The sequence below is a fragment of the Rothia sp. 110740021-2 genome, from assembly GCF_054263775.1.
Genome location: NZ_JBSZFE010000001.1, coordinates 1,326,445 through 1,384,115 on the forward strand (window position 1 = coordinate 1,326,445; position 57,671 = coordinate 1,384,115).

A 57,671-nucleotide genomic window follows, 5' to 3' on the forward strand; every position below is an offset into this window, starting at 1 on the left:
GAATTTTGTGCTCGTCAGCAAAGTCTCATGGACGGTGTTGGGCCGTTGAGTCTCGCTGCTGCGTGTTATTCAATCGTATGTATTCAGGCGTATTGCCTGAGGTGTATTTATCTGGCGCGTATTATTCGCCGGAGCCGTTGCCTCCGTCGTTGCCTGGTGCGAGGCCTTCGTAGATTTCCTTGCACTGGGGGCAGACGGGGAACTTCTGCGGGTCACGGCCGGGTACCCACATTTTGCCGCAGAGGGCGCGCACGGGTTCACCGGTCAGCGCCGATTCGAGGATCTTTTCCTTGCGTACGTAGTGGGAGAAGCGCTCGTGGTCGCCGGGCTCAGAAAGCTGGGTTTCTTCGCGTTCGAGCAGGGCGGTGCCGCCTGCGGTTCCGGGGCCAAAGGGGTCTTCGATGCCTTCGATCGAGCTCATGTTTCTCCTTGATAATGAGGCGGGATACATAGGGTGAGGGGCGCCGCCGCTCGGTTGGACGATCGGCGCCTTCTCTATTTTAGTAGCAGTTGGGAGGTGCTGAGCCCACGGGCGGTCAATATGGAGGCAGACCACAGCTCGGCCATAGGCTCTTAGTTATTACGGTGAGCTTCTTTCCGCTAGAATTTCGGGCGGTGCAGAAAAGGGGTTCCGTGCCAGGCTTAGTACCTAACACGGAACCATTCTCGTTTATTCCTGATGTGCTGGAGCTTCAACTCTTGTTAGTTCACTTAGAAGCGTGCCACGCGCTCCAGCATCTTGGAGCTGACCTTGTCGTAGCGGTGACCGCCCCACACCACGCCACCCACGAGCAGGGCGGCACCAATCAGCAGCTGAATTACGCCACCGTAGACGAGGGTCAGCATATCCTGCGTGCGGAAAATATACAGGACAACGGAGATACCGCCAGGTAGTGCGCTGAGCATCACCAGAAGTATAGAGAGCATCAGCAGCAACTGTTTAGCGAAGCCGTCAGTGTTCTTCGGGTTCTTGAACGGGTTAGCACCGGGAGGCGCCACCGGCGGACTGATGAAGGTATCCATCACGCATCCCATGCCAGCCGCCGCGGCGAACACTCCCAGCTGGTGCATCAGCACGATGGGGAAGAGGTCCAGGTGTCCATTTGCTACACAGGCGACGAATATCACCACCACCACGACCGGAACCGTCAAGATGCTGTAGCCCCAGAGACGACCGATGCGGTCATCAATACCGCGCAGCGGGGAGAGTACGTGCAAGCTGAATGCAGTGTTGTCGTATGAGACGAGGTAGCACATGTAGTAGCCGGTGAAGATGGTGCAGAAGTACATCCAGAATCCGAAGAGCTGCATGACGCCGCTATTGATAATCTGGTAGGCTTCAGCCGCGTTGCCGGAGAATTCAACATGAGTCTTACCGGACCCCACAGAACTCAGGAACAGCGGCATACCCACAGTTAGTATCAGGTAAAGCATGGCGGTGCTGACGGCCAGCATCTGCAGACGGTTATCTTTCAGGAATGAGTGCAGGGTTCGTGCCGCTACGGCACCTCGCGGGGTTGCGGGGAAGCGAGCGAACAGACCCAAATCACCTGCGGCGACTTCGGCTGCACTCGCATGGTGGGCGCTACCGCTCACATTCGCCATGGAGCGTGCAAGGTTCTTACCCCACAACCACCAACCGCCGGCCAGGTAAACAAGGGTCAAGGCCAGGCAGCAAAGGGCGGCGCCCATATGGCCGGTCGTCATAAAGTAGGGCACCGCGAACGCGGACCCGAAAGGCGTCACACCCAGCCACGGTAAGTAGGGCAGCACTTCATCCCAATGCTCGGTCAGGTAAATCATTGTGCCGCCGAAGATAAAGCCGGCACTCATCATCAGTAGCACAGCAATAATCATCAGGGTATTGGCGATGCGCGGGTTATCGTTCAGCACCATCCCCAGACGGTTTGCGAGACGTGCCCACACCATGAGGTTCGCAAGGCCGAGCACGCAGCAGAGGAGGTACACGATGAGCGCAAGCGGCTGCGATAGAAACGCGATAGCGCCCAGCAGCACCGCAATAATGCTCGCAATACCGGGGATACCCACGAACCCGCCAAGGAACTGGCCCTTCTGCAGGGTGGAGGGTTTGATGGGGAAGAGCACGAATCGGCTCTCGTCCAGGGTGCCGTCCAGTCCGGTAAAGACGATAGGGACGATAGCCCAGGCGAGGGCAAGAACAGCACCTACAAGGAGGGCTCCGAGCTGACCGTATTCAGGGATCTTCGAATTAGCAAGCACGTATGCGGAACCGAGGCTGAAGAGCATACCGCCCGTGTAGAGCACCGCAAAAATCAGGCCGATCAGTGCCCAGATGCTACGGCGGAAGGAAGCGAGCACATACTGCCACTTTAGTGAGACGAGGTGCCCAACCATGACAATCCTTCCGAGGAGGTGCGGCCGCCGACCAACTGCACGAATCGTTCTTCAAGGCTAATGCCTGCGCGTACTTCGTCGACGGTTCCGGCAGCGAGAATACGACCGGAGTCCATGACGGCTACGTGGTCGCACAGGCGCTGAACAAGGTCCATCACGTGCGAGGAGATAATGACAGTTCCGCCGGAGGCAACGAAGCCACGCAGAATGTCCTGAATATTTGCGGCAGAAACCGGGTCGACCGCTTCGAAGGGCTCATCGAGAATCAGCGCGGAGGGCGCGTGAACGAGAGCGGCGGCGAGCGCAATCTTCTTGGTCATACCGGCGGAGTAGTCGGCGACGGCACGGCCCGCAGCGTCGGTCAGGTCCATTGCAGTGAGCAGATCCTTGACGCGGGAGGCGACGGTTTCCTTATCGATTCCGTGCAGGTAGCCGGAGTAGGTGATGAGCTGCTCACCGGTGAGCTTGTCGAAGAGGTGCACGCCATCGGGCAGCACGCCCAGGTGTGCTTTGGCTTTGAGCGGGTCGGCCCACATGTCAATACCACGCACGTATGCGGTGCCTTCATCGGGCATGAGCATACCGGTGACCATGGAGATGGTGGTGGTTTTACCGGCACCGTTGCGGCCGACCAGTCCGTAGAAGGATCCGGAGGGGATGTCGAGGTTGATACGGTCGACGGCGACCTTCTGGCCGAATGCCTTGGTGAGGCCGCGGATTTCAATGGCGGGGCAAGCACCAGCCGCAGGTATAGTCTGCGGGGTGACGGGTAGCTGCGGTGCTACCGATGCGGGAACAGCTGCTGCGGGGGTTGGGAGTGCCTCCGCAGGGGTGTCCGGTACGCGTACAGCTTCCGAGGCTATAGCCTGGGGTACTGCCGCGGCGGGGGCTGCCTCTACTGCGGTCTCTTGTACCGGGTTCTGCGGCGAACCTGGTTCATGCGAATCAGGGTTTCGAGAAAAATGACTAGTGTTCATGTTTTCACCCTATCACTCTTGTAAAAAAGGCCACAGGCTTTGGCTATAAAACCGCATATTACGTATCCGTCGTGCAGTATATGGACATTCCGGGGTGCTATCTGTAGCGTCCTGGCGCGCTATCTGTCAGGTTGGGGTTTCTGATCTCTCCTTCAATAAAACCACCAAAACCACAAAAATCAGAGCGGGCTACCGCCTATCCCACAGCCCGAGTACAGGGGTAGACGATAGCCCGTCCGTATTCAAAGTTTCAGCCGGTTAGACCGGCTCATGACGTTTCCCCGGTGACAGCTGTTTTTTAGAACAGCGCCATGGTCAGTGCTGCACGCGCTTTGACGGTGCGCGGGTCAGATACACCCACCACGTCGAAGAGCTGCACGAGGCGTTCACGCACACGCGCCTTATCGTCGGGGCCCACTGCGCTAAACAGGCGCAGCAGACGGTTGTAGGAGTCTTCCACGTGGCCACCCACTAGATCCAGATCGGCTACATTGAATGCCGCGTCAATATTCATGGGGTCTGCAGCGGCCGCCGCACGTTCGGTTGCCATGTCCAGGTCCTTCACTCGTGAGAGCAGTTCAACCTGTTCCAGGCCGAGCTTCGCTTCCTTATCGCCGGGGTTCTCGGTGATTGCCTTGCGGTATGCGGCGCGGGCGCCCTCCAAGTCACCGCGGTCAAGGGCGGCGACGGCTTCTGCGTGCAGGGGCGGCAGGGGCTTTTCGTCGTCGGGAACGACCGGGTCGAATCCGCCGGGCAGCTGGTACTGTGCCGCGAGCTGCAGAACCTGGGAGAGCACATCGCCGAGGTCTTCTGCGCTGACCGGGCCGGTGTAAATCGGTGCCGGGCGGCCCGCCAGAACGGCAACACCCGCGGGCACGCCGCTCACGCCGAATGCCTGGGCAGCTTCGGGAAGCTTGGTGACGTCCACGGCGGCGCAAATCATGCTACCTGCGGCGGAGTCGACGAGCTTCTGCACGCCTTCGAGCATCTGCAGGGAGGAGGGCGAGTGCGGCGCGTAGAGCGCAAAAATTACGGCACCCTGACTGGAGAGCTGCACGAACTTCTGGAACTCTTCGGGGGTGTTGACCTCGTAGCGCCAGGTGGGAGCGGAGGGGGTCTGTTCGCCACCCTGTTCGCCAGCAGACTGTGCCGCGTTGGGGTTCAGTTCCATGGCGTTGCGTACGGAAGCGGGAATCTCCTGCGCTGCATCGTTCTGCGCTGCCCCACCCTGCGCGACGTTACCCTGTGCCGCGTTCTGGGATGCGCCACGGTCTGCCGGATCAAAAATAATGCTCATCCTGGGCTCCTTTACGTTCTGTATCTATTGTTGCGTGCGGGATCTATTGTTGCGTGCCGGCTAGATCCTTCACGCGTTCCTTCCTCTATTATCCCCACAATGGGCCGTTGCGAGCGAGAGTTATCTGCCGCCTACGCTCTGAGCTCATGCCGGGACTAGCACTTATACTAATCCTTGAACAGCGCACAGATAACTCTCACACTTGCGCTCCCCTATCTTTGGGATTCACCGTTGACGTCGTAACCAAGTAAACCAGCCGGTAGAATGGCACAGTAGAGAAAAAATACCCGGAATGATTCGGAAAGGAAGACCATGAGCAAGAAGAAGGCCTCAGCAACTCCCGCAGAGGCTACATCGTCCCCCGAGACGCGTAAAAAGGATTCCCTCACTGATCAGCTAACGGAGACTTTCAGCGAGCTGACCGAAAGCATTAGCCAGGTGCGTTCTAACCGCCGCCGCGCTTCCATGCCCCCTACGGATACCATTCCGGTGGTCCCCGCCGCTTCCGAGGATACACCTCCCCCACCCAAGGTGGTCGGCAACGGCAAGACCTCGATGATGCATAACCCGGTTGCTTTTGGTTTCCTCATGACCGTGGGCGTGGGTCTAGCGCTCTTCGCCTACTACATTTTCAACAATGTGGGTGCCCTGGTGGGTTGGGTGACCGGTGCTATTTTCATTGCTCTGGGTCTGGACCCGATTGTGCGCCGCCTGGAGTCTTGGGGCATTAAGCGCGGTATCGGCGTGATTGCTGTGCTTGCTGGTTTTGCTGGCGCTGTGACCGCTCTGGTCATGACCATTGGCCCGATTATTAGCGAGCAGGCATCTAAGTTTGTTCAGTACGCGCCGGGTATTTATCAGAACACGATTAATTCTGATTGGTACCACGAGCTTGATCAGCGTTTTAACATCAGCACCTGGGCGAATGAGAATGTCCCGAAGTTCTTGGAATCAACGTTCTCCTCTTCACAGGTCAATAGCTTCATGTCGAGCCTGGTTACTGCTGGATCCACCCTGGCGCAGAGCGTGACCGGCGTGATTATTGTGCTGTTCCTGTCTTTATACTTCCTCACCTCGATGGACACCATCAAGGCATGGGGTGTGCGTCTGGCGCCGTCGTCCAAGCGTGTGCGCGTCAAGTACATTACCGACAAGATTACCGAGTCGGTGGGTAACTACGTGATGGGTCAGGCTCTGGTTGCTGTGCTGAACGCGTTTGTGGCGTTCTTGATTATGACTTTTGTGGGCTTTAGCTTCCCGCAGTTGATGGCTTTGGTCGTCATGATTCTGGCGTTTATTCCGCTGGTTGGTGGCGTGATCGCGCTAATTTTGACCTCGATGATTCTACTGACTCAGGGCTGGAGCCTGGCGCTGTGGTTTGCGGTGGCGTACTTCCTGTACTTGCAGGTGGAGGCGTATCTAATTTCTCCGCGTATTATGGCTCGCGCTGTATCGGTTCCTGCCGGCGTTGCGATTATTTCGGTGGCTGCCGGTGGCGCACTCTGGGGCGTGCTGGGTGCACTGATTGCTATTCCGGTGGCGGCTTCCATGCTGATTCTGGTCCGTGAGGTATTCATTCCTCGCCAGGACCAACTTTAGTCACCTCCCAGCGGTAGATTCCCTTTAGGTTCTCTACACGCTCGCGGCTCTTCTGCCGAGCAAGCATTTAAGACAAAAGGCGGTGGCTTTGGATATTCTATCCAAAGCCACCGCCTTGATATTTTTGTGCCGTATTTTTATGCCGATCCTTTAGAGCTCAGTGATTTCTTCTGCCACCGGGCCGTTGTATTCGGTGGGCAGCTCGGTGGGTACACCGGTCACGATGCTGACCACGGTGTTGAGGACCTGCTGTACGGACTTCTCGCCCACCCACAGGTGCTTGCACCCCTCAAAGGGAATCACCTGAGTGCGCGGTACAGCCGCGAAACGCTCACGCGCCGCCGGAGGCTGCAGGTAGTCATCATGCTCAGGAACCAGCGCGTACAGCAGGTTCGAGATATTGTTCCATTCGTCCAGCTCAGCCGGGTGCACGCGGTGCAGCGGCGGGGAGAGCAGAATAGCACCGGTGAACTCGTTCGCGTATTCGGGCGCGTACTTGAGCACCAACTCAGTGCCGAAGGACCAGCCAACCAGCCAGGGGTTCGGCAGGGCACGCTCACGTACAAACTTCAGGATTGCATCGAAGTCCTTCTTCTCGGCAAAGCCGCCGTCAAAGACGCCTTCACTAGTGCCGCGAATCGAAGAAGTACCACGAGTGTTGAAACGTAGCACCGCAATATTCGACAGCGCCGGCAGGCGGAAGGACGCCTTCTTGTACACGTGCGAGTCCATGTAGCCGCCGTGGGTGGGCAACGGATGGAAGGTCACCAGGGTTGCTTTGACTTCGCCTTCGGGCAGTGCGAGTTCACCGACGAGGCGCTTGCCATCCGCAGTGGTGACGGTGAAGTTCTCGCGGCGCGCAGGAAGCACAGTACGTGCCTTAATGGGGGTGTGTTCAGCAGCGGTGCTGAAGACGTAGCGGGCGGGATCGAATTCCTGCTCGCGAGTGGTATCGGCGTTGTTGCTCATTGCGTTCCTTCAAGAATTGGATTCGAGAATGTGGTCTTGGGCTGCACCTTATGTGCAGTGTTCAGCCTATTTGCGGCGGGTGCGCCAGCAATGCTGATGCCAGTGTCTGCGCTCATCAATGGCGCGGCTACGGCCCATCGTATGGCTTTCTTGCCACACCACCAGATGCGCTGTTCTGGGTGGAATCGGGCGGTAGCATTCGGGGCATGTGTAGGTTTTTTGGGCGTTGACAGCTGGAATGTATTGCACCAGCCAGTCACCGTATCGGTCACGTTCTAGTCGGGGCGTAGGGTCGAGAATCCTGCTAATATCACGCCCTGCGGGTGCTTGACGGTGCCACTTATCGCTGGTGGTGCCGGATGCTCGCCTGCCGGGATGATTTTTACGTGCCATGAGCCCTATTCTACCGCGCCACTCAACTATCTCTACCTACCAGCCCTGCCGCTGTTCGCTATGCGCTCTTCCTCATCCGGAGGCAGTACTCCTCCCCCGCTTTGTGCCGCGACCTGCATCGACCTCAGGTTCCCTAGCTCATACCCTCACCTGCTAGAGCCAAGCACTCGTACCTGCTAGAGTGGACGGATGCGTATTGTCATTGCTGAATGCTCCGTAGATTATGAGGGCCGCCTTCGCGCCCACCTGCCCCGCGCTACCCGCCTACTAATGGTCAAGAATGACGGCTCCGTCCTCATTCACTCCGACGGTGGTTCCTACAAGCCCCTGAACTGGATGAGCCCTCCCTGCTCCCTGCTGGTGGCTGAGCGCAAGGACGTTCCGCAGAGCATCCGTGAGGAACTGGAGTCTGATGTTCAGCAACTGTGGACCGTACAGGCGGCTAAGAGCGATGACCGCCTCATGATTCGTATCTACAAGATTGAGCACGAGCACGCCACCGACCTGGGTGTTGACCCCGGCCTCATCAAGGACGGTGTGGAGGCTGACCTGCAGCGTCTACTTGCCGAGCAAATCCACACTCTCGGTGATGGCTATTCGCTGGTGCGCCGCGAGTACCCAACCGCTATCGGTCCGGTAGACATCATGGCGAAGGATGCGCACGGCATCTCCGTGGCGGTTGAGCTTAAGCGTGTGGGCGATATTGACGGTGTTGAGCAGCTTACCCGTTATCTGGAGCTGCTCAACCGTGACCCGCTGCTGGCTCCGGTGCGCGGCGTGTTTGCGGCACAGACGATTAAGCCGCAGGCTCGTACCCTGGCTGAGGACCGCGGTATCCGCTGCGTGAGCCTGGACTACGATGCGATGCGCGGCGTGGACGATTCGGCTGACCGCCTGTTCTAAACGGCTCTAGCTAGGCGGCTACACATAGAGTGAGGGGGCCTCCCAACCGTGGGAGCCCCCCTTTCTGTGCGCATCATCTTTCTAGGCATGCTATTGTTTTGCGCGCTCTCTTTTTGCGCACATGACCTGTCCCGTATACACCAATCGCCGGTGCCCTTCCCCTGTCGAGGAGGAACACCGGCGAGGTGTACACACTGTCAATTCCCCGTGTGGGGAACCGGCTTTAGATATGTGTGTGCTTTGCAGCGATGGTCACGTGGTCGTTCGAGACGGTCAAGAAACCTGCGTTGAGGATGGTCTTAATGGGCTCACCCTCAATAGGTTCAATGAGCAGCTCGCCGTCCTGTGCCAGCAGCGTGCAGGTGGGGATCATACCCGGCAGGATACCAAGGTCACCGCTAACGGAGCGTGCACGAACGTACTTCGCTTCGCCAGTCCACACGACGCGTTCGCGGGAAACAACTTCAACTTTCAGAGCCATGATTACTTAGCTCCAGTCTGTGCCTTGATTTCCTCGTAGCGGCGCATAACGTCGTCCATACCACCAATATTGTAGAACGCCTGCTCGGGGATGTGATCGACATCGCCGTTGCAGATCATCTGGAAGGACTCGATGGTGTCCTTCAGCGGAACGGTCGAACCCTCGACACCGGTGAACTGCTTTGCAGTGTAGGTGTTCTGGGAGAGGAACTGCTCGATACGACGTGCACGTGCCACGACAATCTTCTGTTCCTCGGAGAGCTCGTCCACACCCAGAATCGCGATGATGTCCTGCAGTTCCTTGTTTTCCTGCAGAATAGCCTTCACGCGAATTGCGGTGTCGTAGTGCTCCTGGCCGATGTACTGTGCGTCCAGAATTCGGGAGGTGGAGGACAGCGGGTCAATTGCCGGGTACAGACCGCGCGATGCGATTTCACGAGAGAGCTCGGTGGTCGCATCCAGGTGCGCGAAGGTGGTTGCCGGCGCCGGGTCGGTGTAGTCATCCGCAGGCACGTAAATTGCCTGCATGGAGGTGATGGAGTGACCGCGGGTGGAGGTAATGCGTTCCTGCAGCAGACCCATTTCGTCCGCCAGGTTCGGCTGGTAACCCACTGCGGAGGGCATGCGGCCCAGCAGGGTGGAAACCTCAGAACCTGCCTGCGTGAAACGGAAGATGTTGTCGATGAACAGCAGCACGTCCTGGTTCTGAACATCGCGGAAGTACTCCGCCATGGTCAGACCGGTCAGTGCCACGCGCAGACGGGTTCCCGGGGGCTCATCCATCTGGCCGAATACAAGAGCGGTGTCCTTCAGAACGCCTGCTTCTTCCATTTCGACCCACAGGTCGTTACCCTCACGGGTACGCTCGCCAACACCGGTGAACACGGAGGTACCACCGAAGTTACGAGCCACGCGGGTAATCATTTCCTGGATCAGCACGGTCTTACCCACGCCTGCACCACCGAATAGACCAATCTTACCGCCCTTAATGTAGGGGGTCAGAAGGTCGATGGACTTAATACCGGTCTCCAGCATTTCGGTGGAGCCTTCCAGCTCTGCGAAGCCGGGAGCGGCACGGTGAATCGGCCAGTAGGTGTCAGCCTTGATCTCGGAGTTCGGCACATCGAGTGCGTCACCGAGAACATTGAAGATGTGGCCCTTCACGCCGTCACCAACGGGGACGGAAATCGGTGCGCCGGTATCGACTACAGCCTGACCACGGACCAGGCCGTCAGTCTGCTGCAGGGAGATAGCGCGAACGATTGAGTCGCCCAGGTGCTGTGCGGTCTCGAAGGTGATGGTGCGGGTGCGACCGTCGAGGGTCAGCTCGGTGGTCAGAGCGTTGTAAATCTCGGGGACCTGACCGGCGGGGAACTCGACATCGACCACGGGGCCGATGACGCGGGCAATACGACCCGTTGCGCCCTGAGTCGGTGCGGAGACCGATTCGTTGTAGGTGGCAGTCATATTTCTCACTTACTTAGAAAGTTTGGACAGTTGATGGCTTCGTTGGCGTACCAATACTAGGAGCCGAGGGCGTCTGCGCCGCCCACGATTTCAGAGAGCTCCTGAGTAATTTCCGCCTGACGTGCGTTGTTCATCAAACGGGTGTACTTGGTAATCAGCGTCTCAGCGTTGTCACCTGCGGTCTTCATTGCGCGCTGGCGGGATGCCAGCTCACTTGCTGCTGCCTGCAGGAGGCAGGAGAAGATACGGGATGCAACGTAGCGCGGCAGCAGCTCGTTGAGTACTTCCTCAGCGGAGGGTTCGAACTCGAAGGATGCCGCCTGCTCGTACTCAGCCTTGGTCAGTTCCTGGTCGGGAACGATTTCCTCGCCCATAGCCTTTGCGTCAGCCACGTGGATGGGCAGCAGGCGCAGAATCTTAGGTTCCTGAACAACCATCGATTTGAACTCGGTGTACACGATGTGCAGTTCGTCTACGCCGCCCTCTTCGATAGGCAGGTCGTAGGCTTCGAGCAGCGCGTCACGAATTTCGACGGCGGTTTCAACACGAGGTGCATCGGTGTGGCCCTCCCACGCACGGGCGTAGGGGCGCTCACGGAACTCAAAGTAAGCCTTTGCCTTACGACCGACCAGGTACAGCTGTACCTCCTGGCCGTTAGAGCGCAACCTCTCAATCAGAGATTCAGTACGACGCAGGATAGCCGAGGAGTACGAACCAGCCAGGCCGCGGTCGCTGGTAATAACCAGGATTGCGGAGCGGCGGTGTTCGTAGGTTCCGAACTCGTGCGGCTTATGAATCAGCGGGTGTTCGATACCATGCTGAGTCGCAACCGCAGTCACCACACGGGTCAGAGCGTTTGCGTAGGGGCCGGCTGCCTGAGCAGCATTACGAGCCTTGTTAATGCGGGAGGTCGCGATCATCTCCATCGCCTTGAAGATTTTCTTCATAGACGACGTCGAAGCAATCTTCTGTCGGTAAACCCTAATCTGGGCTCCCATAGAGCTTCCTTTCTCCTTGCTTTCTGCCCCGCCCCAGCCTCATAGCTGAGGCGGGGAGAAGGCGAGGACTAATCGCTAACCGATGGTTTCCTGAGTGATTTCGCTATCGTGAGCTGCCTTGTGTTCCTCGTGACCTGCGTTGACGAGGTGGCTGCTACCCTCAGACTTGAAGCCCTGCTTGAATTCAGCAACTGCAGTCTTCAGCGCGGCAACGATGTCATCCTCAAGTTTGCCGGAGGAAGCGATATCGGTTAGTACCGAGGTCTTGTGACGCAGGTACTCGATGAAGCCTTCTTCGAAGCGCAGCACGTCGGAAACCTCAATGTCATCGAGGTGACCGGAGGTACCAGCCCAAATGGAGACAACCTGCTCTTCAACTGCGTACGGGGTGTACTGCGGCTGACGTAGCAACTCGGTCAGGCGAGAACCGCGGGTCAGCTGTGCCTTGGTAGCGTCGTCCAGGTCGGATGCAAACATTGCGAACGCTTCCATCGAACGGTACTGTGCCAGCTCCAGCTTCAGGGTACCAGAGACCTTCTTCATAGCCTTGGTCTGTGCGGCACCACCAACACGGGAGACGGAGATACCTACGTCAACTGCCGGACGCTGGTTAGCGTTGAACAGGTCGGACTGCAGGAAGATCTGGCCGTCGGTAATGGAGATGACGTTGGTCGGAATGAAGGCGGAAACATCGTTTGCCTTGGTCTCAATGATCGGGAAGCCGGTCATCGAGCCAGCACCGAGGTCGTCAGAGAGCTTAGCGCAACGCTCCAGCAGACGGGAGTGCAGGTAGAAGACGTCACCGGGGTATGCTTCACGTCCCGGCGGGCGGCGCAGCAACAGGGACACAGCGCGGTATGCTTCTGCCTGCTTCGACAGGTCGTCGAAGATGATGAGGACGTGCTTGCCACCGTACATCCAGTGCTGGCCGATAGCCGAACCGGTGTAGGGTGCCAAGTACTTGAAGCCTGCTGCGTCGGATGCAGGAGATGCCACGATGGTGGTGTACTCCAGCGCGCCACGAGTCTCAAGGGTGTGGCGGACAGCTGCAATGGTGGATGCCTTCTGGCCAACAGCCACATAGATGCATCGAACCTGCTTGTCGGGGTCACCGGAAGCCCAGTTGTCCTTCTGGTTCAGAATGGTGTCGATCGCGATAGCGGTCTTACCGGTCTGGCGGTCACCAATGATCAGCTGACGCTGACCGCGACCGATCGGAATCATCGAGTCGATTGCCTTCAGACCGGTCTGCAGCGGCTCGTGAACCGACTTACGCTGGGTCACGCCGGGAGCCTGCAGCTCCAGTGCGCGGCGGCCTTCGGACTCAATGGGGCCAAGGTCATCGATCGGGTTACCAAGGGGGTCAACAACGCGACCGAGGTACGCGTCACCAACCGGCACCGAGAGGACCTCACCGGTGCGGTGTACGACCTGGCCCTCTTCAATACCGGTGAAGTCGCCCAGGACAATCACACCAATATTGCGGGTATCCAGGTTCTGTGCGAGGCCGAGGGTGCCGTCTTCGAAACGAAGCAGCTCATTCGCCATAACCGAGGGAAGACCCTCGACACGAGCGATACCGTCGGAGGCCGATACAACTCGACCCACCTCAACACGTTCTGCATTGCCGGGTTCATAAGACGCTGCAAACTCGTTCAGCGCATTACGGACATCGTCGGCATTGATGGTCAGTTCGGCCATCTTGTGTCCCTGCTCTCTCATTGTGGTTGCATTCCGATAACGGAACCAACCGAAACTTGCAATTCGGGTTGAACGGGTGGGCAATGCCACTGCTTCTGTTTCTGTGAAGGGGGCATATGCAACGCACCCGCTACCCGAGGTATCTTCTAAATCACCGTTGCGACGAACGGTCCAGCGTCGCTAGCTTGAGCCGCTAGCCGATGGCACGAGCCAGATCGGACATACGGGTCTCGACGGTACCGTCGATCACCTCGTCGCCCACCTGAACACGCAGACCACCCAGAACGGCGGGGTCCACCGAAACGTCGAGCTTCAGCTCACGGCCGTACACGGCGTTGAGCGCACGACCGAGACGTTCAAGCTGTACCTGCGACAGCGCAATCGCGCTAGTTACTCGCGCAATGTAACGGTTCTGTCGCGTGACGATGATTTCTGCGAACTCATCGGCTACCCGTGCAGCGTGACGGCCGCGGGGGTTGGAGCCAACTCGTTCGAGCAGAAGCACACCTTCGGCAGTGGTGGCGGGGCCACCGAGCGCCACGGCGAGCTTCTTCTTTGCTTCTTTGCTTGCCTGATGGTCGGACAGCGCTTCCTGCGCCTGAGTGTTGGATTCAACGGTACGCACAAAGGTGAGTAGTTCGTTGAGTACCTCGTCCAGGGCGTCCACGCCACCGCGAGACTGAGCCGATGCGGTCACGGCGAGTACTGCTGCATACTCCAGGGCATTCGCCAGATCAGCATCATCAGACCAGCGCTGAGCCACCGCATTGGTGAGAACAGCCATAGCCTGAGAAGAGATCTTGCCGCCGAAGACGGTGTTAGCGATACCCTGACGTGCTGCTGCATCACGCGAAGAATCGGTGACAGCACGGCGCAGGGTGCCGTTGTGGTCGAGAACATCAACCACAGCGAAAAGCTCGCTCGCCAGGTTCAGGGGTTGCAGGGAAGCGTGAGCTTCCAGTACCTCTTCCACCTTGCTCAGTGATTCAGTAGATACTCCTGCCATTACCGAGCCGCACCTGCGTTCTGCTTCTCGGTTTCAAGGTCAGCAAGAAAACGATCTACCACACGGGCCGATCGCTCATCATCGTTGAGGGCTTCGCCCACAATCTTGCCGGCAAGGGTCGTAGCAAGAGTGCCAACCTCGGAACGGAGGGACACTGCTGCTGCCGCACGCTCTGCCTCGATAGCCTTTGCCGCATTATCGCTAATACGCTGAGCCTCAGCGGTTGCACGCTCGCGAGCATCGGCAATAATTGCCTCGCCCTCTGCGCGTGCCTCTTCACGAATCTTCTGAGCCTCCAGTCGAGCGCTTTCGAGCTGCTGGGTGTACTCATCGCGAGCCGCTGCAGCCTCTGCCTGTGCCTTCTCGGCCTTGGCAAGGCCACCTTCGATTGCTTCCTTACGGTCCTGGTAGATCTTCTCGAACGCCGGGACAACGTACTTAGCAACGATGTAGTAGAGGATCAGGAATCCGATGAGGGTAATGACAATTTCCCCGACGTCGGGAATCAAGGGGTTCGAAGTTGCCTCCGCTCCCCCATCGCTTGCCAGATAAATCATGGAGGGAATCCTGTTCTATGGGATGGGTCGTTTAGGATGTGGCAGAGCCGGTTACTTGATGAAGACGAGAACCAGGCCCAGAATTGCCAGTGCCTCGACCAGTGCGAAGCCCAGGAACAGCATGGGCTGCAGGGTCTTCTGGGACTCGGGCTGACGAGCAACGCTGGTCATGTATGCCGCGAAGATCAGACCCACGCCGATGCCGCCGCCAATAGCTGCCAGACCGTAGCCAACCGCAGTGATGGAACCAACCATTATTTTTCCTTTCAACAGTGTTCGACCGGGAACATACCCGAACCGAACAGAGTTTGATTTGAGTTATAGCCCGCACAGTGAACGTGTGGGTTGCTTTATTCACGCCCAATGACGAACGTGAAAATCTAAAAAACTAGAGAGTTTAGTGCCCCTCGGAAACCGAGCCCTGCAGGTACACAGCCAGCAACAGAGCGAACACATAAGCCTGGATGCACTGAATCATGAATTCCAGGAAGTACAGGAACATGCCCAGAGCACCGGGTGCAATAGCAGCCAGGTAGCCGATGCCGCCCAGGGTCTCAACCATGTAGGTCACCATGCTGGATGCAACCATCAGCGCCAGGTGACCACCGAACATGGTCGCAAAGAGACGCAGTGCGTGAGTTGCGGGACGAATCAGCAGGTTCGAGAAGAACTCGATCGGGATCAGGATGGGGTAAATCCACACCGGCAGACCCGACGGCATGGTGATGTCCTTGAAGAAGCCGCCCAGGCCCTTGCGCTTGATACCAACACCAACCCAGGTCAGGTATGCGACGCCAGCCAGCGCGTAGGCGCTACCGGGGTGGGAGAAGGAGGGCAGCTGAACAAACGGAATCGAACCGAAGAGGTTGTTCACCAAAACAAAGAAGAAGGAGGCGAAGAGAATCGGCACGAAAGGCTTGTAGTGCTGTACGCCCAGGGTTTCCTTGCCGAGGGAGTTACGAGCAAACATGTAGCCAGACTCAGCGATGAACTGAGTCTTGCCAGGAACCATGGCGCGCTTACGTGCTGCGGTGAGGAAGAATACCGCGATAATCACCACGGACAGCAGAATCAGTACGTTCTGCTTACCGAATGCGAAATCACCAATGGTGAAGAAGGGGGGCAGATGCATGTCTTCGGGGGTCGGCGGCACATAGGCTTCCGCGAGGATCAACCCGTTCTCGATCAAAGCAAGTCCTTTCTTGCTACTAGTGGCTATCAAGAGCCCATGTCTGCCTATAAAACGACTGACATGCTAACTACATGGATGAATGTGTGACCTAGCGGTCCGCGTTCGATGACCTAGCGGTCTTTATTCTGCCTGGTCATATGGGTAAAGACGAGGGTCAAACCTCCAACGGCGCCAATCAAGACACCAACCCACACCAGCCAGGTAGTGGAGAAGACCAGGTCACCAAGGTAACCGATGCCTCCCCACACTGCTACACCGATGATCAGATAGAGAATCGACATGACTGCGCCGGAGAGACCTCCGTCAGATACCAAGTCTCCGGTAGAGCGGAGCTTTTTATCTCCGTCCCACCATTTCTTCTCTTCGGCCAAACGTATTTCCTTTCAAACACCGATCGCGTTACCGACCATGGTCTTCTAGATCGGTGTCGAAGTATAGAATTCTCAGTCGTGCGATGCTGACCGTTTCAATAACAATCCACAGAATCACACCGGTACATGCGCCTGCGAGAGTCCAACCGTGCCTCAGACTCTCGGGGAACGGCACAAAAATCAATACCAGACCAAGTAGGGCAATCTTCACAAGGTAGCTCACCACCAGCGATTTGGGTACACCCCAGTCTAAAATGGGAGCAACCAACATAACTAATACGCCCAGAGTGAAGCATATATAGATTATCAGAAAGCCCAAAGTTATTCCTAGCGCGCCCACAGGGCCCGCAAACAGGTATGCACTCATCATACCGCCCAACCAAGCCAGCAGAGAGTAAGCCGATACCCTATAGAACAAAAATTTCCAGGAAAGCTCCTGGCTCTCAAAAGAAGAGGCCGTCAAACCTGCTTGAGCACGCTCTCGGCGGCGTTTCTGCTGCCATCTACGTTCCGCCGGCGGATACCACAGAACGTCCACCAAGCGCCTCCATAGAGGCTCAACAGGAACCTGAGATTTGGGCTGTCCAAAAACCATTAGTGTTTCTCCCCACGGTTCTGATTTGACTGAGTGGAAGAAGGGGGAGCAGAAGAGGACTGACCCGCACGATCTTTCACAGAATCGGGCATAATCGGCTCCGGATGCAACAAGGTCGGCTCCACATTCTCAGGAGTCGCCGGAACACCAGTTGCAGAAGTCAACGAACCAGTAGCAGGCTCCGAAACAGTCTTCTTTGTCTTAGGAGCCGATGCAAAATGCTTCGACAAATCAATCGCAGAAGCAGGAGCCACGCCGCCAAAGAGCTGCGGCATACGCAGATACACCGCCAACACGGCAAGAGCCACCATCACCACACCCACAGTTGCCACCACAGATCCTGCAGCATACAGGTCAGATGCGAACGCCAGCAGCACCCACACCAGAATCGTCGTACCCGTCACCACAGCAGTCGAACCAAGGTGACTGAAACCAACATCCGTCAGACGCTGATAAGTGTGAGTACGGTGCGGCTTGTACCACTGCTCCCCCGCCATAAAACGACGGAACAGAGTAATACCAGCATCCGCAAGGTAGGTCACCAGCGGAGCAAAAGACAGCAGGAACGGAACATCTGCAAACCACGCACCCACAGCCATCGCACCCAGCGCCGCACCCAAAACATAAGAACCCGCATCGCCCAAAAACACGTTCTTACCAGGGCGCACGTTCCACGGCAGGAACGCCGCAAAAGCACCAGCAACAGCCACACCAGCCAAAGCCAGCCACGGCAGGTTCACCATCCAGCCGGTCAGCGCATAAGCCAAACCAGCCACCAGACCGTGAGCACCAGAAATGCCGTTAATGCCGTCCATAAAGTTCGCCACGTTAATGTATCCGGCAATAAAAATCGCGCCCAGAATCAGCAGCAGAACGTTCGTGCCCTGCACCGCCGCAAAGCTTACGCTCACCAGCACACCAATCACCAGTTGCAGGCCCGCACGACGCATAATACTCACGCCGTGAATATCCTCCAGCCAGCCCAAAGCAAGAGCGCACAAAATCGCCACGGCAATCGTCACCGCCAGTTGCAAAGACTCAGAAGAACGGTATGTCCAGCCGAACATAGTAGCCATCACAAACGCCAGCAGAGTCGCCGCAGCAGTCGCCAGACCCATACCGCGGTAGGTCGGAGCAGTATGCGAAGAACGTTCATTAGGAACATCCACCATATTATTGCGGTGCAAAATCGGGCGCACCGCAAACGGCAAAAGGGCACCCAAAACAAAAGCAAGAGCAAAAATACTCAATAGCTCAGAAAAGGAGGTCATACCAGCTCCAAGGCATTGCGCCGTCGAAGCTGGAACCAAGCTCCAGAATCGCGGCTGAGGGACGATGTGTGTGCAGTATATGTTTACTTCGTATTCTATAAAACTATTCACCAACGCGGGGTTAGCCTTCACAGAATCCAGTGCCGCGCAAAGAGCAAACACCGGATACCACACCCGCCATGCAAGTACAGCATCCGGTGTCATTCCATAAAGATTAGAACGTCTGTGCATCCGCCAGAGTACGCGGATCCGGGGCACGCTCCAGGCCATGACGCTCATAGCCGCTGTGCTCTCGATAGTTCTGAATCCACAGCTCATAATCGAGCTCATCAGGGTTAAGTGCCGGGGCACTCGACCGGGAAATATACCGGTTCTCCTCACTGGGTACCAGCTTCTCGGTACCGCCGAAGAGAGCCTCATCTAGCTTCTCACCCTTACGAAGACCTATCTCCTTGATCTCCACGTCATACCGCTCATACGCCTGGCGCATTGCCTTTGCAACATCCAGAATCTTGACCGGCTGACCCATATCCAGCACCATGACCTCGCCCGGGCGACCAATAGCACCGGCAAGCATCACCAGCAGGCAGGCATCGGTAATCAGCATGAAGTAACGGGTCGCGCGCTTATCCGTCAGGGTAATCGGACCACCTGAGAGGATCTGCTTCGTAAAAAGCGGCTTAATCGAACCGCGCGAACCAAACACGTTACCGAAACGAACCGACACGTAAGTGTTGCCGGTCTTCTCGCCAAAGTACGCGGTCAGACGCTCCGCCACACGCTTGGACTGGCCCAGCGCAGTCTTCGGGTCAGCAGCCTTATCGGTCGAAACGTTTACGAAGGTCTTCACGCCCACCGCCTCCGCGGCACGCAGCACGTTGAGAGTGCCCAGGGAGTTCGTCTTCCACGCCTCCTGCGGGTAGGCCTCCAGCGCCGACACATGCTTCAAAGCCGCAGCGTGGAAGACCACCTCGGGGCGACGGTCACGGAAAATCTCCAGCAGGTTATCACCCTCACGAATATCAGCCAGAATAATGCGGTCATCATCCAGGCTCGACTCGTGAGTAATCGAAACCTTCGTCTCCATCAGCAGAGTCTCATCATGATCAAGCATCATGAGAGTCTTAGGTTTAAACTCACTAATCTGACGGCACAACTCAGAACCAATCGAGCCGCCTGCGCCCGTGACCAGCACACGCTTACCGTGCAAGTACGAACGCAGAATATCGCGGTCAATATCGTAGTTAATCTCGCCACGAATCACGCGCATCAGGTCGTTATCGCTCGCAGTAATCAGACGCTCACCCATCAGGCGAGCATTCGCGCTACTAATACGCTGAACCTCAACCTTAAGCTTACGCATGCGGTTGCAGAAGGACTCGAAGTAATCCTCCGACATATCCGAAATCGTCACCAGAATCTTACGGGTACCCGACTCACGAATCACCTGCTCCAACTCGAGGTAAGTCGTAATCACCGAAATCCCATGGAACTTGGTACCAGCCTTCAGCTGGTCATCATCAAAGACAGCAATCGGGCGAAGCTTCGCCTCCTCATCATGCAGCATCGAATCCATGACCATGCCGCCAATAAAACCGGCACCGTACACAATCACGGGCTCACCAGTCAGCTCGCGCACAGCACCGCGCTCAGTGTACACACGCTTCGCCATACGGGCACCAGCCATCATAATCAGCGAAAACGCACCCGCAATCGCAGGCACACTATGCGGAATATGCGGCAGACCCAGCAGCTCATCCACAAAGGAGAAAGCAGTCAACGCAGCGCCCGCACTCAAAGCAGCTGCACCGGCACGCCACGACTCGTCAAACGAACCGTACGAATACACGCCGTTATAAATCTTTACGCCCGCCAAACCAACAGCCAGGTGCAACACCATAGCCAACGTAGCGGTCATCGTCAATGACGCCGGGTGAATAATATCGAACACCGAGCCGTTACTGAGCAACACACTATAGCGGAGCATGTAGGCGAACAAAACCGACAAAACCCAGGCGCTCGAATCAAGCAGCGCCTGCGCAATCAGCCACCACGGCTTACGCTCATACAGGCGGTTCACCAGCATCGTGCCAGAGTCACCCTCCGTCACCATCGTGCCGCGCTGAGCAGCCTTCCGCATCAGCACATGAGCGTGAGGTTTCAACTGAGCCACTACATGCCTCCTTCAGATGCGGTACCAGAAGTACGAGCCGTCAAAGACGACAACGCACGAAACGCCGAACGGCGCACCTGCTCAGGAACAAAACGGTACACACTACGCACCGCCATGTTCTGAGCCCACTGAAGCTTAGAAATACCGTGGCCGGTGTACAGTCGACGCTGAATCGCCACATCCTGCAACCAGGCGTCCACTCCCCCGCGCTTCGTGTACGCGCCCGCACCCGCACGGTAACGCACCAGCGCATCGGAGATATTGCCCAGACGGTAGCCGGCATCGCGCAGACGCATCCACAGCCACCAGTCCTCAGCGCCGGGTACAAACTCGTAACCGCCCAGCTGCTGCACGGCGCTCTTCACGAACGCCACAGACGGGTGATAAATCGGGTTGCGCGAGTCCATCGCGCTGAGCAGACGCTCAGAATCAATAATCGCCTCGCGGGTCGACTCCACCGCAGTATTGCTCTCATTCACCTCAAGCATGGCAGAGCCCAGCACCGTGTAGCCGCCCTGCACCAGGGCAGGAATTAGACGCGCAAAACGAGTCGGCTCAGACAGGTCATCAGAATCAGCACGAGCCACCAGCTCACAGGAACACGCCTGCAGACCGACGTTCAGCGCCTCCGCCAAACCAACATTCTGAGCCAGCTCCACCACCTGAATCGGCGGGCAATCCAGATTCTCAGCGCGCTGAACCCAGCGGTCCACCACAGCCTCCAGCTCGGGGGTCAGCGGGCCGTCCTTCACCAAAACCAGCTCAGAAGGACGCACTGTCTGGTTCAGCAGATTCGACTCTAACGCTTGATCCAAGTAAGCGGGGTTCTCTTTCGCATACAGGCTCATCAGCACCGAAAAATCAGGGACAGAGCTCACGCAACCACGCGCCTTCTCAGAGTCAATGGCGCTAACAGTAGCCGGCACGCCGTATCGGCCGGGGAAAGTCAGCGGATAAACGCCCTCAAGCACCTGAGCATTCGGGCGAGGCGCACGCAAACCATCACGCACACCATTGAGGAAATACCCCAGGTAGGTGCGGCGATCATCAGTACGCAGAACAGTAGAAATCCACAAACGCGCCGACGAACCACCATAGAGCAGCTTCTCCAGCGGGTTTAGGGTACGCGAGCGGGTAAAGACCCACAGCTTATTACGCACATCGTTATAGAAACGCGGACCCGGGTCAGCGTTCGTCGTACCAAAAGTCTTCGTGTGGTGCTTAGCCACCGAGGAAGGCACTGCAATGCCGTCACGGTGATGAATCAGACGAGTCGAAAACTCGAAGTCATCATTCCAAATGAAGAACTCAGCAATCGGCAAACCACCGTTACGGCGAATAGCCTGCGCATCCATCAGAATCGACACGAACGAGGCGCTACGAATCGGGCGGGCCCCCACCGCCTGCGCACGAGCATGACGCTGCTCCCCCGCCGCAAACATGGTGCGCGGAGTATTCATCGGGTGGTCCTCACCGTTCGTCCACATCACACGAGATGCCACCACCGCGGGGCGCTGCGAAGGCACCGGCGAATAGTTCAGCCAGGCGGCAACCGCCTCCGACAGGGTGTTCTCGGTCGGCTCGGTGTCATCGTCCATAACCCATACCAGGTCTGGGTTATGGCGTTCCAGGGCGCGGTCAATACCCACTGCGAAACCACCAGCACCGCCCATATTGCTCTCCAAGCGGATGCAGTCCACCGGCAGCTCATAATCCAGGGCCCGCAGATACTCGGCAGTACCGTCCGTGGAAGCGTTATCAACAATCACCACCGCCGCAGGTACGCGCTCACCAGAAGCGATACCAGCGAGAGTCTTCGGCAGCAGGTCCTCACGGTTATAGGTCACCACCACGGCAACCGTGCGGGGATATTCGTTCAAAGAATCATGAGAAGAAGACTGTTTGGAAGAAGGCTGGGCAAAAGCGGTCATGTTGCTGTACTTCTCTGCCATAAGTTCTCCCTCCGCGGCGCGATGCGCCTGAATCAGCCGGTACGCGATAAGCCATCCCATGCTGGGCGCTTCTGGTGTTTCTCGCGCCCACGGCATTCAATCGTGTGGATATATCACTCAAAGAAAACATTTTACCCGCGCTCTCCACTAGAGAGTGAACCGTCATCCCAAAAGATGCCCTATATAACAAATAAACAACCAAATTCAGTTGATTTATCCGCATAGCGGACGTACCCGCACACCCACTTTTGAGTATCCATCAAGCTATCAGTTTCACAGCCTGTGTTTGCGCTGTGCACCCCGTGCGAAAAAACGACCAGAGACCGAATAAAACCCCACAGATTCCCCATAAACTGTTCAAATATGGGAAAGTTGAAATAACCCCATTTTTCCCCGCAACGTTCGCGGGCTCGTGAGAGGTAAAAGAGATGTCCGAATCCAAGTGGAAAGTCATTGGTGCCAGCGGCTTCGTTGGTTCCTCCATCGTCGCGCGTCTGAACATAGAAGGTATCAGTGTTGACCCCATTGAGGCACCTCGACTCGCAACCCGAGCCCTTGACGTAGACAGCATCATCAACGAAGCAGACCAGCTTGAAGGCATCATCGACTCCCTCGCAGAAGCCTTCGCGGGCGCGCAGGTCGTCGTCAACGCAGCGGGCCTCGCAGCACCCAATATGCAAGATCTGCCCCCGCTCATCGGCGCAAACGCCCTGCTTCCCGCCGTGATTGCAATCGCTGCACAGCGCACCGGCGTACGCCGCGTCATCCACCTCTCCTCCGCAGCGGTACAGGGCCCGCGGCTCGTGCTGGATGATTCCGAAGAGACCAACCCATTTAGCGCCTACTCCTTCTCCAAGGCACTCGGTGAAGAAGCACTGCTCGATCTGCAGGACTACTTCCTCGAAGAGCACCCCGACAGCGCACCTGAACTGTGCATCCTGCGCGCAACTAGCGTGCAGGGCCGCGGCCGACGCACCACCGAGCTCTTCGCCAAGATGGCGTCCTCCCCCTTGGCATCCGTTGCGGGTGCAGGCACCGGCAAGTCTCCGGTCTCTAGCGTTCATGCCCTCGCAGAATTCGTGGTCATGCTCGGCACCTTCCCCGGTAAGCTGCCCACCATCGTGTTGCAGCCTTGGGAAGGCGCAACCGTCGCCTCCGCATCCGTGGATGCTGGTCGCCGCCACCCGCACCGCCTGCCCGAATGGCTCTGCCTCGCAGCCGTCAAGGCAGGCTACACCGTTTCCGAGCTGATGAACGACAAGTTCGCTGGTTCCGTGCGCAAGGTCGAGGTCATGTGGTTCGGCCAGGGCATCGACGATTCCTGGGCACGCGACAACAACCTTCTGCCCACCCCGCGCGTACGTGAAGTACTGCGCAACGCCCACACCGCGCTGGGCAAGAAGAAGGACCGCCGCTTCGACAAGAACTAGGTAGCACGTGTGCTCTCCTAGAGGTACACAGCTGAGGCACACAGCCTAGAGGGCTCATAACGTATAGGGAACCCCGATATATCTGATTGATATATCGGGGTTCCCTATATGTTTTATGCTCCGAATTCTTACACTCCGAGCTCTACAACGTGCAGAAGTTTAGAGCTGATTCTCCGGCATGTCCTTCTGCTCGGTCTTTGCCTCAGACTCGGTCCTAGCAGCTTCAGTCTTGGTTTCTGCTGGCTTAGCCTCACCCTGTGTGGCAGTCTCAATCTTCGACTCACCAAAGACCAACGCGCGAGCAGTATCAGCAGGAACCGGGTGAGTCTGCGGCTCATCCGCACGAACCGGCTTCGGAGTGTTGTCACGGTATCCGCGCGAACGCTCCTGATCCACGCTGGTGCTGAATGCAGAAGACAGCGCCGAAGTAGCGCCCATCAGGGATGCAGCAACAGAGCCGGCAGCCGGTGCCGAAGCGCGACGAGCAGGCTCACCGCTCACAGTGTGAGTGCTGTCCCACTGCTCGTACGCCTCATCCAGGTCAGCCTGCTCATCCAGAGCACGCTCAGAAGAAGTCGACTCAGACGACGCAGACCCAGCTTCCTCAGCCTTACGAGCCGCCTGCTCGTCAGCCTCCGCACGAGTCAGGATGGTCGGAACAACTTCGCGCAATTCCTCCACCGGAATTGCACCCTCACGAACCACCACGTAGGGGAAGGAGGTGCAATCCAGAATCGTGGACGGTGCCGGCTCACGCTCAGTCACCACAACCACGCCGTCCTCATTCGGCTCAGATTCAAGCGGCTTAGGACGAGCGCCACCGTCAATCACCACGGCAACGTCCTCACCCAGGGACTCCAAGGCGGTCTGCGCGTCCAGTGCGGCTTCCTGACCGGTCTTGTTTGCGCTCGAAACCGCCAGCGGACCGTGTTCAGTCAGTAGCTTCAGGGCGAACTCATCATCGGGAACACGTACGGCAACGGTACCGCGGGTCTCACCCAAGTCCCAGCTCAGCGACGGGTACGAGTGAAGAATAATAGTCAGCGCACCGGGCCAGAATCGACCACCCAGGTCATAAATATCATCCGGAACGTCGTCGACCACGCCAGCGAGCGCAGCAAGATCAAAGATTAGCACAGGCGGCGGCATGGTGCGGTCGCGGCCCTTATCTGCCAGCAGCTTGGCAACGCCCTGATGCGAGAAAGCATCTGCGGCAATACCGTAGACGGTATCGGTGGGCATCACAATCGTGTCGTGTGCCTTCAGCGCCTCGCGGGCAGCCTCGATGGCCTCGCGGGTCTCAGTTTCAGTCGTTACGGGGTACAGCTTTGCAGTCACGGGTCTTATTCTCTCATGTTTTTCTTGGTGCGGCGAGACACCGGCACCCACAACGCGCCATGTGGAAGCAATCTTCCGGGGGTTCGCCATATTTCACCGGCTCTGAGCTGGTTACCGAGGGGGACGCGTTACCTTCATGCAGCCCGGTACGGGCTAGGTGGTGCATTTACTAGTCTAAAGGTTCTAGTGGGTGCGGTTTATAACCGACGCTATGACGCGGACGATTATTCAGGTCACGCACCGAGTAGCACCCCTCAAAGCCGACGCGCGCCAACAGTTCGGCGACGGCTTCTTCCTGGGTGTCGTCGTGCTCCATGATGAACAGACCGCCGGGTGTAAGAAGCTCGAAGGCGCGGGCGGCAATCGCGGAGGGTATCTGCATGCCGTCCTCTCCCCCACCGTACAGCGCCATGTCCGGGTCGTGCAGGGCGGCTTCCGGGTCGGCGGGTACGTTCGCCGGCGGAATGTACGGAGGGTTCGAAAGTACCGCCTTGAAGGTTCCGGCAAGTTCGGGCAGGGCGGTGAGAGCGTTCCCCTGTACCAGGTGCACACCGAGCGGCTCCAGGTTTTTACGGGTGTAGGCGATGGCATCTTCGGAGAGTTCCACCGCGAACACCTGGGCGTTCGGCAGTTCGCTCTTGATTGCCGCGGCGATAGCGCCGGATCCGGTACACAGGTCGACGATGCGCAGCGCACCGGTTGCCGAATCGGTGCGTGCGCTTAGCACTTTGAGGGCTTCTTCGACGAGTAGTTCGGTCTCGGGGCGGGGTACGAACACGCCCGGTCCGACCGACAGCTCTAGGCGGTAGAAGGGAGCGGAGCCGGTGATGTGTTGCAGCGGTTCGCGGCAGGCGCGGCGGGCGACCAGCGCCTCGTACTCTGCGACCTGGTCGGGAGTGAGCCTTTCCCCCATCAGCGCAGCGTGCTGGAGGCGCGAGCGTGAGCCGTCATAGAGCAGGTATGCGGCGAGTAGCTCAGCATCCACTCGGGGGCTGGGCACCTGCGCCAGTACCGCGGTGGCGCGCGTGAGTACCTGAGCGAGTTCTTCCCCACGCGGGTCGTACACATTCACCTTCATGAGCTCTCCTTCTCGTCTCTCAACGGTTCAAAACCTGTCACAGCATATGGCTAAGGGGCTCCACCGCCGTAGCGGCGAGCCCCTCACCAACATCTCACATCGATTCAGCGAATCGGCAAGAGCCTATATACAGAATCTACTTCTGCACAGAACTACTTCTGTTCCTGGCCCACCTGAGCGAGGCGGTGCGCCTCATCCATCTCAATAGCGGACTGAACCACAGGCTCCAGGTCACCATTCAGCACAGCATCCAGGTTGTACGCCTTGTAGCCGGTGCGGTGATCCGCAATGCGGTTCTCCGGGAAGTTGTACGTACGGATACGCTCCGAACGGTCCATAGTACGCACCTGCGAAGCACGATGTGCCGCGTTCTCAGCATCAATCTGCTCCTGCTGGTGAGCCAACAGGCGCGCACGCAGAACGCGCATCGCGGCTTCACGGTTCTGCAGCTGAGACTTCTCATTCTGCATCGCCACTACAATACCGGTCGGAAGGTGAGTAATACGCACCGCCGAGTCAGTGGTGTTCACCGACTGACCACCGGGGCCCGACGAACGGTACACATCAATCTTCAGGTCGTTCTGGTTAATCTCGATTTCCTCGGGCTCATCCACCTCGGGGAACACCAGAACACCAGCCGCAGAAGTATGAATACGGCCCTGAGACTCGGTCGCCGGAACACGCTGTACACGGTGCACGCCACCCTCATACTTCAGGTGTGCCCACACACCCTCAGCAGGCTCATTCGAGGAGCCCTTAATAGCAATCTGAGCGTCCTTGTAGCCGCCAACATCGGTGCTGGTCGAAGAAATAATCTCAGTCTTCCAGCCCTTGTTCTCCGCATAACGCATGTACATGCGCAGCAGGTCACCAGCGAACAGAGCCGCTTCGTCACCACCGGCACCAGCCTTCACCTCAAGAATGACGTTACGGCCATCATCCGGGTCACGCGGAATCAGCAGGCGGCGCAGCTTCTCCTGAGCAACCTCCAGCTCCTCCTCCAGACCGGGAATCTCCGCCGCAAAATCCGGATCCTCATCAGCCATCTCGCGGGCAGCCTCAAGGTCGTCCTTCAGCGAAGTGTACTTGTTGTACGCAGTCACGATACCGGTTAGCTCCGCGTAACGGCGGCCCACACGGCGTGCCTTACCCTGGTTCGCCTGCACAGCGGGGTCGGCCAGCTGATTCTGCAGGTCAGCGTGCTCATCCAGCAGAACCTGAATAGATTCAAACATTCTGTTCTCTCTTCCATCTCCCGCACTTTACGCCGCACGGGCAGGCACTAGACATCTCGCACCCCTCACAACGGGGATGCACAAAACGAACGTCTCACGCGCCCCACCCACAATCTGGAGGCGGGGCGCGTGAGGTACGAGCCTTAGTCGACCAGACGCAGACCGTTCTTCTGAACCGTCAGAAGAAACTCCACGTTGCTTTCAGTCTTACGCAGCTGGTTGGTCAGAACACCCAGAGCCTGCTCGGGTTCCATGCCCGCCAGGGCACGGCGCAGACCCCACATAATCTTAATCTCATCCGGGGAGAGCAGATTCTCCTCGCGGCGAGTACCAGAAGCGTTAATATCAACCGCCGGGAAGATACGCTTATCCGCCAGCTGACGGGACAGGCGCAGCTCCATGTTACCGGTACCCTTGAACTCTTCGAAGATCACTTCATCCATCTTCGAGCCGGTCTCAACCAGGGCGGTAGCCAGGATGGTCAGCGAGCCACCCTCTTCAATGTTGCGGGCAGCACCGAAGAACTTCTTCGGCGGGTACAGCGCTGCAGAATCCACACCACCGGACAGGATGCGACCGGATGCGGGAGCCGCCAGGTTGTATGCACGGCCCAGGCGCGTCATGGAGTCCAGTAGCACTACCACATCGTAGCCGAGCTCCACCATACGCTTCGCACGCTCAATAGCCAGCTCAGCCACAGTAGTGTGATCCTCAGCCGGGCGGTCGAAGGTCGAGGCAATAACCTCACCCTTAACGGTGCGCTGCATATCGGTCACTTCTTCAGGACGCTCGTCTACCAGGACCATCATCAGGTACACGTCCGGGTTGTTCACGGTAATTGCGTTCGCAATGGACTGCAGCATGAGGGTCTTACCGGCCTTCGGCGGGGACACAATCAGACCACGCTGGCCCTTACCAATCGGGGACACCAGGTCCACCACGCGGGTGCCCAGCTTCTTCGGGGTGGTCTCCAGGCGCAGACGCTCCTTGGGGTACAGCGGAGTCAGCTTCGAGAAGACGCGGCGGTTCGCTGCTTCCTCAACGCTCTGACCGTTAATCGCCTCAACCTGAACCAGCGCGTTAAAGCGCTGGCGGTTATTCGACTCACCCTCGCGCGGCACGCGAATCGCGCCGAGCACATGGTCACCCTTACGCAGATTGTACTTCTTCACCTGAGCCAGGGAGACATACACGTCGTTGGTGCCGGGCAGGTAGCCGGTGGTACGCACGAAAGCGTAGTTATCGAGAATGTCCAGAACACCCGAAATCGGTGCCAGCACATCATCTTCGCTCAGGCGAGGCTCGTTCTCCTCGCGGCGGCGAGCCTGCTTCTCAGCACGCTCAGCCTGACGGTCACGCTTGGAACGGCGCTCAGGACGCTCGGCGCGCTCTGCACGCTCAGCAGCCTTACGCTCGGCACGTTCACTACGCTCAGTATTGCGCTCTACACGCTCTACGCTACGCTCACGCTTAGTGCGACGCTCGATACGCTCACCATCCTGATCGCGACGACGCTCACGAGTGCGGGTACGCTTCGAGCTCTTCTCACCGTCGGGGGTACCAAAAGTCATGTCCAGGGCAGCGTTCAGACTGTCCAGGCTCGCGGTGCCGTCAGCGGTAGTAGCCTTCAGCTCAGCAGAGTTACCAGACAGGTCAATCTGCTCCGAGCGCTCACCAATACGCTCAGCGGCCAGCTCAGCGCGCACATCCAGCGGAGGAACCTCAGCGGGATTCTCATCCTTACGGGTGCGGGTGCGGCGGGTACGCTTCTCCGCCTTCTCGGATTTCTCAGCCGATGTATACTCACCCTCAGCGGCACGGCGAACGCGCGCACGCTTCTGAGCGGGAGTCTCGTAACGGGAGGAACGGGTACGCTTCTCAGACTTTTCAGCCTTCTCAGCACCCTCAGCGGGGGCTTCAGCGCCCTCAGTGTTTTCGGTCTTCTCAGCCACCTTAGCCTCGGCGTCCTTCTGGGCGCGAGTGCGGCGAGTACGGCGAGGCTTAGATTCTTCAGCTTTCTCAGCAGCGGGAGCCTGTACAGATTCAGCAGCTTTAGCGGGCGCTTCAGACTTAGGTGCTTCGGACTTGGGCGCAACAGGAGCGGCTACGGCACCACCACGCTGATGCTCCTCAAGAGCCTGAACCAGTTCAGCCTTCTTCAACTTCAGATAGCCGCGGATGCCAAGCTGCTGGGCGAGGACACGCAGCTGCGCGACCTTCAAGTTTGCAAGTTCCGGTGCGGCAGCTGCCGTACCGTACTCATCGGTGACAACAATATTCTTTGCCAACTACAATTCCTTTGGTTATAAGCCCTGAAAATCTTCAGAATAAAGATCGGGCGGGCGCTATAGCGCGGTCAAAGGTTTAGACACTGCTGAAAGAAAACAGCAGTCTGCACCTTCGACTCCCTCGAACCGCGCTGGAGGCGGTTCGCGTCTCTTACCGTACCCGCTGATTCAGACACAGCGAGCACACACGGAAGATAAGGCGCTCTATCACAAATGTGGGTAAGCCCAAACCATCATCTATACAAACCATCTACACGAGATGAAGAGGATGGATTGGTCACTTTGAAAGGGCACCCGCCGCGAAACCGAACCCTCAGAAAAGTCTTCCCTATGCGTCAGGAATAAAGAAAGACGTGAATCCCACAGGCATTCCCCCGAACCTTGCCGGTTCCCGCCCAGATACAAAAAGCATCTGAGGCATCAGGGGAAACGGAAGTACGTTACGAAGGATAGTATCGACGGTCTACATTGAACGACGGGCGAACCTCAATATAGGACGAACTAATAACGTCCTACTGAGTAACTATAACACCTTCAGTATCAATTTCAAGGGGAAGAACCCGCCAGTTCAGGCGGCGATCCACAATAGCGCTACAAGGGTGAGTCGCCGCAAACTCAGCAATCGCTTCCTGAACCTGTCGCACCTGCTCGTCACCGTGCGCAAAGGTCAAAACCGTTGGGCCAGCACCAGAAATAACCGCCGCAAAACCCTGACCGCGCAGGTACGAAACCAGCGTAGCCGATGGCTCCATCGCAGTTACGCGGTACCCCTGATGCAGGTAATCCACGGTCGCATCCATCAGGTACTCGGGAGTATCGGAGAGGGTACGCACCAGCAGCGCCGCACGAGCCGAGTTCGCCACCGCCTCAACGTGGGGCATCTGCGCAGGAATCAGCGAACGGGCAAGCTTCGTCGACACCTCATAATCAGGCACAGCCACCACAGGATGAACATCAGGATGCACCGGAATAATCACGGACTTCCAGTTGCCCATCTCACCCCAGGACACCGACAGGTTGCCGTAAATCGCCGGAGCCACGTTATCCGGGTGGCCCTCCATATCGGAGGCAACCTGCAGCATCTGATCACGGCTCAGACGGTGCTCTTCCGGCAGCAGGCCGCTTGCCGCAGCTACACCCGCCACAATAGCCGATGCCGAAGAACCCATACCGCGAGAATGCGGAATCTTATTATCAGCAATCAGCTTCACCGGAGGCAGCTCATCCAAACCAGCCGCAGTAAAACCAGCCTTCATCGCCTGCAAAACCAGGTGGCTCTCATCGCGAGGAACATCCGCGCTACCCTCACCGCTGAGCTCAAACTCCAGGCCGGACTCAATACGCTCAACAACCAGCTCATCATAGAAGCCAAGACCCAAACCCATACTGTCATAGCCGGGCCCCAGGTTAGCGCTCGTAGCGGGAACGCGAACCTTAACGGACGCGCCCACCGGAATATCAGAAATATGCAGGGAAGACATGAGAAGAACCTCGCGATCGGTGACGTAATGAGTGAATAAGTGAAAGATACAAAAAAGGGGCTGTCATGCAGGTGCACCCCGCCCCGCAAACACGGGACGGAGTGCACATCGTAATATGAACAGACTAGTTCAAATCAAGAATATCTGCCACAGCAACCACGTCGAAGGGAGCCTTAGTCGGCTCAACCTTCACACCGTTAACAGCCTCAAGAGCCCACTGCGGGTCCTTCAGACCGTGACCAGTCACGGTAATCACAATGGTCTTACCCTCGGGAGCTTCACCTGCGCGGTGCTTCTTCAGCAGACCCGCAACACCGGCAGCCGAGGCCGGCTCCACGAAGACACCCTCGCGGGCAGACAGCCAGCGGTGAGCCTCCAGAATCTCCTCATCGGTGACAGCCTCAATCACACCGCCAGACTCGTCACGAGCAGCTTCAGCTTTCTCCCACGATGCGGGGTTACCGATACGAATCGCGGTCGCAATGGTCTCCGGTGCCTCAATTGGGTGACCAGCAACAATCGGTGCAGCACCAGCAGCCTGGAAACCCCACATAATCGGACGCTTGGTCGCAACCGGCTCCAAAACCTTACCGTCACGGTTGGTGTAAGACTCCGAGTACTCCTTGTAACCCTTCCAGTACGCGGTGATGTTACCCGCGTTGCCAACCGGCAGCAGGTGATAATCAGGAGCGTCACCCAGGGTGTCAACAACCTCAAACGAACCGGTCTTCTGACCCTCAATACGGTAAGGGTTGACCGAGTTCACCAGGAACACCGGGTAATTCTCGCTGAGCTTGCGAGCAATCTCCAAGCAGTTATCGAAGTTGCCGTCAATCTGAATGATGTCAGCACCGTGAGCAATAGCCTGAGACAGCTTACCCATCGAAATCTTGCCGTCCGGAACCAGCACTGCACAGCGCATACCAGCCTGCAGCGCGTACGCTGCAGCCGACGCCGAAGTGTTACCGGTCGAAGCACACACAACAGCCTTCGCACCGTCACGCTTAGCGGCGGTCATCGCGCTGGTCATACCTCGGTCTTTGAACGAACCGGTCGGGTTCATACCCTCAAACTTCAGGTAAACGGTGTTACCGGTCTCAGCAGACAGTGCCGGCGCGTGAATCAGCGGGGTACCACCCTCACCCAGGGTCACAGCCTTCACATCGTCTGCGAAAGGCAGACGGTCACGGTACTCATTGATAACGCCCTGCCACACGTGTGCCATTGGGTTCTCCTTCAATCTTGGCGCCCCGCCCGCCGGACCTTGCAAGGTCCGGCGCGGTAGCGGGTACGCGGGTTAGTTCGTCAGCGATGCTTCTACACGCAAGCATCGCACGTTTAGTGAGCAGCACTTGCCACACATCAGTTCACGCTGAGTAATTCTCGACGCTTAGTGCTTCTCGGACTCCACACGGATGACCGAGTTCACCTCACACACAGTATCCAGAGCGTCAATCACAGCAATCGCACGACGCAAATCGGAATCCTTGGCCGAGTGAGTCACCATACGAATCTGAGCCGCCCCCTCCTTCGGAGCGGACTGACGCAGAGAATCAATAGAAATACCATGCTCAGTCAGGATGCGGGTAATGTTCGCCAGAACACCCAAGCGGTCCTCTACCAGAACACCCACCGAGTAGCGAGACACCACGTTATCCAGGCTGGTTGCGTGCAGCTGAGCGTGAGAAGTCTCCGGAACACCGGGGCCACCCAGCACCAGACGACGAGCCAGGGACACGAAGTCACCCAGAACAGCCGAAGCAGTCGGAGCGCCACCCGCGCCGGGACCGTAGAACATCAGCTCGCCGGCGTTCTCCGCCTCAACGAACACAGCGTTGAACGCACCGTGCACGCCCGCCAGTGGGTGCTGACGAGGAATCAGGGTCGGGTTCACGCGAATGTTTGCACCGTCCGCGCCCTCACGTTCGCAAATAGCCAGCAGCTTGATGACGTAACCGTCAGCATCCGCGGCAGCAACATCATCAGCGGTGATGGAGGTGATACCCTCGGTGTGCACATCATCAATAGTGAAAGTCGAGTGGAACGCCAGCGAAGCAACAATCGCAGCCTTCGACGCAGCATCGTGGCCCTCAACATCAGCAGTAGGGTCAGCTTCCGCGTAGCCTAGCTTCTGAGCCTCAGCCAGTGCATCCGCGAAGGACGCGCCGGTGGTGTCCATCTGGTCAAGAATGTAGTTGGTGGTGCCGTTCATAATGCCCAGAACGCGGGTCACACGGTCACCAGCCAGGGAGTCGCGCAGGGGGCGCAGAATCGGGATAGCGCCCGCAACAGCAGCCTCGTAGGAAAGCTGAGCACCGGACTTATCAGCGGCCGCCTGCAGCTCCACTCCGTGCTTAGCCAGCAGTGCCTTGTTACCGGAGACCACCGACTTACCAGCCTCCAGAGCACGCAGAATACGAGTGCGAGCCGGCTCAATACCACCGGTCAGCTCAATCACTACATCAGCTGCATCAATCAGAGATTCAGCGTCAGTGGTGTACAGCGAGGGGTCCGCGTTCCAGTGGCGGGATGCATTAGTATCGCGCACAGCAATACCGATCAATTCCACAGGCGCGCCAATGCGCTTTTCAAGGATGGCGTTATCCTCGACCAGGATGCGAGCAGCCTGGGAACCGACATTACCGGCACCAAGCAGTGCTACTTTGATCTTTTCAGCCACGATAGTCTCTTTCTACGGTTTGTTCCGGGTTCACCCCGGTATCTCTTCGGGCTACGGCGTGGATGCGGCGCAGAGCACGCACTCAACAACCACTTTATCAAGAGCCGGGGACAGCTCAGCAGCCTCAAGGTGCGACTTTTACTCTCTGAGATGAGGTATCCCTCACAGTTATGAGGTAGCCTTATTTTCTGCAAAGTTTTGAACACACAAAACCGTGAAGACACCACCCGCAATCGCCACCTCACGGCGCGCACTGCAGAAACGGAATCTTCACGGTTTCTGAGGCTCTGGGGTTATGGGGTTCTGAGCTAAGGGCTCTAGATATCCGAACCCATATCCAGCGCCAACATATCCTCCTCATGCTGACGGCGAATCATCACGCGCGAAGGCTGACCCTGCGCGGTCGCAATCACCGGCGGACGAGTAAAGAAGTTATAGTTCGAACCCAGCACATAGCAGTACGCGCCGGTCGCCGGAACCGCCAGAATATCCCCAGCCTGCAGGTCAGCAGGCAGGTAGCAGTAACGAACCACCACATCGCCAGACTCGCAATGCTTACCCACCACGCGAGAGAGCACCTGCTCCCCCGCTGGGGCACGATTCGCCAAGGTCACAGAATAATCCGATTCGTACAGCACTGGTCGGGCGTTATCACTCATACCGCCGTCCACCGAAATGTAGCGGCGCACGCGAATCTCACCGTTCTCATCCTCAATGCTCACGTTCTTAATGGTGCCCACCGCATACAGGGTCGCACCCGAAGGACCAGAAATAGAACGACCCGGCTCGAAAGACATGTGCGGAATCACCATGCCCAAACGCTCGCAGGTTGCCGCAACGGAAGAGGCAATCGACTCGGTCACCTCGGTAATGGAGCGAGGGTGATCCGCCTCAGTGTAGCCGATGCCGTAGCCGCCGCCCAGGTCCAGCTCCGGCAGGGTCACACCCAGGTCACGGTTGAGGCGGTTCATAAACTCCAGGGCGGTAGTAGCCGCCTGCTCGAAGCCCTCCGCCTCAAAAATCTGCGAACCAATATGGCAGTGAATACCGCGGAAATCCAGGGAATCGGTCGCGTTCAAAATCGCGGCTGCCAGCGCTGCGTAAGAATCGGTCGCCTCAACACCCCAGTACTCCAATTCCTCTTCATCCAAACCGGCAAGCGCGGCGGTGCCAGGCTGCAGGGACATACCGAACTTCTGGTCCTCGTGCGCGGTCGCAATGGACTCATGAGTCGAGGCATGCACGCCGGGAGTAATGCGAATCAGCACCGGAACGGAGGCGTAAGGCTCCTCGCCCTCAGCCACACGCTCGGCGGCAAGCTCTGCGTACACACGCTCAATGAGCTTGAGCTCGTCCACCGAATCAGCCACCACGCGACCCAGGCCGGTACGGATTGCGCGGGCAATCTCAGCTTCCGACTTGTTATTGCCGTGCAGGGCGATATTTGCCCCGGGCACCTGTGCACGCAGAGCCAGCGCCAGCTCACCACCGGAGGCGGTATCCAGGCACAGCCCCTCCTCAGTCGCCCAGCATGCCACCGCCGTGGATAGGAAAGACTTACCGGCATAGTAGACGCTCACCTGCGCACCGTGCGCCGCGAAAGCCTGCTCAAAAGCGGTGCGGTAGGCGCGGGCGCGGGCGCGGAAAGTCGTTTCAGAGAAGACGTACTGCGGGGTTTCATGCTCAGCAACCAGGTCGCTGACGGTCACGCCGTCAATGCAGAGTTCGCCCTGCTCATTGCGGGTGAAAGAATCAGTCCAAATGGTACGAGACAGGGCCTCCGGGTGCTCGGGGTAGGTGAGCCATTCGGGGGCGTAGAGGGCGCGGGCTTCGCTCATCGTGTCTCTTTCTTAGCTATCTTTGCAGGCATACGCTCAACCCCCGCCCCGGTGGCACCGGATCGGGGGTTGAAACGAGAGTATTACATGCGCTCGGGTGCGCTCACACCCAGCAGGTTCAGACCATTAGCCAGCACCTGCTGTGCTGCATTGTTCAGCAGCAGGCGGGTACGGTGCAAATCGGTGACCTCTTCATCAGCCTTGGGGGCGACGCGGGAGACACCGTACCAGCTATGATACGCCGAAGCGAGCTGCTCCAGGTAGCGATTCACGCGGTGCGGCTCGTAGAACTTCGCGGCATCACGCACAGCAGCGGGGAACTGACCGAGTACAGCCAGCAGCTCACCGTCAGCAGCCGAGTCGAGCAGGGAGGTGTCCACGCCGTCCTCAACCTTCACGCCAGCCCCTGCGGCGTTACGTGCCACAGCGGCGGTACGTGCGTGAGCGTACTGCACGTAGTAGACCGGGTTCTCATTGCTCTTGGAAGTCAGCAAGCCCAGGTCAATGTCGATGGGGGTGTCCACCGAGTAGCGGGTCAGCTCGTAGCGGGCCGCGTCAACGCCAACGGCTTCGACCAGGTCCTCGAGGGTGACCACAGTGCCGGCACGCTTGGACATACGGACGGGCTTGCCGTCCTTGACCAGGTTCACCAGCTGACCGATCATGACCTCAATCTGGTCGGCACGGTAGCCAAGAATCTGTGCGATAGCCTTCAGACGGCCCACGTAGCCGTTGTGGTCAGCACCAAGCATGTAAATCGCCACATCGGCGGGGTTTTCTGCACGGGTCATCTTGTCCTGGTAGTAGGCGATATCGCCCGCCACGTAGGCGTGGTTGCCGTCAGACTTAATGACCACGCGGTCCTTGTCGTCACCGTAGTCGGTGGTGCGCATCCACCATGCGCCGTCAGCCTGGAAGAGCTGACCGTTCTCGCGCATGGTGTCGAGCAGGGCGTCCACCTTGCCGCCTTCAAATACGGAGTTCTCATGGAAGAACACGTCGAAGTGGGTGCCGAATGCCGCCAGGGACTCCTTGATCTGATCGAACATCAAGTGAGTACCGATTTCGCGGAAGATTTCTTCGGGGTTCTCAGTCTCAAGCGCGTCGGGGCGCTGAGCCAGAATCTGGTCCTTAATATCAACAATGTAGGCGCCAGCGTATCCGTCCTCGGGGGTCTCCTCACCGCGGGCCGCGGCAATCAGGGAGCGCACGAAACGGTCAATCTGGGTGCCGTGGTCATTGAAGTAGTATTCGCGCACGACGTTAGCGCCCTCAGCCTCAAGGACGCGGGCGAGCGCATCACCGACGGCAGCCCAGCGGGTACCACCCAGGTGGATGGGGCCGGTGGGGTTCGCAGAGACAAACTCAAGGTTGATGGTCTTACCGGCGAACTTGTCGCTGCGGCCGTATGCTTCGCCAGCCTCAACGATCGTGGCGGCGAGCTCACCAGCAGCTGCGGCGTCCAGGGTGATGTTCAGGAAGCCGGGGCCAGCAATATCTACAGATGCAACACCGGCGATGGCGCCAATCTTCTCTGCCAGAAGAGCTGCTGCCTCACGCGGGTTCTTGCCCACCTTCTTAGCGAGCTGCAGAGCGACGTTGGTTGCCCAGTCACCATGTTCGCGGGACTTGGGGCGCTCCACTCGGACGGCGGGCAGTTCAGCGCCCTCCACAAGGGTCAGCTGGCCGGAGGAAATGGTTTCTTCAAGGGCAAGCGCAATAGCTTCGGAGAGTTCTTCAGGAGTCATAACAAACTATTCTAGCAAGCCTTGGCAGGTGCCTGACCGTTTTATCTAGTGCTTATCTGATACCATAGATGGGTTGCCTCTGTAGCTCAGCGGATTAGAGCACCAGTTTCCGGTACTGGGGGTCGAAGGTTCGAATCCTTTCAGGGGCACGATGTTCTTATTCGAGAGGGAACACGGGAGCCGGTATCCGAGGCATATCGTTCGGGTATCGGCTCCTTTTTATTTTTATTTAACGGCCATGCCGGGTAGCTCCCTCTTAAACCTCAGAGGATGGACACTACCCACCTGCCTGTTGTGGCAACGCTAACCACCTTGAGAGAATGGGGAAACGCGCACACCAGGCACATCAGCACGGCTTCAAGCCACGACAGCGGAGGTAACCCGATGACCACCATGCGCCAGATTCAGCTCACCGAATGGGGTGACGAAAGCGTTCTGCACGAAGCAAACGTGCCTATCCCCTCCCCGGTGCGCGGTCACGTGCTCATCAAGACGGTTGCCGCCGGTGTCAACCCGATTGATCTGACCACTCGCAAGGGCTTGGGTCCCGCCGCTCAGCTGGCAGACCCGTCGTACAAGCCCTTCGTGCCCGGCTGGGATGTTGCCGGCACCGTGGTTGCTACCGCCGGCGACTACACGGGTTTTAAGGTGGGCGACGGCGTATTTGGTCTTGTTTCTTTCCCCTCCCCCGCCGGTGCGTACGCCGAGTATGTTCTCGCCCCGGCGCATCAGTTGGTGAAGGTGCCCGCCGATGTTCCCTGCGCACAATTGGGTGGCGCTCCCCTGGCGGCGCTGACCGCATACCAGGCGATCTTCGAGGTGGCGCGGTTGAAGGAAGGTGAGCGCGTGCTCATTCACGCCGGCGCCGGAGGCGTCGGTCACCTCGCCGTTCAGTTGGCGGCGCAGGCGGGCGCTCAGGTTTTTGCGACCGCCGCCGCGGCGAACCACGAGTTTGTGCACTCGTTGGGTGCCCAGCCCATTGATTACCGCACCGAGGATTTCCGTGCCGTACTGGGTCAGACCATGGACGTGGTACTCAATTCCACCGGTCAGCAGACCTTCCTTGATTCGCTTGAGGTGCTGGTTCCTGGCGGCCGTATTGTCACCCTGACCAGCCCCGACCCTCTGGATGTTGCGCGTGAGCGCGGCTTCGAGGCGCAGTGGCTGACGGTTCACCCGGACCGCACGCAGATGCAGGAGATTGCCCGCCTCATGTCCTTGGGTCTATTGAAGGTGCACGTGGATCAGGTGCTTAATTTTTCGCAGGCAGCGCAGGCTCACGCCCTGGTGGCAACGGGTCGCACCCGCGGCAAGATTGTACTGGTTCCCTAACGCGGCGCTGATTTATGTTGAACTCTGAGAGCGCGCCGAAGATTGAGCACGCACTGAACGCTGAGGGCGCACTGCCTGCTGAGGGTGTGCCGACCGTTGAGAGTACCGAGTACCGCTCCGGTTTTTACCGCGAGGCGGGCTTTTACGATGCCCACTCGCTACCCGACTACGGTGCGCAGTCCCCGGTAACTCGCGAGGCGTTCGCCTACGATTTTTTCCCCGCGGCTGCTGAAACTTCAACTGCCGTGACTTCTTCCCCCACGCCGTTGCTCGTGTGGATCCACGGTGGCGCCTGGCGCTTCGGCACCAACCAGGCCCTACGCGACACTATCCTGCGCACCCCCTCCGGGGAGCAGCCCAATGCCCAGGCGCTCATGCGCGCCGCTTTTCAGCAGGCAGGCTGGGCGGTTGCGTCCATCAACTACCGGTATTCGCATCAGGCGCTCTTCCCCGGCGCCCTGCACGATGTGAAGGAGGCGGTGCGTTTCTTCCGCGCTAACGCGCACGAGTTCGGTATCGACCCGCAGCGCATTGCGGTGGCGGGTGGAAGCGCCGGCGGGCACCTGAGCATGATGGTTGCGCATACGGGAGATTCCGCCGCCGGTGACTCTGTATTTAGGGATTCTACAAGCACACCCGAGCAGGACGAATACTTTGAAGGCAGTGCGGCAAGCGCCTACCCGTCCCATAGTTCACAGGTGAGGGCGGCGGCTTCGTTTTACGGGGTCAGCGATTTGAGGACCATCTTCACCGATCGCCCTCTGGCTGGCTACGCCCTCGATCATCCCGAGGACGATGGCGCCGAGTGGCGACTGCTGGGAAGCACCTACCCGGTGCCCACAGATGTGTCTACTATCGACGTTTCCAGGGGTGAGCGGGCGGTTCCAGGGGTCTGCATCGAGCGTGCCCAAAAGAACTGGGAACGCGCGCATCCTATTGATGCGGTACGCCCCCAGAAACAAGTGGAAAAGGTCGACGGTGCCTCCGCACAGGGAGTGAGCGGCGGTGCCACTGCCCTCATGCTCGTGCACGGTATCAGTGATTCGTGTGTGCCGTACCAGCAAGCGGTGCGGATGTATCAGGCGCTGCGCACGCGGCAGGTACCTACCGAATTGGTGCTGGTTCCGGATGCCGAACACGGGGATTCGCGCTGTTTTAGCCTCGAGATTGTTCAGCAGATGCTGCTATTCCTCAACCGCGCTATTCAGCTCAACCATACTGTCTGAACTGTGCCGGCTGAACCGTGCTGTCTCATCAGAGTGATTGGTCAGACAGTGATTGACCAGATACGGGTTTAGCGAACGCGGCGGTTCACGTATTCGTGCTTAAGGCGGTAACGTTCGAGGTCATCAAAAGCAACGCGACGGTGCGTATTAATGCGCTCGAACGGAATATCTCCGCGCTCCAGCAGGCGAACAACGGTCGGGCGAGATACGCCCAGGTAGTCTGCCGCCTCCTGTGTGGTCATCAGGCGGTCCTGGCGTACCACGCAGACATCCTTACGGTCGGCGAATGCGCGCGCTACGGAGGTGAGGGGTCCGTACATTTCGGGAGAAATCTGTACGCGCTCGCCGTCGCCGGTCACCAGGTAGAGGGTTTCTTCGGCGCTGAGGCGATCGAAGTGGGTGCGCAGACTCGCGTGAACGAGGGCTTGGAAGAGTTCTTCGCAGCGGTGGTGAATTTCTTCATGCTGTCCGTCTTCGCAGCAATCCAACACTGCAGCACGTGTTGCCGGGTACGTCTTTGGTGATGGCATAGTCACTCCTTCGTTACTGTGTTATTCACCACTGTAGCAGTTGAACGAAACTATCGAAAAAAAGTTAAGAAGCGCAGTTAATTCGCATCTATAGTGCATAAAATTCAGATGAATAATTATAAGTTTCTTAGATGGTATTTGATGTCATTTATTATATCTTAATTATTCTTTTTAGGGTCATGATTCCACCGCTCCCCACCCGGGGTTCCCGCGAACAAACCCAAATATGACAAACAAAGCACACCCCAAGCCCACCGCGGGCAAGGCGAGTACACTGGATAAGATATGTCTGAGCAGAAATCCACGAAGAAACACACAGATACTTCTACTTCTAAGGCCCCCCGCATCGCCCCCACCATGGCGAGCATGGCAGCAGCAATCCACGCGGCAAAGATACGATCCTCCGAAAAAACCGCTGAAAAAGCCGCGGGCAAGACCGCAGATAAAACTACTGAGAACAACGCGGTCAAAAACGGCACCCAGAAGAGTAACGCAGACCGCAAGAACTCCTCCCGCGGCGCCTCCGAACGCAACTCCAACGCCTCCCGCTCCAACCGACGCGGAGGCGGCAACAACCGCACCCGCAAGCAGGGCGGTGCGCAGGGCGACAACAAGGGCAACCAGCAAAAGCACCCGGCACCGCGCCGCTACGAGCCGCTCATCCCCGAGGTCATCGCCTACCCCGAAGAGCTGCCCATCAGCGAACGCCGTGAAGACATCATGAACGCGATCCGCGACAACCAGGTCGTCATCATCGCGGGTGAGACAGGCTCCGGTAAAACCACCCAGATTCCTAAAATGTGCCTCGACCTGGGCCTGGGCGCTAAAGGCCTCATCGGCCACACCCAGCCGCGCCGACTCGCCGCACGCTCCGTCGCCGAACGCATCGCCGAAGAACTAGGCCAGAAAATCGGCAAAACCGTCGGCTACCAGGTGCGATTCACCTCCGAAGTGGGCGAACACAGCGCTATCAAGCTCATGACCGACGGCATTCTGCTCGCCGAAATTCAGAACGACAAGCTGCTGCGCCGCTACTCCACCCTCATCATTGACGAGGCGCACGAACGTAGCCTGAACATTGACTTCATCCTCGGCTACATCAAGCGCATCCTGCCGCAGCGCCCGGATCTGAAGGTCATCATCACCTCCGCGACCATCGACCCGGAGCGTTTCGCGCGCCACTTCTCACCGAGCTACGTGCCGGGCAAAGGCATCGTCGACGAAAACCTCAGCGCCGAAGAACGCGAAATCGCCGAAGCAATCCTGCCCGACGACGCGCCGCCCATCATCGAGGTGTCTGGCCGAACCTACCCCGTGGAAATCCGCTACCGCCCGCTTGATGAGGAAGACTACCTCGGAGACGACGAAATCGAAGACGACCACGACCCCACCGACGGCGTCCTCGACGCCATCAAAGAGCTGTCCAAAGAAGCCCCCGGCGACATCCTCATCTTCTTCTCCGGTGAACGCGAAATCCGCGACGCCAAGGACGCCATCGAGGCAATGGTCGCCAAGTCCCCGCGCCTGAACTACGAAGTGCTGCCCCTGTACGCGCGTCTCTCGCTCGCCGAACAGCACCGCGTGTTCTCCCCCGGATCGCGCCCGCGCATCGTGCTCGCCACGAACGTTGCCGAAACCTCGCTGACCGTGCCCGGCATCAAGTACGTCATCGACACCGGCACCGCACGCATCTCCCGATACTCTGCACGCACCAAGGTTCAGCGCCTGCCCATCGAACGTATCTCGCAGGCCAGCGCCAACCAGCGTTCCGGCCGATGCGGCCGAGTCAGCGACGGCATCGCAATCCGTCTCTACTCCGAGGAAGACTTCAACTCGCGCCCCGAGTTCACCGACCCCGAAATTCTGCGCACCAACCTCGCCGCCGTCATCCTGCAGATGATCGCAATCGGCGTGGTCCGCGAACCCGGCGACATCTCCCGCTTCCCGTTCGTGCAGCCGCCCGCATCCCGCTCCATCAACGACGGCGTGAACCTACTTCGCGAACTCGGCGCGCTCACCGAACGCCCCCGCGCCCCCCGCAAGGGCCGCGGCAAGAGCGCAACCCTCACCGCCATCGGCCGAGCCATGGCGGCGTTCCCCGTGGACCCACGCCTGGCCCGCATGATTATCGAAGGCAGTCGCCGCAACTGCGCCAAGGAAATGATGGTGCTCGCCGCCGCCCTGACCATCCAGGACCCGCGCGAACGCCCCGCCGACGTACGCGCCGAAGCAGACGCCATGCACGCCCGCTTCGTCGACGACACCTCCGACTTCTTATCCTTCCTGCTGCTCTGGGACTACATCAACGAGCAGCAGGCGGCGCTGTCCTCCTCGCAACTGCGCAAATTGTGCCACCGCGAATACATCAACTACCTGCGCATCCGCGAATGGCAGGACCTATTCGCCCAGCTACGCGAAATGGGACGCACCGCCAACATTCACGCCAGCAGCGGCAGGGACATCAACGCTTCTGCCCATGAAATCGACATCCATAAGAGCCTGCTCTCCGGCCTGCTCTCGCACGTGGGCGTGAAGGAAGAACGCGAAAAGGACTCCAAGGGACGCAACCGCGGCCCCCGCGAATATCTCGGCGCACGCGGCACCAAGTTCGCCATCTTCCCCGGCTCCGGCCTGTTCAAAAAGAGCCCCGACTGGGTGCTCTCCGCCGAACTCGTCGAAACCTCCCGCCTGTGGGCACGCACCAACGCCTCCATCGACCCGCAGTGGATCGAAGAAATCGGCAAGCACCTCATCAGCGTGCAATACTCCGAACCGCACTGGTCGCTTAGCTCCGGCGCGGCAGTTGCCTATGCCAAGGGCACCCTCTTCGGCCTGACCATCTACGCCGACCGCCCCGTGCAGTACGCTCGCGTAGACGCCGCCGCAGCCCGCGAACTGTTCATCCAGTCCGCCCTCGTCGAAGGCCAATGGCGCACCCAGCACAAGTTCTACCTGCGCAACCAGCGCGCCCTCGCCGAAGTCGAAGAACTTGAGGCGCGCCTGCGCCGCCGCGATCTGCGCGTGGATGACTCCGTACTCTTCGCCTTCTACGACGCACGCATCCCCGCCCACGTGACGGACGTTCGCGCCTTCGATAAGTGGTGGAAGCAGGCACGTCTCGAAGACGACAACTACCTGGACTTCAACCCCGAAAAGCTCATCAACGAGGAGGCCGCCGACTACGACGACTCCCAGTTCCCCCGTCAGTGGGTGCAGCGCACCGACAGCGGCGAGCTGACCCTCGACCTGCGCTACGAATACGCCCCCACCGCCGGCATCGGAGGTGCACGCACCGACGCCGCCAAGCGCGACGGCGTAGCAGTCCAGGTACCCATCCTGTTCCTCAACCAGCTGAGCCCCGAACCGTTCCGCTGGCAGATCCCCGGCCTGCGCCACGAACTCGTTACCGCGCTCATCAAATCGCTCCCCAAGGCGATTCGACGCAACTTCGTGCCCGCGCCCGACGTGGCACGCGCCGCCTGCGCCGCTCTGGAAGAGGACTACTCCCCCGCCACCGACGAGCTCATCCCCTCCCTGGCACTCGTACTACGCCGCCTGCGCGGCGTCGTTGTCGAGCCCGAAGCCTTCAACTGGGACGCCGTGCCCGAACACCTGAAAATGGGATTCCAGGTGCGCAACGCACGCAACAAAATCCTGGGCGAAGGCAAGGACCTACGCGCCCTGCAGCAACAGCTCCACAAGGAGATTCGCGGCGCCCTCGCCGACTCGCTCGGCGCATCCGACGACACCATGGCAAAAATGGTGGCGCTCGCCCAGGGCGGCTCGGGTGGCTCAGGTACTTCCGCGGCTTCTGCCAAGAAGGGCGCGAAGAATGCTCAGGGTAGCACCACCGCTCAGGCAGCTGACGCACACGGCTCGCAGGTACGCGAAATCAGCGGCCTCACCGAATTCCCCGCCGACCTCTTCCCCAACGGAGAGATTCCCCGCAAGGTACAGCGCATCATCGCCACCCAAGCGGTCAACGGCTACCCCGCCCTCGTCGACGAAGAAACCAGCGTAGGCCTGCGCATCTTCCCCACCGAAGCCGAACAGCTCCACGCCCAGCGCCGCGGCATCATCCGCCTGCTCCAACTGCAGGTGCCCTCACCCGTACGCTACGTGAGCGAACACCTCTCCCACAAGGAGAAAATCGTCTTCACACAGAACCCGCACGGCTCCATCGACGAACTCATTCGCGACTGCACCGTCGCGGCACTCGACCACCTCGTGCCGCACACCCCCATCTTCACGCACGCCGAATACAGCGAACTCTACGAGCATGTACGTGCCGAACTCATTGAGACGGTCTTCGACGTCACCAAGCTCGTCGCCGAAATCCTCTCCGAGGCCACCGCGCTGAAAAAGGCAATCAAGAAGGCAACCTCGCTGACGACCATGCACGCCGTCTCCGACGTGAAGGCACAGATGGAGAACCTGGTCTACACCGGATTCGTGGCGAAGACCGGCTACGACCAGCTGGTTCACATCCCCCGCTACCTCAAGGCCGCCCAGGTGCGCCTGACGAAGCTCGGCCCGAACCTGCACCGCGACAACCAGCTCATGCTCACTGTGCAGGATCTGGAAGACTCCTACGATAACGCAGTTAAGTCGCTACCGACAGGCACCATCGTGCCGGATGCGCTCCGCCGCGTGAACTGGATGATTGAGGAGCTGCGCGTCAGCTTCTTCGCCCAGGAGCTTGGCACCGCCTACACGGTGTCTGAGAAGCGCATTGCGAAGGCTCAGCGTGAGGCGCTGGACGCCATCAAGCACTAATTCCGGGAATACGGTTTAGTTGCGCGGATGGCGGTGTTCGTCCTCGCTCCTACAGGGGCGCCCGCCGCCCCGGACGCTCTCCGCTCTTCCTTACGTCGCGGTGGAGAGAGCCCGGGGCGGCACCCTGATGTCACGACGGAGGACACCGCCCCTCCGCCTCGTAAGTAAAACACTTAGCCTCGGTTCCGCATGTGCAGGGCTTGGGTACGCGAAGTGAAGCGAGGGCAGGTTCTCTGCGACCCCACGGAGGAAATATACGCAGCACCGCCTCCAGAACATACACAGGGCAACGGAGCAACACCGCCCCTCCTCAACCAAAAAATTAAACACAAAAGCCCTTAGCTCGAAAGCTAAGGGCTTTTATCTGTGCGCGATACTGGGATCGAACCAGTGACCTCTTCCGTGTCAGGGAAGCGCGCTACCGCTGCGCCAATCGCGCTCACAAAACAAATGTTTTGTTGCGAGGTGAGGACGGGATTCGAACCCGCGTACACGGCTTTGCAGGCCGCTGCCTAACCACTCGACCACCTCACCGCATACGCTCCACAAGGGAACGCGTTCGAACTCTTGGAGTCCTTACGAGCGGTTGACGAGACTTGAACTCGCGACATCCACCTTGGCAAGGTGGTGCTCTACCAACTGAGCTACAACCGCATATCAGCGTATTCAATTTGAATTATTCCGAGGAGTTTTTTCCTCCGTCATGCTGACAGGTAAATACTATACGGGGTTTTTGAGTGTTTGCCAAATCCTTTGTAGATTACCCCGTATTCCGCATGTTTCCGGGGCAGAATGGGGTGTTTCGCTTCGTTTTTGAGGAGTGCAATCAAAATTTATTTTCATGGTGCCAGTCACATTTTAGAAGTTTTGGGGTGGTTACTAGTCCCGCGAGGTTAGCGGCGGGCACATGATGCCCGCTGAACGTCCACAAAATTTTTCAAAAGAGAACGAAGAAAAGGAGAGGCGGGGAACCATGTTCCCTACCCCTCCCCTATGAAATCCACACCGGAAATCCGCACCGGCGAAAACGCCAGGCTCATGTTTTCAAGAGACTCTAGAGCTCTTCGAAAAAGAGTCGTTCGTAGACCTTGCGGGCGTTACGGGTTTGGCGCAGGTAGTCCTCTTCAAGGGCGCGTGCACTGCCGGCGGGGTATCCGCACCAGCGAGCAATCGCCTCCAAATCATCACGACCTGAGGGCAAAGTATCCGACTGACGCACCCCACGTAGCACGTTGCCGCCGCGAATCTTCGTGGCTAGCAGCCAGGCACCGCTAAGAATATCCGCATCCGCACTCTCAATGAGTCCCGCCTCAACTGCCGCATTCAATGCTGACAGCGTGGAGGTGGTGCGTAGCCCCGGCACGGCGTGCGCGTGGCGCAGCTGCACGAGCTGGACCAGCCACTCTACATCGGAGAGTCCGCCGCGGCCGAGCTTGAGCTGACGGGTGCGGTCGGCACCGTGCGGCATACGTTCGTTTTCGACGCGCGCCTTCATGCGGCGAATCTGCTGTACCTGTTCGGGCGCGAAAGCTGCCGGGTAGCGGTACGGGTCGATGAGCTCCACGAAGGCACGTCCGAGCTCCTCATTGCCGGCGATGGGGCGGGCGCGGGTGAGCGCCTGGAATTCCCAGGTTTCCGCCCAGCGTTCGTAGTAGGAACGGTAGGAGTCCAGCGAGCGCACAATAGCGCCCTGCTTGCCTTCGGGGCGCAGGTCGGCGTCCACTTCGAGGGGCCGTTCGGCGCGAATGGCGGGCTTCACCGGCTGCTTGAGGAGCGCCAGGGTACGGTTGACGATGCGTGCCGCCTGTTCCTGCGCGGCGTCTTCGTCGACCCCCTCGAGGGGTTCGTGGACGAACATGACGTCCGCATCGGAGCCGAAGCCGTTCTCGGCGCCGCCGAGGCGGCCCATACCGATGACGGCGATGCGGGTGAGCAGCTTCTCCCCCGCTGTCTCCTCAGTTTCGGCAGGTCCGGCTCCTTCCGGGGTGACCTGAAGCTCACGCAGGGCAATCTGCAGCGCCGCACCGATCGTGCACTCATCAATGGCAGCAAGACCGGCGCAGGTGTCCTCAATGTCAACGATGCCAAGAGCCCAGCCCATGGCAGTGCGCAGAGTCTCACGCCGACGCATATAACGCACGGCGCGCATTGCCTCGACCGCATCAGCGTGACGAGCCAGCAAAGAAGACACCTCAGAAGCGAGCGCTTCCTCCCCCAGCGGCTTGAGGTCGGCGACCTTATCCAGCCAGGCAATAGAGGCGGAGGCGTCCTCCAGCAGGTCGGTCATAAGGCGCGAGCTGGAGAGCAGCTGACTGAGGCGTTCAGCAGCTGCGGGTGAGTCACGGAGCATACGCAGGTACCAGCTGGTGCTACCGAGCGATTCGGAGACGATGCGAAATCCGAGCAGGCCGGCGTCCGCGTCCACGCCGCGGGCGAACCAGCCCAGCAGCACGGGCATGAGGTGACGCTGGATATCTGCACTGCGGGAAAGTCCCGTGGTGAGTGCCTTGATGTGGCGCATAGCGCCGCGCGGGTCGCGGTAGCCGAGGGCTGCAAGACGGTCCTGTGCTGCCTGTTCGCTGAGCACCACTTCGTCGCGGCTGAGAGTGGAGACGGCGGCGAGTAGCGGGCGGAAAAAGATTCGCTCGTGCAGAGAACGGACATTCCGTTTAATTTTCTGCCAAGCTTTCAGCATCTGTTCAGCGGAGAGCGTGCCATTGCGTTCCGGGGACAGGATTGAACGAGCCAGGGCGCGCTGTTCGGCGTCCTTCTCGGGCATCAGGTGGGTGCGACGCAACTGCTGCAGCTGGATGCGATGCTCCAGCACGCGTAGCTTCTTGTAGTCGCGGCTGAACGTTTCGGCGTCAGTGCGGCTAATGTAGCTAACAGCGGTCAGCGCCGCCAGGGAATCCACGGTGGACTTGGTGCGCACGGCGGGGTCGGTTCGACCGTGCACGAGCTGTAGCAGCTGCACGGTGAACTCAATATCGCGCAGACCACCCGGGCCCAGCTTAATCTGACGGCCCACCTGATGGGCCGGAATATTATCAGTCACGCGGGCACGCATCGCCTGCACGGATTCTACGAAAGATTCACGGGCGGCGGACTCCCACACAAAGGGGTCGATTGCGCGGGCGTAGCGGGCTCCCAGCTGCGCCGAACCAGCAATGGGGCGTGCCTTGAGCAGCGCCTGAAACTCCCAGTTTTCGGCCCAGCGTTTGTAGTACTGAACGTAGGATTCGACGGTGCGAACGAGCGGGCCGTCTTTACCCTCGGGGCGCAGGTTCGCGTCGACTTCCCAGAGGGCGGGTTCGGGTGCGGGGCCCATGATGGCGCGGGTGAGGGCGTGCACGAGTTCCGTGCCGATGGTGGAACATTCGTTCTCTGTGAGCTTGAGTGGGGCACTCTCCCCCTCCGCCCCGGTATTGGGCGTGGCGGCGGGTTCCACGGGCGCAACCACGTACACCACGTCAACGTCAGAGATGTAGTTCAGCTCGCGGGCACCGCACTTACCCATGCCGATAATCGCCAAGTCCAGGGCGTTTACGGCTTCGCCACGGCGAGGAGCCGCCAAGCCAGGGCCCAGCCCCTCCGCAACTTCCGTGCGTGCAACAGCGAGTGCGCCCTCCAGCGCGGCGGCAGCCAGATCAGCGAGGTGACGACCAATGGTGGGCATCATTTCAACCGGGTCTTCACAGCACACATCAATGAGGGCGATACGCGCCAGGGCGGCACGGTAGGCAACGCGCAGGGTCACGTAGCCGTCTTTGCCGGTCTGCTCGACGGCAGCGCGCGGACGCTCCGCGTGGGGGTCGGCGCCGAGGGCGGTAAGGATATCGCGGCGGTAGGGGGTGTCCAGCGGTGCGATGGGGGTCAGGAATTCCCCATCGGTTTCCGGCAGAATCGACGCCGGGTGCTGGGAGCGAATCAGCGCGCTCTCAGCCGGGTACACCTGCGTGTCGAAGAGCGAGTCAATGTGCTCGGGGCGGCGGTAGAGAAAATCGCCAATCGCCTGGGACGCACCGAGCAGGCGGTACATGCCGAATTCTTCTTCGCTGCAGTTGGCGCGCTCAGCAACCGCTGGATGCTTCTCAATGAGGCGCACAAGGGCGGGCAGGGCAATATCCGGTGAGGGGGCAAGGCGCAGCCCGGCAAAGAGCGCATCCTGCGAGACGTGCTGCAGTTCAGGCGCGTTGAGCCAGCGCTCTGCCTTGGAGGGGTCGTGGAAGCCGGTGGCAATCATGCGGGTGCGCAGGCGCAGCTGGGCTTTGCGTTTGGCTTCGGCTCGCTGCTCGTCGCCGAGTGCGTCGGCAGCGATGTCAGTCAGCGGTTTGGGTTCTTTGGCAGGGTCGATCATGCGGATGAGCCCGGTGGCCGGGTAGTGGGATCTGTCAGTCATAGCGTGAGAACCATGGGTAGAGAACTACGGGTAGGGAGTAGGTCCGTGGGGTGGGGAGTATAAATTTTGGCCGCTAAAAACAGCGGTGAACGGTAAAGCTGATAGGTGCAATGGATATATCTGCAGGCGGTACCCGCCGGTGCGTTACCGGTGGCGGGTACCGCCCTGAGGCTGTCAGCGCTCACTCACCGTACGAGGAGGTGAGAGGATCCAACCGCTAGAGGATTCCAAGGTTGTACTTGAGCTCGTAGGGGGTCACCTGAGCCTGGTACTGATCCCAGTCGGCACGCTTATTGCGTAGGAACTGTTCGAAGACCTGCTCACCCAGAACCTCCGCCATGAATTCGGATTCTTCAGTAATGTTGATGGCTTCACGCAGGGAAGCAGGCAGCGGGTTGTAACCCATAGCGCGGCGTTCGGCGTTGGTCATGGCGGCCAGGTCCTCGGTCACGGCGGGCATGAGCGGGTACTCGTTCTCGATACCTTTCAAACCGGCGGCAAGAATCACCGCGTAGGCGAGGTACGGGTTCGATGCCGAGTCCAGACCGCGGTACTCGATGCGTGCGGACTGCATCTTGTTCGGCTTGTACAGGGGCACACGCACGAGGGCAGAGCGGTTGTTATGGCCCCAGGAGACGTAGGAGGGAGCCTCGCCGCCGCCCCAGAGGCGCTTGTAGGAGTTGATGAACTGGTTGGTGACCGCGGTGAATTCAGGGGCATGCTTGAGCACACCGGCGATGAAGTGGCGTGCGGTCTTGGACAGCTGGTATTCGGCACCCGCTTCGAAAAATGCGTTGGTGTCGCCTTCGAAGAGGGAGAAGTGGGTGTGCATGCCGCTACCGGCGTACTTCGTGAAGGGCTTGGGCATGAAGGTTGCGTACATGCCGCGTGAGTAGGCGACTTCCTTGATGACGGTACGGAAGGTCATGACGTTATCGGCGGTCTGCAGGGCGTCGGCGTGGCGCAGATCGATTTCGTTCTGGCCCGGGCCGGTTTCGTGGTGGCTGAATTCGACGGAGATACCGACTTCTTCCAGCATGGTCACTGCCTTGCGGCGGAAGTCCTGCACGATGCCGCCGGGGGTGTGGTCGAAGTAGGATTCGTAGTCCACGGGCACGGGGAACCCGTCAGCGCCGAGCTTGGAGGATTCGAGCAAGTAGAACTCAATTTCGGGCGAGGTGTAGCAGGTAAAGCCCATCTCCGCTGCCTTATTGAGCACACGCTTGAGCACACCGCGGGTGTCGGAGGCGCTGACTTCGCCGTCGGGGGTAAGCACGTCACAGAACATGCGGGAGGTGTAGTCTTCCTCGCCGCGCCAGGGCAGAATCTGGAAGGTGGAGGGGTCCGGTTGCAGCAGCATGTCGGATTCGTAGATGCGGGAGAAACCCTCAATCGAGGAGCCGTCAAAGCCCAAGCCCTCATCGAAGGCGCTTTCTACTTCAGCCGGTGCGAGCGCAACGGATTTGAGGGTGCCGACCACGTCGGTAAACCAGAGGCGGATGAAGCGGATGTCGCGCTCTTCGATGGTGCGCAGTACGAATTCCTGTTGGCGGTCCATAAGTTGCCCTCTCGGTGCGGGCGCGCATCCGCGTGGTACCCGTCTGCGGGTGGCGGAGGCGCGCTAAATTTTACTGCCGTGGTGCGGAAAGCCCTGCATATCCCTTGGGATTCCAGGGGTTCCGCCGGGTTACGTGCCAGCGGTGCTGGCGCTTCCTTGCCCCGGCGTATGTCCTGTTGTTATCTAGCCTATCGGGTTCTGCTGTGTGGCGGGCGGGTGAGAGGTTTCGTTTGTGTAAATTCTTGTTCCTGCGCCACGGCAGCTCAGATTCTGGGCGATACTAGGAGGGGCACTCCCCCACTTTTTCTGCGGTGTGGGTTTTGTTCAGATACCCAGCACATGACGGGTTCGCGGGACGGGGAGCGGTGTCGCCTTGCGATAATGGGAGTATGCCACATTCCATTATTCTTCCCTCGACTGTGCAGTTTCCGTTGGCGCAGTTTCCATTAGCGCAGCTTCCGCTGGCGACCAGCATGGTTGCTGCCGACCCTACCGGTTTAGAGTGGCTACTACTTATTGCCGCTCCCATTGTTTTCTTGGTGTTGTACCTAGTCTGCCTTTTTGTGGTTGCGGTCTTTGGCCCGACAGTCATGAAGAACAACAAGTCTGGCGGCACGACCTACCTGCTGGACCGCCCCTCCCGTGTGGCGTTTAGGATTCGCACTTTGGCGTCGTGGGCGCTGATTGGTGCGTTTGTGGAGTTCATCTGGACCGGTTACACGGGCCGTTTGGGTTCGAGCGCGGCTATTCCGGTCATTATTTTTAGTTGGTCGTGGAAGTACACTTTCTTCTTCCTGCCGCTTCAGGTACTTCGTGCCTGGTATGTTCACGCAAGCCGCGGCAAGTATGATGCGCTGTCCGCTGAGGGTGCTCAGCGCCGTGAGAAGCTGAACCATAAGAGCGCCTACGAAGTGTCGAAGATGATGCAGCGTAACCCACAGCAGTTTGCGATGAGCAAGGAGCTGCATACGCTGGCGTGCGGTCAGAAGATTGCAGGCGTGCGTCCGTTCCAGAACCTTGACGAGGCGGGTAAGAAGCGCCGCACGAACTATACGGTGGAGCTGGCTGTGGCGCTCATGCAGGCGCGTGTCATGAACCCCGGTAAGCTTCCGTCGGAGGCGTTCGGTGAGAGCATCCTGGGTATGGGTGCTGGCATTACTTCTGATCGGGCGGTGGAGCAGACCTGGCTGACTCTGTGCACGGAGCGTGTCAATGCGCCGGATGCGCCGAACTACCCGGATTCGCTGGGGCCGGTGGCGGCTCGTTTTTCGCTGTTTACCACGATGTCGCTGTTGCAGCCGGTGATGGGTCGCCCCTATTCGCCGTTTACCGCTGAGGATGCGCGCCGTTTTGTTCCGCGTGATTTCTCGGCAGACACCGTGCTGTTGAAGACTGAGGAGCGGGGCAAGAAGGCTCTGACGCAGAGTGCGATTTTCCGTCAGCTTCATGAGCGTCTTCTGCCATTACATCAGCAGCAGCCCCAGCTGGTGGATGGTCGCGCCCTGGCGTATTGCGGTGCCCTGCTGTTGACTGTTGCGAAGGCTGAGGCGGAGAGCCAGCGGTTGACGAGCCAGATTCTGGTAGCGGCGGCTTCGCAGCGCGGCATCCTGTCCTACGGTTTGTTCTCGCAGATTGCTGAGGATTATCAGTGTGTTCAGCGTCTGCTGAATCTGATGGTGAAGGCGACCGCCGACATTGAGCGTTTCCTGAACTCGGTGGAGGCGCTGGTGCAGATGCATTCTGGTCCGGTTCAGCCGTCCGGTATTGCGTATGAGAAGGTGCAGATGGAGTACATCGCTGCTCTTCTGGACGTTATTGTCTTCTCTTCGCACGCCCCGCTTGCCGGTTCTGTTCAGGCGTCTTACGCCCTGCTGAAGGCAGACTATGAGGCATTTACTTTCAACACTACCGATGAGTTGAGCCGCAGCTACTGGTTGCAGTACGCGAAGAACGCGGTGAGCGCCTGCGATACGGGTCTGTCTGGCGGCTACGAGGGTTTCTTCGGCTCTAATGATGCGGCAAAGACGGCGTGGGAGTCCTACGCGGAGGACGTCGTGAAGGAAGTCTGCACCTATTCGATTACGCAGCTGTATTGGGATGCGCTGGTGCAGCAGGCGCTTATTCAGCGCGATTTGCCGCGTGAGTTTAGTGATGCTTCTTCCGCTATTCCGGAGCTGATGAATAAGAACGCTGCTGCATCATTCTCGACCTACTACATTAACCTCATCTGGAACTAGGTTCGGGGCGAGCGGTACACCAGGTTGGAGCCGTGCAGGGTTAGAATAGTCAGCATGACTACTGAGCGTTCTTCCGAGATCTCTTCGCCTTACGCGGCACAGCCTGCCGCTACCTCAGCGGCTGTTCCCGCTGCTGCTAGCACATCGAAGCCTTTTGACCTGGACACCATCAAGAAGGTGCGTACCGTTCACCTGGCGCAGGCTAAGGCTACCGGGCAGAAGTTCTCCATGCTGACCTGCTACGACGCCCTGACGGCAGAGATTTTTGACCGTGCCGGCATCGACATGCTGCTGGTTGGCGATTCTGCGGCGAATGTGGTGCTCGGATACGAATCGACCCTGACCATTACTCTGGACGAAATGATTCCGCTGGTGGCGGCGGTTTCTCGCGGTGCTTCCCGTGCCATGGTGGTTGCTGATCTGCCGTTTGGTTCTTATGAGCAGTCTCCGCAGCAGGCGGTGGCGAGCGCTGTTCGCCTGATGAAGGAGGGTGGCGCGCACGCGGTCAAGATTGAGGCGGATGCTTCGATGACTGAGTGGGTTCGTGCCCTGGTTCATACCGGTATTCCGGTGGTGGCTCATGTTGGTTTCACTCCGCAGTCGGAGCATGCCCTGGGTGGTTTCCGTGTGCAGGGCCGCGGCGATGCGTCTGAGCGTGTTCGTGAGGATGCGGTGGCGCTGGCTGAGGCTGGTGCATTCTGCGTGCTCATGGAGATGGTAACCGCCCAGACCGCGCAGCTGGTTGATGAAGCTGTGGGCGCTGTGCCGACTATTGGTATTGGTGCCTCGAATGTGACAACCGGTCAGGTGCTGGTGTGGCAGGACATGATGGGTGTTCGCTCCGGTCGCGTGCCGCGTTTTGTGAAGCAGTTTGCGCAGGTTGGCCAGGTCATGGAGGACGCTGCGCGTGCTTATCGTGAGCAGGTTCGTTCGGGTGAGTTCCCGGCGGCTGAACACACCTTTGAATAGGCTTTAGCTTAAGAAAAAGCTTGAGAAGAAAAACCCCCGTATCCGGTGCTCCGGGTGCGGGGGTCTTCGCGTCTCACGTTTTATGTCTATTGGTCGGCGTGCCCCTTGAGCAAGTGAGTAAGGCTGAGGATGCTCGTTCTTTAGAGCCAGCCGCCGTCCTTTTCCCAGGCGTCGTTGCGTTCACGGGTGCGGTCCATGGCATGTGCCGCCTCCTCGTAGGTTTTGAAGGGGCCCCACAGGGAGGTGACGGCGCTCTGCTGGCCGCGTTCCACCTCGCCGGTGGACAGGTTGTACCAGTACTCTTCGGGGTGCGGGCTGGTGGCTTCGGTCGCGGAGTTTAGGGTCTTTTCGACCGCCGAAACGATTGCGTCGCTCAGGCGGTTTTTCGTCTCGCTCACGGGTTCTCCTTTGACGGTGAGGGGTTGGTGTTTCTAGCTTCTCACGCGCATCGGTTCGTGGCAATGAGGCAGGCGGAGCTTCTCACGGCGCTTCCCCCCTCTTCCACGGTCGTCCGCCCCATGCCTTCCGCTCCTGTCTTCCGTTCCGCGCAGTTTTGCCGCTAGGCTGCATGAAATTTTATTCACAACCTGGGAAAAAGGTACGGCTTATGTATCCGCCGCTTTTTAGAGCCCCGGCAACGGACACAACCCGCCCACGCCCGGTAAGATGAAACTATGTCTTCAACCAAAACGAATACTTCGCATAATCTTCCCGCAGAGCCCGGTCGAGCACCCGTCGGTTGCCTGACTGCCGGACGCATCACCCCCGTGCGCCCGGTCCCCTCGCACATTGTTCGCCCCGAGTACGTGGGTAAGCCCACCGCCAACGAGGGTAACGACTCGAACATGTACACCCCCGAGGAAGTTGAGCGGGTTCGCGCCGCCGGCAAGATCGCGGCAGGCGCCATCGTTGAAGCTTCCAAGATTTGCGTACCCGGCACCACCACCGACGAAATTGACGTGCTGGTTCACGAGTACATTTGCGACCACGGCGCGTACCCCTCCACCGTGGATTACCGCGGCTACCCCAAGTCCGTGTGCACCTCCCTGAATGAGGTTATCTGCCACGGCATCCCGGACTCCACCGTGCTGGAGGACGGCGACATCCTCAATCTGGACGTCACCGCATACCTGGACGGCATGCACGGTGACACCAACAAGACCCTGCTCATCGGTAACGTGGACGAAGAGTCCCGCCTGCTGGTTGAGCGCACTGAAGAGTCCCTGAACCGTGCGATTAAGGCTGTGAAGCCGGGCCGCCAGATTAACGTGATTGGTCGCGTCATTGAGAAGTATGCGGCACGTTTCGGTTACGGCGTAGTTCGCGACTACACCGGTCACGGTGTGGGTCGCGAGTTCCACTCGGGCCTCATCATCCCCCACTACGATGCGGCACCCGCCTACGACACTGAGATTCGTGAGGGCATGATTTTCACCATCGAGCCCATGCTGACCCTCGGCACCATCGAATGGGACCTGTGGGATGACGACTGGACCGTGGTCACCCGCGACCGCAAGCGCACCGCACAATTCGAGCACACCCTCGTGGTGACCGCTGACGGCGCGGACATCCTCACCCTGCCCTAAGTTGTTGTCTTAGACATCTAAGTTTTAGGGATAACCTGGCGAACCATCTATTCATTATTACTCGATAGCGCAGATATGTTTCTCCGCTCAGGCGAAGGAAAGAAAGGAAATTATGGCTAACTACGCTGAGCCCAGCCTCATCAACGGCCTGCCCGCTCCTACCCCCAAGGACCTGCAGATTGGTGTGGACATTGGAGGCACCGGTATTAAAGGCGGCATCGTCGACCTGCGCACCGGTGACCTTGTTTCGGACCGTTTCCGCATCGACACCCCCAAGCCCGCAACCCCCGCCGCTGTGGCTGAGGTTGTACGCCGCGTAGTCGATGAGTTGCAGGGCCGTGACCTGGCTCCGGATCCCGAGTCCGCTGTCGGCATCGACTTCCCCGCAGTAGTGAAGAACGGCATGGTCTTCTCCGCAGCAAACGTAGATGACTCCTGGATTAACACCGACCTGGAGCAGGTCATGAGCGAGGCACTGAGCGGCCGCACCGTCTACGGTCTCAACGACGCTGACGCAGCCGGTCTGGCTGAGGCAACCTACGGTCAGGGCCGTAACCGTGACGGTCTAATCGCTGTCATCACCCTGGGCACCGGCATTGGCTCCGCCCTCATCAATGACGGTGTTTTGATCCCGAACACCGAACTGGGCCACCTGGAGCTGGATGGCCACAACGCCGAGTCTCAGGCTTCCGCTCGTGCCCGCGAGGTGCACGACCTGTCCTGGAAGAAGTACGGCAAGCGCCTGTACCGCTACTTCGACCATGTTCAGATGCTCTTCTCCCCCGACCTGTTCATCATTGGCGGCGGCATCTCTAAGAACCCGGAGAAGTTCATGCCCTACTTTGAGGACCACATCCGCACCCCCATGGTCATGGCTGCTCTGCGTAACAACGCGGGTATCGTCGGTGCGGCACTATGGGCTGGCGGTATGCTGCCTGAGCGTAAGCGTCGAGGCGAAGCTTAAGAGCTGCTTCCTGTTTTACCCGCGGCCGCGTCAGCGCCGCGGCGAAGCGTAAAGTGTAGCTACAGCTAAAGGGGCTGTTCCTGAGATAGTTATCTCGGGAACAGCCCCTTTCTGTGTGCCAACCGCGCGTATAGCAGCGGCTGAACTCATTAGCTACTGGGCTAAAAAGTTACTGGGCGATGCGGTCCTCACGCAGACGCGCAATCGCCTCCTCAAAGTCTTCAAGATTCTCAAACGCCTGGTACACACTCGCAAAACGCAGGTAGGCGACCGCATCCAACTTCGACAGCGGCTCCAGGATGGTCAGACCCACCTCGTGCGCGTTAATCTCCGCCAGGCCGCGGGCACGAATCAGCTCTTCAACTTCCTGGGCGAGCTTTGCCAAATCGTCCTCACCCACGGGGCGGCCCTGGCATGCCTTACGCACGCCGGCGGCAATCTTCGAACGGTCGAAGGGCTCGGTTACGCCGGAACGCTTAATCACCGAAATGGTGGTGGTTTCAACGGTCGTGAAACGGCGAGCGCAGGAGGTACACTGGCGGCGGCGGCGAATTGCGGCGCCATCATCGGTGGTGCGGGAATCCACTACGCGCGAGTCGGTGTGCTTGCAATAGGGGCAGTACATTCTTTTCTCCTTGGCTGGGCGATAGCACCCGAGTATACAGCGCTCAAGAATATTTATACCTATTCTACCGTGATAT

42 protein-coding genes and 4 tRNA genes are annotated in these 57,671 nt (G+C 58.9%); 11 read left to right on the top strand and 35 right to left on the bottom strand.

From position 1 onward, the window contains the following. Positions 1–121: 121 nt before the first annotated feature. The 4 genes from ACUXHH_RS05435 to ACUXHH_RS05450 all read right to left on the bottom strand — a co-directional run bounded on the left by ACUXHH_RS05435 (position 122) and on the right by ACUXHH_RS05450 (position 4,650). Complete coding sequence (locus ACUXHH_RS05435) at positions 122–421, bottom strand: DUF3039 domain-containing protein (RefSeq protein WP_279740544.1); 300 nt, start codon at positions 419–421, stop codon at positions 122–124. Between the two features lie 290 nt (positions 422–711). Then, positions 712–2,376 (bottom strand): transporter, encoded by a 1,665-nt coding sequence (locus tag ACUXHH_RS05440; RefSeq protein WP_458390983.1) that lies wholly within the window; start codon positions 2,374–2,376, stop codon positions 712–714. Beyond that, positions 2,352–3,353 (bottom strand): ABC transporter ATP-binding protein, encoded by a 1,002-nt coding sequence (locus ACUXHH_RS05445; RefSeq protein ID WP_458390984.1) that lies wholly within the window; start codon positions 3,351–3,353, stop codon positions 2,352–2,354. The genes ACUXHH_RS05440 and ACUXHH_RS05445 overlap by 25 nt, the downstream gene beginning before the upstream one ends. Before the next feature lie 298 nt (positions 3,354–3,651). Continuing rightward, entirely contained in the window at positions 3,652–4,650 is a 999-nt protein-coding gene (locus ACUXHH_RS05450; RefSeq protein WP_458390985.1) for a co-chaperone YbbN, read from the bottom strand. A 312-nt stretch (positions 4,651–4,962) separates the two neighbouring features. Between ACUXHH_RS05450 and ACUXHH_RS05455 the strand changes: the two genes are divergently transcribed. Then, positions 4,963–6,249, top strand: coding sequence for an AI-2E family transporter (locus ACUXHH_RS05455; RefSeq protein ID WP_458390986.1), 1,287 nt, complete (start codon positions 4,963–4,965; stop codon positions 6,247–6,249). Positions 6,250–6,399: 150 nt separating this feature from the next. On the opposite strand, the gene ACUXHH_RS05460 is transcribed toward ACUXHH_RS05455, so the two are convergent. Further along, on the bottom strand, positions 6,400–7,218 hold the full coding sequence (locus ACUXHH_RS05460) for an alpha/beta hydrolase (RefSeq protein ID WP_458390987.1): 819 nt from the start codon (positions 7,216–7,218) through the stop codon (positions 6,400–6,402). 582 nt (positions 7,219–7,800) lie between these two features. Between ACUXHH_RS05460 and nucS the strand changes: the two genes are divergently transcribed. Continuing rightward, complete coding sequence (nucS, locus tag ACUXHH_RS05465; protein ID WP_279740532.1) at positions 7,801–8,514, top strand: endonuclease NucS; 714 nt, start codon at positions 7,801–7,803, stop codon at positions 8,512–8,514. 223 nt (positions 8,515–8,737) lie between these two features. Here the strand turns inward: nucS and ACUXHH_RS05470 are convergent, their stop codons facing one another. The 13 genes from ACUXHH_RS05470 to ACUXHH_RS05530 all read right to left on the bottom strand — a co-directional run bounded on the left by ACUXHH_RS05470 (position 8,738) and on the right by ACUXHH_RS05530 (position 22,277). Next, the gene (locus ACUXHH_RS05470; RefSeq protein ID WP_279740530.1) at positions 8,738–8,995 is read right to left on the bottom strand and encodes a F0F1 ATP synthase subunit epsilon; all 258 of its coding nucleotides are present in this window, start codon (positions 8,993–8,995) and stop codon (positions 8,738–8,740) included. A gap of 2 nt (positions 8,996–8,997) precedes the next feature. Then, on the bottom strand, positions 8,998–10,461 hold the full coding sequence (gene atpD, locus ACUXHH_RS05475; protein WP_005507810.1) for a F0F1 ATP synthase subunit beta: 1,464 nt from the start codon (positions 10,459–10,461) through the stop codon (positions 8,998–9,000). Between the two features lie 56 nt (positions 10,462–10,517). Then, positions 10,518–11,459, bottom strand: coding sequence for a F0F1 ATP synthase subunit gamma (locus tag ACUXHH_RS05480; protein WP_279740528.1), 942 nt, complete (start codon positions 11,457–11,459; stop codon positions 10,518–10,520). Positions 11,460–11,534: 75 nt separating this feature from the next. Next, complete coding sequence (gene atpA / locus ACUXHH_RS05485; RefSeq protein ID WP_371568086.1) at positions 11,535–13,160, bottom strand: F0F1 ATP synthase subunit alpha; 1,626 nt, start codon at positions 13,158–13,160, stop codon at positions 11,535–11,537. 193 nt (positions 13,161–13,353) lie between these two features. Beyond that, positions 13,354–14,166 carry a F0F1 ATP synthase subunit delta gene (locus tag ACUXHH_RS05490; protein ID WP_279740525.1) on the bottom strand — a complete coding sequence of 271 codons (813 nt, stop codon included), beginning with the start codon at positions 14,164–14,166 and terminating at the stop codon, positions 13,354–13,356. After that, entirely contained in the window at positions 14,166–14,723 is a 558-nt protein-coding gene (locus ACUXHH_RS05495; protein WP_005506460.1) for a F0F1 ATP synthase subunit B, read from the bottom strand. Before ACUXHH_RS05495 ends, ACUXHH_RS05490 begins: the two co-directional genes overlap by 1 nt. A 51-nt stretch (positions 14,724–14,774) precedes the next feature. Continuing rightward, positions 14,775–14,978, bottom strand: a complete 204-nt coding sequence (gene atpE / locus ACUXHH_RS05500) for an ATP synthase F0 subunit C (RefSeq protein WP_005506461.1) — start codon at positions 14,976–14,978, stop codon at positions 14,775–14,777. Between the two features lie 142 nt (positions 14,979–15,120). Then, positions 15,121–15,912, bottom strand: a complete 792-nt coding sequence (gene atpB / locus ACUXHH_RS05505) for a F0F1 ATP synthase subunit A (protein ID WP_005507804.1) — start codon at positions 15,910–15,912, stop codon at positions 15,121–15,123. A gap of 113 nt (positions 15,913–16,025) precedes the next feature. After that, positions 16,026–16,286: a hypothetical protein gene (locus ACUXHH_RS05510; protein WP_279740520.1), complete on the bottom strand. Its 261-nt coding sequence runs from the start codon at positions 16,284–16,286 to the stop codon at positions 16,026–16,028. Positions 16,287–16,314: 28 nt separating this feature from the next. Further along, the gene (locus ACUXHH_RS05515; protein WP_279740519.1) at positions 16,315–16,824 is read right to left on the bottom strand and encodes a hypothetical protein; all 510 of its coding nucleotides are present in this window, start codon (positions 16,822–16,824) and stop codon (positions 16,315–16,317) included. Between the two features lie 56 nt (positions 16,825–16,880). Continuing rightward, entirely contained in the window at positions 16,881–18,152 is a 1,272-nt protein-coding gene (locus tag ACUXHH_RS05520; RefSeq protein WP_458390988.1) for an MraY family glycosyltransferase, read from the bottom strand. A gap of 214 nt (positions 18,153–18,366) precedes the next feature. Beyond that, positions 18,367–20,325 carry a polysaccharide biosynthesis protein gene (locus tag ACUXHH_RS05525; protein ID WP_279740516.1) on the bottom strand — a complete coding sequence of 653 codons (1,959 nt, stop codon included), beginning with the start codon at positions 20,323–20,325 and terminating at the stop codon, positions 18,367–18,369. Beyond that, complete coding sequence (locus tag ACUXHH_RS05530; RefSeq protein WP_458390989.1) at positions 20,325–22,277, bottom strand: glycosyltransferase family 2 protein; 1,953 nt, start codon at positions 22,275–22,277, stop codon at positions 20,325–20,327. The genes ACUXHH_RS05525 and ACUXHH_RS05530 overlap by 1 nt, the downstream gene beginning before the upstream one ends. 428 nt (positions 22,278–22,705) lie before the next feature. Between ACUXHH_RS05530 and ACUXHH_RS05535 the strand changes: the two genes are divergently transcribed. Further along, a complete protein-coding gene (locus ACUXHH_RS05535; RefSeq protein WP_458390990.1) occupies positions 22,706–23,707 on the top strand; it encodes an NAD-dependent epimerase/dehydratase family protein in 1,002 nt (333 codons plus the stop codon). A gap of 159 nt (positions 23,708–23,866) precedes the next feature. On the opposite strand, the gene ACUXHH_RS05540 is transcribed toward ACUXHH_RS05535, so the two are convergent. The 9 genes from ACUXHH_RS05540 to argS form a co-directional block, all read right to left on the bottom strand. After that, positions 23,867–25,045 (bottom strand): L-threonylcarbamoyladenylate synthase, encoded by a 1,179-nt coding sequence (locus ACUXHH_RS05540; protein WP_279754637.1) that lies wholly within the window; start codon positions 25,043–25,045, stop codon positions 23,867–23,869. 169 nt (positions 25,046–25,214) lie between these two features. Then, a complete protein-coding gene (prmC, locus tag ACUXHH_RS05545; protein ID WP_371568074.1) occupies positions 25,215–26,123 on the bottom strand; it encodes a peptide chain release factor N(5)-glutamine methyltransferase in 909 nt (302 codons plus the stop codon). A gap of 152 nt (positions 26,124–26,275) precedes the next feature. Further along, the gene (prfA, locus tag ACUXHH_RS05550) at positions 26,276–27,358 is read right to left on the bottom strand and encodes a peptide chain release factor 1 (protein WP_049337341.1); all 1,083 of its coding nucleotides are present in this window, start codon (positions 27,356–27,358) and stop codon (positions 26,276–26,278) included. A gap of 143 nt (positions 27,359–27,501) precedes the next feature. Then, positions 27,502–29,646 (bottom strand): transcription termination factor Rho, encoded by a 2,145-nt coding sequence (gene rho / locus ACUXHH_RS05555; protein WP_458390991.1) that lies wholly within the window; start codon positions 29,644–29,646, stop codon positions 27,502–27,504. A 512-nt stretch (positions 29,647–30,158) separates the two neighbouring features. Continuing rightward, positions 30,159–31,127 carry a homoserine kinase gene (gene thrB, locus ACUXHH_RS05560; RefSeq protein WP_279754642.1) on the bottom strand — a complete coding sequence of 323 codons (969 nt, stop codon included), beginning with the start codon at positions 31,125–31,127 and terminating at the stop codon, positions 30,159–30,161. 124 nt (positions 31,128–31,251) lie between these two features. Next, positions 31,252–32,352, bottom strand: a complete 1,101-nt coding sequence (gene thrC, locus ACUXHH_RS05565) for a threonine synthase (RefSeq protein ID WP_279740502.1) — start codon at positions 32,350–32,352, stop codon at positions 31,252–31,254. Positions 32,353–32,517: 165 nt separating this feature from the next. After that, on the bottom strand, positions 32,518–33,807 hold the full coding sequence (locus ACUXHH_RS05570; protein WP_279740501.1) for a homoserine dehydrogenase: 1,290 nt from the start codon (positions 33,805–33,807) through the stop codon (positions 32,518–32,520). Between the two features lie 317 nt (positions 33,808–34,124). Beyond that, positions 34,125–35,645, bottom strand: a complete 1,521-nt coding sequence (locus tag ACUXHH_RS05575) for a diaminopimelate decarboxylase family protein (protein ID WP_458390992.1) — start codon at positions 35,643–35,645, stop codon at positions 34,125–34,127. A gap of 83 nt (positions 35,646–35,728) precedes the next feature. Then, positions 35,729–37,393: an arginine--tRNA ligase gene (gene argS, locus ACUXHH_RS05580; protein WP_458390993.1), complete on the bottom strand. Its 1,665-nt coding sequence runs from the start codon at positions 37,391–37,393 to the stop codon at positions 35,729–35,731. Positions 37,394–37,468: 75 nt separating this feature from the next. Between argS and ACUXHH_RS05585 the strand changes: the two genes are divergently transcribed. The 3 genes from ACUXHH_RS05585 (at position 37,469) to ACUXHH_RS05595 (ending at position 39,951) form a co-directional block, all read left to right on the top strand. Then, positions 37,469–37,542: transfer RNA gene (locus tag ACUXHH_RS05585), tRNA-Arg, on the top strand. Between the two features lie 235 nt (positions 37,543–37,777). Beyond that, positions 37,778–38,725: an NADP-dependent oxidoreductase gene (locus ACUXHH_RS05590; RefSeq protein WP_458390994.1), complete on the top strand. Its 948-nt coding sequence runs from the start codon at positions 37,778–37,780 to the stop codon at positions 38,723–38,725. 14 nt (positions 38,726–38,739) lie between these two features. Then, positions 38,740–39,951, top strand: a complete 1,212-nt coding sequence (locus tag ACUXHH_RS05595; RefSeq protein ID WP_279790525.1) for an alpha/beta hydrolase — start codon at positions 38,740–38,742, stop codon at positions 39,949–39,951. 68 nt (positions 39,952–40,019) lie between these two features. Here ACUXHH_RS05595 and ACUXHH_RS05600 read toward each other — a convergent pair whose 3' ends face one another. Beyond that, positions 40,020–40,481 carry a helix-turn-helix domain-containing protein gene (locus tag ACUXHH_RS05600; RefSeq protein ID WP_279740493.1) on the bottom strand — a complete coding sequence of 154 codons (462 nt, stop codon included), beginning with the start codon at positions 40,479–40,481 and terminating at the stop codon, positions 40,020–40,022. 285 nt (positions 40,482–40,766) lie between these two features. Between ACUXHH_RS05600 and hrpA the strand changes: the two genes are divergently transcribed. Continuing rightward, a complete protein-coding gene (hrpA, locus tag ACUXHH_RS05605) occupies positions 40,767–45,257 on the top strand; it encodes an ATP-dependent RNA helicase HrpA (RefSeq protein ID WP_458390995.1) in 4,491 nt (1,496 codons plus the stop codon). Between the two features lie 367 nt (positions 45,258–45,624). Here hrpA and ACUXHH_RS05610 read toward each other — a convergent pair. From ACUXHH_RS05610 to glnA, 5 genes are all read right to left on the bottom strand, one after another. Beyond that, positions 45,625–45,696: transfer RNA gene (locus ACUXHH_RS05610), tRNA-Val, on the bottom strand. A gap of 24 nt (positions 45,697–45,720) precedes the next feature. Continuing rightward, positions 45,721–45,791: transfer RNA gene (locus tag ACUXHH_RS05615), tRNA-Cys, on the bottom strand. A gap of 47 nt (positions 45,792–45,838) precedes the next feature. Beyond that, a tRNA-Gly gene (locus ACUXHH_RS05620) sits at positions 45,839–45,911 on the bottom strand. 400 nt (positions 45,912–46,311) lie between these two features. Continuing rightward, positions 46,312–49,656 (bottom strand): bifunctional [glutamine synthetase] adenylyltransferase/[glutamine synthetase]-adenylyl-L-tyrosine phosphorylase, encoded by a 3,345-nt coding sequence (locus ACUXHH_RS05625; protein ID WP_458390996.1) that lies wholly within the window; start codon positions 49,654–49,656, stop codon positions 46,312–46,314. A gap of 217 nt (positions 49,657–49,873) precedes the next feature. Then, positions 49,874–51,214: a type I glutamate--ammonia ligase gene (gene glnA / locus ACUXHH_RS05630; RefSeq protein ID WP_279740488.1), complete on the bottom strand. Its 1,341-nt coding sequence runs from the start codon at positions 51,212–51,214 to the stop codon at positions 49,874–49,876. Positions 51,215–51,603: 389 nt separating this feature from the next. On the opposite strand from glnA, the gene ACUXHH_RS05635 reads away from it, so the two are divergent. Both ACUXHH_RS05635 and panB read left to right on the top strand, forming a co-directional pair. Further along, positions 51,604–53,451 (top strand): geranylgeranyl pyrophosphate synthase, encoded by a 1,848-nt coding sequence (locus ACUXHH_RS05635; protein ID WP_458390997.1) that lies wholly within the window; start codon positions 51,604–51,606, stop codon positions 53,449–53,451. 54 nt (positions 53,452–53,505) lie between these two features. After that, positions 53,506–54,420 carry a 3-methyl-2-oxobutanoate hydroxymethyltransferase gene (gene panB / locus ACUXHH_RS05640; protein WP_279788731.1) on the top strand — a complete coding sequence of 305 codons (915 nt, stop codon included), beginning with the start codon at positions 53,506–53,508 and terminating at the stop codon, positions 54,418–54,420. A gap of 140 nt (positions 54,421–54,560) precedes the next feature. On the opposite strand, the gene ACUXHH_RS05645 is transcribed toward panB, so the two are convergent. Further along, a complete protein-coding gene (locus ACUXHH_RS05645; protein WP_348539259.1) occupies positions 54,561–54,818 on the bottom strand; it encodes a hypothetical protein in 258 nt (85 codons plus the stop codon). Between the two features lie 276 nt (positions 54,819–55,094). Here ACUXHH_RS05645 and map point away from each other — a divergent pair, with 276 nt between their 5' ends. Next, positions 55,095–56,006 (top strand): type I methionyl aminopeptidase, encoded by a 912-nt coding sequence (map, locus tag ACUXHH_RS05650; protein ID WP_279740483.1) that lies wholly within the window; start codon positions 55,095–55,097, stop codon positions 56,004–56,006. A 112-nt stretch (positions 56,007–56,118) separates the two neighbouring features. Then, positions 56,119–56,970 (top strand): polyphosphate--glucose phosphotransferase, encoded by an 852-nt coding sequence (ppgK, locus tag ACUXHH_RS05655; protein WP_458390998.1) that lies wholly within the window; start codon positions 56,119–56,121, stop codon positions 56,968–56,970. A 169-nt stretch (positions 56,971–57,139) separates the two neighbouring features. On the opposite strand, the gene nrdR is transcribed toward ppgK, so the two are convergent. Beyond that, entirely contained in the window at positions 57,140–57,595 is a 456-nt protein-coding gene (gene nrdR, locus ACUXHH_RS05660; protein WP_005506525.1) for a transcriptional regulator NrdR, read from the bottom strand. Between the last annotated feature and the right edge of the window lie 76 nt (positions 57,596–57,671).

What these genes read in the sequence shown, in the direction of transcription:
- map (WP_279740483.1), top strand. Translation starts at nt 55,095, where the DNA reads ATGTCTTCAACCAAAACGAATACTTCGCATAATCTTCCCGCAGAGCCC.
- atpD (WP_005507810.1), bottom strand. Translation starts at nt 10,461, where the DNA reads ATGACTGCCACCTACAACGAATCGGTCTCCGCACCGACTCAGGGCGCA.
- atpE (WP_005506461.1), bottom strand. Translation starts at nt 14,978, where the DNA reads ATGGTTGGTTCCATCACTGCGGTTGGCTACGGTCTGGCAGCTATTGGC.
- ACUXHH_RS05470 (WP_279740530.1), bottom strand. Translation starts at nt 8,995, where the DNA reads ATGGCTCTGAAAGTTGAAGTTGTTTCCCGCGAACGCGTCGTGTGGACT.
- prfA (WP_049337341.1), bottom strand. Translation starts at nt 27,358, where the DNA reads ATGTTTGAATCTATTCAGGTTCTGCTGGATGAGCACGCTGACCTGCAG.
- atpA (WP_371568086.1), bottom strand. Translation starts at nt 13,160, where the DNA reads ATGGCCGAACTGACCATCAATGCCGACGATGTCCGTAATGCGCTGAAC.
- ACUXHH_RS05600 (WP_279740493.1), bottom strand. Translation starts at nt 40,481, where the DNA reads ATGCCATCACCAAAGACGTACCCGGCAACACGTGCTGCAGTGTTGGAT.
- ACUXHH_RS05590 (WP_458390994.1), top strand. Translation starts at nt 37,778, where the DNA reads ATGACCACCATGCGCCAGATTCAGCTCACCGAATGGGGTGACGAAAGC.
- nucS (WP_279740532.1), top strand. Translation starts at nt 7,801, where the DNA reads ATGCGTATTGTCATTGCTGAATGCTCCGTAGATTATGAGGGCCGCCTT.
- hrpA (WP_458390995.1), top strand. Translation starts at nt 40,767, where the DNA reads ATGTCTGAGCAGAAATCCACGAAGAAACACACAGATACTTCTACTTCT.
- ACUXHH_RS05625 (WP_458390996.1), bottom strand. Translation starts at nt 49,656, where the DNA reads ATGACTGACAGATCCCACTACCCGGCCACCGGGCTCATCCGCATGATC.
- ACUXHH_RS05460 (WP_458390987.1), bottom strand. Translation starts at nt 7,218, where the DNA reads ATGAGCAACAACGCCGATACCACTCGCGAGCAGGAATTCGATCCCGCC.
- ACUXHH_RS05440 (WP_458390983.1), bottom strand. Translation starts at nt 2,376, where the DNA reads ATGGTTGGGCACCTCGTCTCACTAAAGTGGCAGTATGTGCTCGCTTCC.
- thrC (WP_279740502.1), bottom strand. Translation starts at nt 32,352, where the DNA reads ATGGCACACGTGTGGCAGGGCGTTATCAATGAGTACCGTGACCGTCTG.
- ACUXHH_RS05530 (WP_458390989.1), bottom strand. Translation starts at nt 22,277, where the DNA reads ATGGCAGAGAAGTACAGCAACATGACCGCTTTTGCCCAGCCTTCTTCC.
- ACUXHH_RS05575 (WP_458390992.1), bottom strand. Translation starts at nt 35,645, where the DNA reads ATGAGCGAAGCCCGCGCCCTCTACGCCCCCGAATGGCTCACCTACCCC.
- ACUXHH_RS05480 (WP_279740528.1), bottom strand. Translation starts at nt 11,459, where the DNA reads ATGGGAGCCCAGATTAGGGTTTACCGACAGAAGATTGCTTCGACGTCG.
- ACUXHH_RS05635 (WP_458390997.1), top strand. Translation starts at nt 51,604, where the DNA reads ATGCCACATTCCATTATTCTTCCCTCGACTGTGCAGTTTCCGTTGGCG.
- ACUXHH_RS05445 (WP_458390984.1), bottom strand. Translation starts at nt 3,353, where the DNA reads ATGAACACTAGTCATTTTTCTCGAAACCCTGATTCGCATGAACCAGGT.
- ACUXHH_RS05495 (WP_005506460.1), bottom strand. Translation starts at nt 14,723, where the DNA reads ATGATTTATCTGGCAAGCGATGGGGGAGCGGAGGCAACTTCGAACCCC.
- ACUXHH_RS05535 (WP_458390990.1), top strand. Translation starts at nt 22,706, where the DNA reads ATGTCCGAATCCAAGTGGAAAGTCATTGGTGCCAGCGGCTTCGTTGGT.
- ACUXHH_RS05520 (WP_458390988.1), bottom strand. Translation starts at nt 18,152, where the DNA reads ATGACCTCCTTTTCTGAGCTATTGAGTATTTTTGCTCTTGCTTTTGTT.
- nrdR (WP_005506525.1), bottom strand. Translation starts at nt 57,595, where the DNA reads ATGTACTGCCCCTATTGCAAGCACACCGACTCGCGCGTAGTGGATTCC.
- ACUXHH_RS05455 (WP_458390986.1), top strand. Translation starts at nt 4,963, where the DNA reads ATGAGCAAGAAGAAGGCCTCAGCAACTCCCGCAGAGGCTACATCGTCC.
- glnA (WP_279740488.1), bottom strand. Translation starts at nt 51,214, where the DNA reads ATGGACCGCCAACAGGAATTCGTACTGCGCACCATCGAAGAGCGCGAC.
- panB (WP_279788731.1), top strand. Translation starts at nt 53,506, where the DNA reads ATGACTACTGAGCGTTCTTCCGAGATCTCTTCGCCTTACGCGGCACAG.
- ACUXHH_RS05435 (WP_279740544.1), bottom strand. Translation starts at nt 421, where the DNA reads ATGAGCTCGATCGAAGGCATCGAAGACCCCTTTGGCCCCGGAACCGCA.
- ACUXHH_RS05490 (WP_279740525.1), bottom strand. Translation starts at nt 14,166, where the DNA reads ATGGCAGGAGTATCTACTGAATCACTGAGCAAGGTGGAAGAGGTACTG.
- argS (WP_458390993.1), bottom strand. Translation starts at nt 37,393, where the DNA reads ATGACTCCTGAAGAACTCTCCGAAGCTATTGCGCTTGCCCTTGAAGAA.
- ACUXHH_RS05450 (WP_458390985.1), bottom strand. Translation starts at nt 4,650, where the DNA reads ATGAGCATTATTTTTGATCCGGCAGACCGTGGCGCATCCCAGAACGCG.
- thrB (WP_279754642.1), bottom strand. Translation starts at nt 31,127, where the DNA reads ATGTCTTCCCTGCATATTTCTGATATTCCGGTGGGCGCGTCCGTTAAG.
- ACUXHH_RS05595 (WP_279790525.1), top strand. Translation starts at nt 38,740, where the DNA reads ATGTTGAACTCTGAGAGCGCGCCGAAGATTGAGCACGCACTGAACGCT.
- prmC (WP_371568074.1), bottom strand. Translation starts at nt 26,123, where the DNA reads ATGAAGGTGAATGTGTACGACCCGCGTGGGGAAGAACTCGCTCAGGTA.
- ppgK (WP_458390998.1), top strand. Translation starts at nt 56,119, where the DNA reads ATGGCTAACTACGCTGAGCCCAGCCTCATCAACGGCCTGCCCGCTCCT.